This window comes from Pseudothauera nasutitermitis, from assembly GCF_004801295.1.
Classification (GTDB): domain Bacteria; phylum Pseudomonadota; class Gammaproteobacteria; order Burkholderiales; family Rhodocyclaceae; genus Pseudothauera; species Pseudothauera nasutitermitis.
In genome coordinates this window covers 1-56,377 of the sequence record NZ_SSOC01000007.1, presented here as the reverse complement: position 1 = coordinate 56,377, position 56,377 = coordinate 1, and the positions used below count along the sequence as shown (strand labels likewise).

The following is a 56,377-nucleotide window of genomic DNA, read 5'->3' as shown; positions in this document are numbered from 1 at the left end:
CCACCCGGGAGCAGAGTGCTGCGAGCACCGCCATCGCCCAGCAGGTGGAGAGTATCGCCCAGATGGTGGAAGAGACCAGCGCTGCCATGGCCAGCACCGCGGATTCCGCCAAGTCCGCCGAGCGGGTGGCGGATGAGCTCAATGGCATGGTGGAGCGCTTCCGTTGCTGAGCGGGGATCGGGACGGGCTCTGAGGGGGAGGTAGGCAGGTATCCATGCGGCCAGACGGCTACACAGACCCACGCGATCCGCCGCGGATAGTGTGAACACGCCCTAGTCATTGGCACTTTTGGCGAATTGCCCGATCATCCCGCGGGCGGGTGTTCCGGGGGCTGTTCCGCATCCCGGGTCCGCGGGCAGATTTTGGGCAATTGAACTGGATTCCGTCGCGCACGGCGGCCACTGTGGATATTTCCGACGAACCGCCGGGCGGCATCCGCCCCCCACGCAAGATCATTCACTGCGACTGCGACTGCTTCTACGCCGCCATCGAGGTGCGCGACGCGCCCGAGCTGGCCGGGCAGCCGGTGGCGGTGGGCGGGCGGCCGGGTGCGCGCGGGGTGATCGCCACCTGCAACTACGAGGCGCGTGCCTTCGGCGTGCGTTCGGCGATGTCGTCCGCCCACGCCTTGCGCCTGTGTCCGCAACTGGTGCTGCTGCCGCCGGATTTCGAGCGCTACCGCGCGGCTTCCCGGCAGATCCTGGCGATTTACCGCGACTACACGCCGCTGGTCGAGCCGCTGTCGCTCGACGAGGCCTATCTGGACGTCAGTGGCGTGCAGCGCTGCCGGGGCAGCGCCACGCTGATGGCGCAGGAAATCCGCGCGCGCATCCAGGCGGAAGTCGGCATCACCGCCTCGGCCGGCATCGCGCCCAACAAGTTCATCGCCAAGGTGGCGAGCGACTGGAACAAGCCCGACGGCCAGTTCGTGGTGCGTCCGGAAGAGGTGGACGCCTTCGTCGCCGCGCTGCCGGTGAACAAGATCTTCGGCGTGGGCAAGGTCACCGCCGAGCGCCTGCGCCGCCTCGGCGCGCAGACCTGCGGCGATCTGCGCGGGTGGACGCAGGCCGGGCTGGTGGCCGAATTCGGCAGCTTCGGCGCGCGGCTGTACCGCCTGTGCCGGGGCATCGACGAACGCCCGGTGGCGCCCGAGCGGGTGCGCAAGTCGCTGTCGGTGGAGACCACCTACACCACCGATCTGGCCGACCTGCCGGCCTGCCGCGCGGCGCTGCCCGCGCTCGCCGAGGATTTCGCCCGCCGCTTCGCCCGCGTGGGCGAGGCGGTCACAGTGAACAAGGCCTTCGTCAAGGTGAAGTTCGCCGATTTCACCCAGACCACCGTGGAGCGCAATGCCGACGCGCCGTCGCTCGACCTGTGGCTCGCGCTGCTCGACGAAGGCCATGCGCGCGGCGGCGGCCGGCCGGTGCGCCTGCTGGGGGTGGGCGTGCGTTTCGCAGAGGATGCGGAGGAAGCCGGGCAGCTCGACCTGTTCGGCGAATCCACCTGATTTGCGCACTGCCCGTTCCGCTCAGGCGGGCACGTCCTCGTCCGGTGCCATGGCCACGCGGTTGCGGCCCTCGTTCTTGGCCTGGTAGAGCGCGGCGTCGGCGCGCGCGAGCAGCGTCCTGGCGTCGCCGGCCAGTGGGGCCAGGCCGATGCTGGTGGTGACGTGGATGTCGCCCTTGAACGTCTCGATGCGGCTGTGCTCCAGCGCGCTGCGCAGGCGTTCGCCGAGTGTCGCCGCGCCCGCCGCGTCGGTGCCCGGCAGCAGCAGGGCGAATTCCTCGCCGCCCAGGCGCGCGGCCATGTCCTCGCGGCGCAGTACGCGGCGCAGGATGCCGGCCAGATGGACCAGCACGGCATCGCCGGCGGCGTGGCCATAGCCGTCGTTGACCCGCTTGAAGTGGTCCAGGTCGAGCATGGCCACCATGCCGCCGGGGCCGCCGCGGGCGATGCGCGCCAGTTCGATCTCCAGGCGCTCCAGGAAAGTGTGGCGGTTGGCGAGGCCGGTCAGCGTGTCGGTGGAGGCCAGGCGTTCCAGGGTCTGTTCGTGGCGGCGCTGTTCGGTGACGTCATGGACGATCCAGAGCTGGTCGACGCCTTCAGTGGCATGGCGGATGGGAATCCGCGTGGCGTGCAGGCTGCGTCCGTCGGCCAGCAGGGCCTCGCCCGGGCTGGTGGTCTGGTGGGAAAGCACGGTGTCCAGCACTTCGCGGGGGAAGCGCTGGCGCAGCGCGGCGTGCTGCAGGCCGATCAGGCCGGCGGCCGGGGTCGGCGTGGTGGCGAACAGGTCGCACAGGGTCTGGTTGGCCACCACCACGCGGCCGTCCTCGTTCTCCACCAGGATGCCGCCGGGGAAGTGCTCGATGATCTGCCCCAGGCGCCCGCGCGCCGCGCTCAGGGCTTCTTCCGCGCGCCGCCGCTCGGTGACGTCGATCATCGTCCAGATCACGTCGCCGTCGGGCTGGACCGGGTCCAGCAGGGTGCCGTGCAGGTTGAACCAGCGGATTTCGTCGTGGCGGGTGCGCAGGCGGCTTTCCATGCGCACGCTGCCGCCCCCTTCGCGCAGTTGGCGGTAGTGGACCTGGAAGGTTTCGTAGGCGTTGTCGTCGCAGTGGATCACGCGCATGCTCCGGCCGTCCAGCGGGCGTCCGTCGTCGGAGAAGATGTCGATGGCGCGCTGGTTGGAGAAGCGGATGCTGCGCTCCGGCGTGGCCAGGAAGATGGCGGCGCCGGTGTTGTCGAGCAAGGCGCGGCGCAGCAGGGTCTCGGTCACGCGCTGGCTGATGTCGGCCTGGGTGCCGGTGACGCGCAGCGCGAGGCCGTCATTCGTGCGATGGGTCGCGCGGCCGCGCGCATGCACCCAGATCCAGCGGCCGTCGCGGTGGCGGACGCGGTGCTCGGCTTCGAAGACCTCCGTCTGCCCGCGCACGTGCGCGTCGAGGCTGCCCAGAACCTTGTCGCGGTCGTCGGGGTGGGCCAGGCGCCGGACGGTGTCGAGGGTCGGCGCCAGTTCCCCGGGCGCGTAGCCCAGCATGGCGCACCATTGCGGGTCGAAGATCATGTGGTCGTTGCCGACGTCCCAGTCCCAGGAGCCCAGGCTGCCGCCTTCCAGGGCCAGCTTGTGGCGTTCCCCGCTTTCCGCGAGCAGTTCGTGGTTGCGGTGCTGGCGGGCGAACAGCAGGACGATCCACAGCGCGGCGCACAGGATCAGCACGGTGCCCAGGACGTTGCGCCACAGGCTGTCGCGCAGGGTGTCGCGGGTGCGCTGCAGCGCGTGTTCGCGGTCCAGGCCGATGCTGACCACCAGTGGATAGTGCGTCACGCGGTGCCAGGCGTAGTAGCGTTCGACGCCGTCCACGGGCGAGGGGAGCCGGTACTCGCCGTGGCGCTGCGAAGGGGTGCGTAGGAATTCGCGGTCCGGCGGAACGCGCCTGGTCAGCACGTCGTTCTGCATCGACGAGCGCGCCAGGTAGGCGCCGTCGTCGAGCAGCAGCACGGCGACGTCGCGGTTGGTGGCGAGCACCTCGCGGAAATAGCCGGAGATGTAGTCCGGCGAGACCGACAGCGCCACCACCCCGGCGAACCGCCCATCCTGCGTCAGCAAGGGGTAGGAGAACGGGATGACCCACTGCCCGGAAACGCGTCCGAGCAGCGGCTGGGCGATGTGCAGGCGCGGGGTGTCGCGCGTGGCGTGGAGGTGGAAATAGTCGCGGTCGGCCACGGAGATCGTCGCGGGGCCGTTGGGCGGAGCGTTGTGCGACTGGCTGAAATAGACCAACCGGCCCTGTGCGTCGGCCACGCCGATCTGGCTGATGCTGCCGGGCGGAAAGATGGTGAGCGCGGAGCGGACGGCGTGTTCGAAGTCGCGCTTCGATGAGTTCATGTACCCGGTGGACAGACTGCGCAGCAGATGCTCCAGCCCGGTGACCAGGGTTTCGACCTGGATGGCCAGCGTGGCCGACATCTGCGTGGCGCGCAGGCGGGCCTGCGCCTCGGTCTGGGCCAGTTGCCCGCGTTGCGAATCGAGCAGCAGCAACCAGTACAGCAGGCAGGCCAGCGCCATCGCGAGCAGTGCGGCGAGCGAGCGCGGCGTGACATGCCGGAGCAGCATGCGTGCTGCACGCAGAGGCGGTGCGGAGCGGCCGGTTGCTGGAGTCGTCACCATGGTGGTCCGGGGAAGGGCGTTGGCTGGCGGCCGCCATGCGTACGGCCGGGGGGCAGGCAGGGGCAGGCCGTCCTGCCGCAGCGCGATGGTAGGCGAAAGAGATGTCAGGGCCAATCATCGCCGGGCGGGGAGGATTGATGCGGGTTTCCCGGCCGCGTCGTGCGCCCGGACACGCTCTGGCGCGGGCGTGGGCCGCGCGCGGCGGTGGCCCCGCCGCCGTTTCGCCCGGGGTGCCCCTTCGCCGGCGGTCAGGCGGGCACGTCCTCGTCCGACGCCATGACCACGCGGTTGCGCCCGCTGTTCTTGGCCCGGTAGAGCGCGGCGTCTGCGCGTGCGAGCAGCGTCTTGGCGTCGCCGGCCAGCGAGGTCAGGCCGATGCTGGTGGTGATGCGGATGTCGCCCCTCAGGGTTTCGATGTGGCTCTGCTCCAGCGCGGCGCGCAGGCGCTCGCTGAGCGCGGCCGCGCCGGCCGGGTCGGCGCCGGGCAGCAGCAGGGCGAATTCCTCGCCGCCCAGGCGCGCGGCCATGTCCTCGCGGCGCAGCACGCGGCGCAGGATGCCGGCCAGATGGGCCAGCACGGCATCGCCGGCGGCATGGCCGTAGCGATCATTGACCCGCTTGAAGTGATCCAGGTCGAGCATGGCCACCATGCCGCCGAGGCCGCCGCGGGCGATGCGCGCCAGTTCGATCTCCAGGCGTTCCAGGAAGGTGTGGCGGTTGGCCAGGCCGGTCAGCGCGTCGGTGGAGGCAAGCTGTTCGAGCACCTGTTCGTGGCGGCGCTGCTCGGTGACGTCATGCACGATCCACAGGCGGTCGACGCCCTGCGTGCCGTGCCGGATGGGAATCCGCGTGGCGCGGATGTTGCGGCCGTCGGCCAGCAGGGTTTCGCTCGGGCTGGTGGTCTCGTTGGAGAGCACGATGTCCAGCACCTCGCGGGGGAACAGACGGCGCAGCGCTACATGCTCCTGGCCGACCAGGCTGGCGGCGGGCGTGGGGACGGAGGCGAACAGGTCGCACAGGGCCTGGTTGGCCACCACCACGCGGCCGTCTTCGTTCTCCACCAGGATGCCGCCGGGGAAGTGCTCGATGATCTGGCTCAGGCGCCCGCGCGCTGCGCCGAGCGCCTCTTCCGCCTGCTTGCGCTCGGTGACGTCGATCATCGTCCAGATCACGTCGCCATCCGTCTGGTTCGGGTCCAGCAGCGTGCCGTGAATGCTGAACCAGCGCGGCTCGCCGGAGGCGGTGCGCAGGCGGTACTCGGTGCGGATGCTCTTGCCGGCGCGCAGCGCCGTGTAGTGGAGCTGAAAGTCCGCATAGGCGCCGTCGTCGCAGTGGATCGCGCGCATGCTCCGGCCGTCCAGCGAGCGGCCGTCCGGCGAGAAGGTCTCGATGGCGCGCTGGTTGGAAAAGCGGATGTCGCGCCCCGGGGTGGCCAGGAAGATCTCCGCGCCGGTGTTGTCGAGCAGCGCGCGGCGCAGCAGGGTTTCGGCCACGCGCTGGCTGATGTCGGCCTGGGTGCCGGCCATGCGCAGCGGCTGGCCTTCGGCGCTGCGGTGGGTGACCCGCCCGCGCGCATGCACCCAGATCCAGTGGCCGTCGCGGTGGCGGGCGCGGTGTTCGATCTCGAACAGTTCGCTGCGGCCGTACAGATGGGTATTGAGGGCGGCCTGGATCTTCACCCAGTCGTCCGGGTGGGCCAGGCGGCGCACCGTTTCCAGTTCGGCCTCGAGCATGCCGGATCGGTAGCCGAGCATCCTGCACCAGCGTTCGTCGAAGATCAGCCGGCCGCTGCGGATGTTCCAATCCCACGCGCCCAGGTTGCCGCCCTCCAGCGCCAGCTTGAAGCGTTCCTCGCCCTCGGCGAGCAGTTGGCGGTCGTGGCGCAGCCGGGCGAACAGCAGCACGATCCAGAACGAGGCGCCCAGCACGAGCAGCGTGCCGATGACGTTGCGCCGCAGGCTGTCGCGCAGGTTGGCGCGCACGGATGCCAGGGCCTGCTCCTGGCTCAGGCCGACGCTGACCACCAGCGGGTACTCGCGGACCCGGTGCCAGGCGTAGTAGCGCAGCACGCCATCGACCGGCGCCGTGATGAAATATTCGCCGCTGCGTGCTTGCGGAGCACGCAGGAATTCGCGTTCCGGCGGTACCCGGCTGCCCAGCACCCGGCTCTGCGTGGCGGAGCGCGCGAGGTAGGTGCCGTCGCCGTGCAGCAGCATGGCGACGTCGGTGTCGGTGGCGAACACTTCGCGGAAGTAGCCGGAGATGTAGTCCGGCGCAACCGACAGCACGACGGCCCCGGCGAACGCGCCCCGTGGATCGAGGATGGGGTAGGAGAACTGGATGGTCCATAGGCCGGAAACCCGCCCGAGAACAGGGTGGCTGATGAACAGGCGGGGATCGGCCGCCCTGTCCCGGTGCACGCGGAAGTGCTCGCGGTCGGCGATGGAAACCGAGGACTGCCCCTGCGACGGGGCGAGGTTGGAATAAACGATGCGCCCGTCCCCGTCCGCCACCGCGATCTGGGTGATGCTGCCCGGCGGGAATACCGTCAGCGCGGTGTGCACCGAGCGCTTGAAGTAGCTCGTCGGCGAACTGGCGTATTCGGCGGCCAGGCTGCGCGCCAGGTGCTCCAGCCCGGTGACCAGGGTTTCGACCTGCACGGCCAGCGTGGCGGACATCTGCGTGGCGCGCAGGCGGGCCTGCTCTTCGGAATGGGCCAGTTGCTTGTGCTGCGAGTCCAGCAGCATCGCCCAGTACACCAGGAATGCCAGAACCAGCACCGCCATGACCGCGAGCGAACGCGGGGTGATGTGGGCCAGAACGCTGCGGAGCTTGTTCGTGGCGAAGGAGGCGGCGTGGTGCAGAGGCATGGGCGTATCGGCGGAGAGGGAGGTGCCGGCCCCTTGGTAGCGGGGCGGTCCGGATGCAGGAAAGCGGCCGGCCTGGATGAGGCGCGTGTTTCTGCATGATGAAACGTCCGGTGACGCCGGATGATATGACGAAAGTCGTGAGTACCGGAAAAGCGGACTGACTATTTTGGGTTGCCCGATGCCAAAAGGATATGCATCAATGCAAATATCGATTTGCCGATGGTATGCCAACAATCATGCGTCAGCAATATCCACGGAGGCCCGCCGGCGTTCTTGCGTTTACGCGTTCTTGCGTTTCTGCCACAGCACATCGCCCCGGCCGCCGGCGCGGTTGAGCGCGCGGCCGAGCACGAACAGCAGGTCGGAGAGGCGGTTGAGATACTGGCGGGGGCCGTCGTTCACCGCCTCTTCCTGGGTCAGCGCGACCAGCGCCCGTTCGGCCCGGCGGCATACGGTGCGCGCGTGATGGGCGAGCGCGGCGGCGCGGGTGCCGCCCGGCAGGATGAAGTCCTTGAGCGGCTCCAGCTCCGCGTTGAAGGCGTCCAGCTGGTTCTCCAGATGGGTCACCTGCTTGCCGGTGATCATGCTCATGCCGGGAATGCACACTTCGCCGCCCAGATCGAACAGATCGTGCTGCACGTCGGTGAGCAGCGCGCGCACCGCCTCGGGAAGATCCTCGCAGAGCAGCACGCCGATGATGGCGTTGGCCTCGTCCACCTCGCCCAGCGCGTGGATGCGCAGGCTGTTCTTGGAGACGCGCTTGCCGTCCCCCAGGCCGGTGGTGCCGGCATCGCCGGTGCGGGTGTAGATCTTGGAAAGGCGGTGTCCCATGCTGTGCTCCGGCGGGTGGGTGGAACCGCGAATTATAGGGGCAAGCGGCCGCCGGATTGACTTGCACGGAGGTGCGGCATACGATGCGATACGCTGTGTATTACAAGGACTGGTGCAGATGACCCTGTCGATCCGCCTCGATCCCGAACTGGAAGCCGAACTGGCCCGCGCCGCCGCGCAGACGGGGCGCAGCAAGAGCGAACTGGTCAAGGCCGGGTTGCGGGAATACCTTGCCCGCGTGGTGCCCAAGAAAACGCCTTACGAACTGGGCAAGGATCTGTTCGGCGACGGGGAAGGCGGCAGTGCCGATTTCTCCGGCAAGGAAACCACCCGCCGCATCATCGTGGAACGCCTGCGTGCAGAGAACGATCGCTGACTCCGGCCCGCTGATCGCGCTCTTCGAGCCGACGGACCGGCGCCACGGACTGGCGCGCGCGTTCATCGAAACCTATCAGGGCAGCCTGCTGACCACCTGGCCGGTGCTGACCGAAGTCGGCCATCTGCTCGGCCACAGCGTGGATCGCCAACTGGCCTTTCTGCAATGGGTGGAGCGCGGCGGTGTGGAGGTCGTCGCGCCGGGGGCGGGCGCCGTCGCGCTGATCCGGCAGATGACCGACCAGTACCGCGATCTGCCGATGGACGTGGCGGACGGCTCCCTCATCGTGCTCGCCAGCGAATCGGGCGTGCGCGATATTCTTACCTTCGACCGGGATTTCGACGTTTACTGCCTTCCGGACCGTTCCCGCTTCAACAACGTATTGGTATCTCACTGAGCTGAAATGAAATCCGCCGAAATCCGCGACCAATTCCTCAAGTTCTTCGAGTCCAAGGGCCACCAGATCGTCGCCTCCAGCTCGCTGGTGCCCCACGACGACCCGACCCTGCTGTTCACCAACGCCGGGATGAACCAGTTCAAGGACGTCTTCCTCGGCTTCGACAAGCGCCCCTACAGCCGCGCCACCACCTCGCAGAAATGCGTGCGCGCCGGCGGCAAGCACAACGACCTGGAAAACGTCGGCTACACCGCGCGCCACCACACCTTCTTCGAGATGCTGGGCAACTTCAGCTTCGGCGACTACTTCAAGCGCGACGCCATCAGCTACGCCTGGGAACTGCTCACCGAAGTGTTCAAGCTGCCCAAGGACAAGCTGTGGGTCACCGTGTATGCCGAGGACGACGAGGCCTACGACATCTGGACCAGGGAAGTCGGCGTGCCCGCCGGGCGCGTCATCCGCATCGGCGACAACAAGGGCGCGCGCTACGCCTCCGACAACTTCTGGATGATGGGCGACACCGGCCCCTGCGGCCCGTGCACCGAGATCTTCTACGACCATGGCCCGGACATCTGGGGTGGTCCGCCGGGGAGCCCGGAGGAAGACGGCGACCGCTACATCGAGATCTGGAACAACGTGTTCATGCAGTTCAACCGCGACGAGGCCGGCGTGATGCACCCGCTGCCCAAGCCCAGCGTGGACACCGGCATGGGCCTGGAGCGCATCTCCGCGGTGCTGCAGGGCGTGCACAGCAACTACGAGATCGATTCCTTCCAGAACCTGATCCGCGCCGCCGCGCGCGAGACCAGCGCCGCAGATATGGAGTCCCCCTCGCTGAAGGTGCTGGCCGACCACATCCGTGCCTGTTCCTTCCTGATCGCCGACGGCGTGATCGCCGGCAACGAAGGGCGTGGCTACGTGCTCCGCCGCATCATCCGCCGTGCCATCCGCCACGGCTACAAGCTGGGCGCGCGCGCCGCCTTCTTCCACCGCCTGGTGGCCGATCTGGTCGCCGAGATGGGCGCGGCCTACCCCGAGCTGAAGGCCGGCGAACGGCGCATCACCGACGTGCTGCGCCAGGAAGAGGAACGCTTCTTCGCCACCATCGAACACGGCATGGCCATCGTCGAGGCCGAACTGGACGTGCTGGCCGCCGCCGGCAAGACCGTGTTCGACGGCGACACCGCGTTCAAGCTGCACGATACCTACGGCTTCCCGCTGGACCTCACCGCCGACATCTGCCGGGAGCGCGGGGTGAGCGTGGACGCCGCCGCCTTCGACGCCGCGATGGCCCGCCAGAAGGAACAGGCGCGCGCCGCCGGCAAGTTCAAGATGGCCGCCAACCTGGAATACGAAGGGCCGGAAACCGCCTTCCACGGCTACGAGCGCCTGGAAGAGCAGGGCACCATCCTGGCGCTGTACAAGGACGGCGCCCCCGTCGACGAACTGGTCGAGGGCGATCTGGGCGTGGTGGTGCTGGACAACACCCCGTTCTACGCCGAGTCCGGCGGCCAGGTGGGCGACCGCGGCGAACTGCGCGGCGTGGGCGGCATCTTCGCCGTCGAGGACACGCTGAAGATCCAGGCCGCCGTGTTCGGCCACCACGGCGTGGTGAAGACCGGCCGGCTCGCGGTCGGCCAGCCGGTCAGCGCGCGCGTGGATGCCGCCGCGCGTGCCGCCACCGCGCGCAACCATTCGGTGACCCACCTGATGCACAAGGCGCTGCGCGAAGTGCTGGGTGCGCACGTGCAGCAGAAGGGCTCGCAGGTGGACCCGGACAAGACGCGCTTCGACTTTGCCCACGGCGCGCCGCTCTCCGCCGAGGAAATCCGCGAGGTGGAAGAGATCGTCAATGCCGAGATCCTCGCCAACACCGCCACCGACGCCCGCGTGATGGCCCTGGACGACGCGCAGAGATCCGGCGCGGTGATGCTGTTCGGCGAGAAGTACGGCGACGAGGTGCGCGTGCTCAGCATCGGTTCCTCCAAGGAGCTGTGCGGCGGCACGCACATCGAGCGCACCGGCGACATCGGCCTGTTCAAGATCGTCATGGAAGGCGGCGTGGCCGCCGGCGTGCGCCGCGTCGAGGCGGTCACCGGGGCCAACGCCTTGCGCTACGCGCAGGAGCAGGAGCGCCGCGTGCAGGGCATGTCCGCGCTGCTCAAGGTGCAGCCGGACGAGGTCGCCGAGCGCGTCGCCGGCATTCTCGACAACGTGCGCGCGCTGGAAAAGGAACTGGCCCGCCTGAAGAGCAAGCTGGCCGCCAGCCAGGGCGACGACCTCGCCGGCCAGGCCGTCGAGGTCAAGGGCGCCCGGGTGCTCGCCGCCACGCTGGAAGGCGCCGACGTGCCCACCCTGCGCGAGACCATGGACAAGCTGAAGGACAAGCTGAAGTCCGCCGCCATCGTGCTGGCTTCCACCACCGATGGCAGAGTCAGCCTGATCGCCGGGGTCACCGCCGATCTGACCGGCAAGGTGAAGGCCGGCGAACTGGTCAACTTCGTCGCCCAGCAGGTCGGCGGCAAGGGCGGCGGCCGGCCGGACATGGCGCAGGCCGGCGGCACCGATCCGGCGGCCTTGCCCGCGGCGCTGGAGCAGGTCGGCGCCTGGGTGGCCGAGCGGCTCTAGGCGCGGCGGGGAGCGGACGTGGCGAAGTGCTTCGCCAGCAGCGTCCGCCGGAGCGCCGGCCGCGAGGCTGTCGACCGCTGCTCTTCCCGCCGTTTCCCGCTTTCATCTGCCGGCCGCCTCGCGGCCGGCATGGCTTTCTGTACGCTCCCGGCATCCGCGGCCCGGGCGGCCGGCCCGGGGTTCATCGAACGCTGGCTGGAAACCTTTTCCACCACCAGCCTGTATCTGCTGTGCGCGGCCGTGATCGGCCTGCTGGTGCTTGCCGGCTCGGTGTGGGCGCTGCTGCGCGCCAACCGCCGTCTGCTCCGTCTGCTGGCCGAGCGCCGGCGGGACGCGGCGATCATGCGTTCGACCATGGAGAACATGGCCGAGGCGGTGATCATGGTCGATGGCAAGCAGCGCCTGGCGAGTTTCAACCAGCGCTTCGCCGAGATCACCGGCTTCGACCAGGAATTCCTGCTCGGCCAGCCGCCCTTCGCCGACGTGCTGCGGCTTTGGGCCGGCGAGAACGCGCTGTCCGAGCGCGTGCTGGAGCGCGCCATGGCGCGCGCGCGCGACGGCAAGGCCTTCCGCCATACCTTCGTGCACCACGGGCGGGACTATGAGGGCAAGCACGTTCCGCTGCCGGGCGGCGGCTTCGTGCGCACCATCTCCGACGTCACCGAGCAGCACCGCGCCGGCGAGGTACTGCGCAACAGCGAAGAGCGCCTGCGCCGGGTGCTGGCGCTGGCGCCCACGGCCATCGTGGTGTCGGACGCGCGCGACGGGCAGGTGCTGTTCGTCAATCCGAAGGCCGAGGAAATGGCCGGCGTCGGCGCCGAGCAGTTGCTCGGCGGTTCGTCGGCGGATTTCTTCCTGCTCGACGAGGATCGCGTGCGCGTGCTGCAGCTGCTCAACCAGCACGGTGCGGTGAACGATCTGGAGGTCTGCCTGCTGCGCGCCAGCGGCGAACCGCTGTGGGCGCTGCTGTCCGCCATGCCCGGCGAGTTCGGCGGCCGGCCGGCGGTGATCACGGCGATCAGCGACATCACCGCGCGCCGGCGGATCGAGGAAGAACTGGAGCAGGCCCGCCAGGAGCTGGAGCAGGCCAACCAGCAGATGCGCCGCGCCAACGCCGAACTGGCCCAGGCCGCCTCCACCGACCGGCTCACCGGCCTGGCCAACCGCCGCCGCCTGGAAGAGGGCGCCGAGGCCGAGATGGCGCGCGCGCGCCGCCACCTCGACCCGTTGAGCGTGGTGCTGTTCGACATCGACTGGTTCAAGATGGTGAACGACCGCCACGGCCACGAGGCCGGCGACGCGGTATTGCGCGAGGTGGCGCAGCGGCTCGGCGCGCGGGTGCGCGCTTCGGATCTGCTGGCGCGCTGGGGCGGCGAGGAATTCCTGCTGCTGGCCTCGGCCACCGGGCTGGCCGAGGCGCTGGTGCTGGCGGAGAAGATGCGCCGCCTGATCGAGGGCGAGCCGTTTCCCGGCGTAGGCAGTCTGACCGCGAGTTTCGGCGTGGCCGAGTTCAAGCCCGGGGAGAATTTCTCCACGCTGACGGCGCGTGCCGACCGTGCGCTCTACCGCGCCAAGGAGGGCGGACGCAACCGGGTGGAGTGGGCCGCCGAGGACGAGATCGTCGGCGGCTGAGGGCCGCGCGCGGCGGGGTCAGGCGTTGCCTTCGCTCTTCTGCTCGTCCAGCCAGTACAGCAGGTCGTCGGTGATGTCGTCCAGCTCGGTCTGCGAATAGCCCAGGAAGCGCGCGGCCGGCTCGCGGCCCTTCACCCACTCGGCGTCCTGCGAGGTCCGCAGGTAGGTGCCGACCACGTGCTCGGCGATCAGGTTGATCGCCACCAGCGTGCGGGCCTCGCCGCCCGGCCCTCCGCCGGCGGCGAAGATCGAATAGTCGTGATGGGACAGGATGCCCTGGCTGACCTCGTCGGCCAGCCCCCAGGAGCGCGCCAGCAGATAACCGATGACCGCGTGGTTGGTGCTCAGCGCCTCGTCCTCGACTTCGGTGAACCAGCGGTCGGTGGTCTGGTTGGCCACCCGCAGGACGTCCTTGTAGTTGGGAAAGCGCTGGACCAGCAGGGGAATGCCGCAGTCGCGGAACAGCCCGAAGGTGTAGGCGGTTTCCGGGCGCGCGCCGCCGACCACGCGGGCGAGTTCGGCGCTGGCCGCGGCGGTGTAGCGCGAACTGTCCCAGAAGCGTTCGAGCGAGGCATCGGTGGCGGTGATGGAACTGCGCAGCAGGGCTTCCTGCACCAGGTTGGTCAGCAGGCCGAAGCCGAGCAGACGGGTGGCTTCGTCCACCGAGGCGATCTTGCGCCGCACGCCGAGCAGCGGGGAGTTTGCCGAGCGCACCACGACGGCCGCAAGGCCGACGTCCTGGCCGATCAGCTGGGCGACGCGCTTGCCGTTGGTCAGGGGTTTGCGCAGTTCCTCCATGACCTGGGCGAGGACGGCGGGACAGGCGGGGATGTTGACGTCGCGCAGGGCGTCGTCGGCCAGGGATTCTTCCGTGCTCTGCATGGCTGTGGGAAATGGTGGCTTGTCAGCGGAATCAGGCCGACAGCATACCATGCCGGCCGGCCTCCGATTCCGTGCAGATTACGCAGTGGAGCCGTTTTCCGTATATCAGTAGGGCAGCTGCACGCCCGGCCACACGGCGTTCAGTGCGCCGCGGAAGTCATCCTGGATGCGCGCCAGCGCGGCCTCGTCGTCGGCCTCGAAGCGCAGCACGACCACCGGCGTGGTGTTGGACGGGCGGGCCAGGCCGAAGCCGTCCGGGTATTCCACCCGCACGCCGTCGATGGTGATGACCCGGTCGGCGCCCGCGAAGCGGGCCTGTTCGCGCAGGCGGTGCACCAGTTCGAAGGGTTCGCCCTCGTTCATGCGGATGTTCAGTTCCGGGGTGCTCACCGCGTCCGGCAGCGCCTTCAGCACCGCGCTGGGGTCGGCGTTGCGCGAGAGGATCTCCAGCAGGCGGGCGCCGGCGTACAGGCCGTCGTCGAAGCCGTACCAGCGTTCCTTGAAGAACACGTGGCCGCTCATCTCGCCGGCCAGCGGCGCGCCGGTTGCCTTGAGCTTGGCCTTGACCAGCGCGTGGCCGGTGTTCCACATCAGCGGTTCGCCGCCGTGCCGGCGCACCCAGCCGTCCAGGTTGCGGGTGCATTTGACGTCGTAGAGAATCTGCCCGCCCGGCACGCGCGCCAGCACGTCGGCGGCGAACAGCATGAGCTGGCGGTCGGGGTAGATGATCTCGCCGTCCTTGGTGACCACGCCCAGGCGGTCGCCGTCGCCGTCGAAGGCCAGGCCCAGTTCGGCGTCGGTGTCGCGCAGGGCGCGGATGACGTCCTGCAGGTTTTCCGGGCGCGAGGGGTCCGGATGGTGGTTGGGGAAGCGGCCGTCCACCTCGCAGAACAGTTCGACCACCTCGCAGCCCAGGCGGCGGAACAGTTGCGGGGCGATGCCGCCGGCCACGCCGTTGCCGCAGTCGATGACGATCTTCATCGGTCGTGCGAGCTTCACGTCGCCGCACACGCGGTCCAGGTAGGCGGCGCGCACGTCGGCCCGGCGCAGCCCGCCGGCACCGTGGGTGAGCGCGTTGTCGGCGATGCGCCGGCGCAGGGCCTGGATCTGTTCGCCGTACAGGGTGTGGCCGCCCAGCACCATCTTCAGGCCGTTGTAGTCCGGCGGGTTGTGGCTGCCGGTGACGCTCACGCAGGAGTCGGTGCCCAGCTCCCAGGCGGCGAAGTAGCTCAGCGGCGTGGGCACGCAGCCGATGTCGACCACGTCCACCCCGGCGGCGCGGATGCCGTCGGCCAGCGCGCCGGCGAGCGCCGGGCCGGACAGGCGGCCGTCGCGGCCCACGGCGATCTCGCGCTGGCCGCGTGCCACGGCTTCGGAACCGAGGGCGTGGCCGATGGCGCGCACGGCGTCCTCGGTGAGGGTTTTGTCGACGATGCCGCGAATGTCATAGGCTTTGAAGATTTCGGCGGCGGGCAGGGCGTGTGCGGTGGTCATGGAGGGTCCGTGGCAGGTGGCGGCGGGCGTGGGCGCGCCGGGAATGGCGCGCGGGGCCCATTATTCCAGAGCCGGCCGGGCGCTTGAACCCGCCGCAGCGCGCAGGGCCGCCTTTCTCAGCGCGAAAGGGTGTCGAAGTATTGCAGCAGGCGGGCGGGCAGCCAGTCGATACGGCCGGGGAAGGCGCCGTGCAGGAAGCCGACGTGGCCGCCATGCCTGGGACATTCGAAGCGCACCGCGGGGGACAGTTCGCCCGCCTGCGGCAGCGCGGCCGGCGGCACGAAGGGGTCGTTGCGGGCGTTGAGCAGCAGGGTGGGCACGCGGATGCCGCCCAGCCACGGGCGGCTGGAGGCGCGCCGCCAGTAGTCGTCGGCGCCGGCATAGCCGTGCACCGGGCCGGTATACACGTCGTCGAATTCGTACAGGCTGCGTGCGCGGCGTACCCGCTGGGCGTCGAACAGGCCGGGGTGGCGGGCGTGCTTGGCGAGCGCCTTGCCGCGCAGCGTGCGCAGGAAGTGTTCGCTGTACAGCCGGTTGAAGCCCTGGCCGAGGGCGCGCCCGGAGATGCTCAGGTCGAGCGGCGGGCAGACCGCCGCCGCGCCGGCGACCAGCCCGGTGGCCTCTTCGGCGCGTTCGCCCAGCCATTTCAGCAGGGCGTTGCCGCCCAGCGAGACGCCGGCGGCGAACAGCGGCGCGCCGCCGGCCAGCGGGGCCATGCGGCGCAGGATCCAGTCGATTTCCGCGCTGTCGCCGGAATGGTAGGCGCGCGCGAGCCGGTTCGGCTCGCCCGAGCAGCCGCGGAAATGCGGTACCACGCCGCGCCAGCCGCGCGCGTCCAGGGCGCGCAGCAGGGCCCGCGCGTAGTGCGAGCGGCTGCTGCCTTCCAGGCCGTGGAACAGTACGACCAGCGGGCGGTCGGCGCCGTGCGGGGCGGCGAGCCAGTCGAGGTCGATGAAGTCGCCGTCCGGGGTGTCCCAGCGCTCGCGGCGCAGGGCGGGGGCGTGGCCCTTGCGGGCCAGTGGCCAGAGGGTCTGCGCATGCGCGCCGGGCAGCCAGAACGGGGTACGGAAGGTGCTCACTCGATGCACTCCGGGGCGGCCGGGCCAGGTGGTCTGGCGCCGCCGTACCGGGTGCATGCCCCGGGCACGGCGCGCGGGCTCAGTGGTGGCCGGCCGGCCGCTCGCCGGTGAACACGTAGTGCGCGCTGCAGTACGGGCAGGTGGCCTGGCCTTCCTTCAGCACGTCGAGGAACACGCGCGGATGGCGCGCCCACAGTGGGGCGTCGGGTTGCGGACAGTGCAGCGGCAGATCGTGCGCGGTCACCTCGACCGCGTGATTCTTGTCGGTGTTTTCGGCCATGATGGGCTCCGTTCAGACGTAGGCCAGCCAGTGCTGGTATTCCGGCGCGCGGCCGCCGACCACGTCGAAGAAGCGCGCCTGGATGCGGGTGGTGAGCGGGCCACGCCGGCCTTCGCCGATGCCGCGGTCGTCGAGCTCGCGGATCGGCGTGACTTCGGCGGCGGTGCCGGTGAAGAAGGCTTCGTCGGCGATGTAGATGTCGTCGCGGGTGAGGCGCTTGGCCTGCACTTCGTAGCCGAATTCACGGGCGATCTGGATCACCGAGTCGCGGGTGATGCCGGTCAGCGCGGAGGCGATCTCGGGTTCGTAGATCTTGTTGTCCTTGATGACGAACAGGTTCTCGCCCGCGCCCTCGGCGACGAAACCCTGGTTGTCGAGCAGCAGCGCCTCGTCGTAGCCCTGCTTGGTGACTTCCAGGTTGGCCAGGATGGAGTTGGGGTAGGTGCCGGCCAGCTTGGCGCGCGGCATGGTGGAATTGACGTGGTGGCGCGTGTAGGACGAGGTCTTCACGCGGATGCCCTTTTCCAGGCCTTCCTCGCCCAGGTAGGCGCCCCACGGCCAGGCGGCGATGGCCACGTGCACGGTGGAGCCGACCGTGGAGATGCCCATCTTTTCGGAGCCGTAGAAGGCGATCGGGCGCAGGTAACACGATTCCAGCTTGTTGGCGCGCACCACTTCCTTCTGCGCTTCCATCAGCACTTCCTTGCTGTACGGAATGTCCATCATGTAGATCTTGGCGGAGTTGATCAGCCGCTGGGTGTGCTCGGCCAGACGGTAGATGGCGGTGCCGTTGTCCGTCTTGTAGGCGCGCACGCCCTCGAACACGGCCAGGCCGTAGTGCAGCGAATGGGTGAGCACGTGGGTGTTCGCTTCGCGCCACGGCACGAGCTTGCCGTCGTACCAGATGAAGCCGTCGCGGTCTGCCATCGACATGGTGTGGATCTCCAGCGGTGTGTAGTTGTGCGGGCGTCCGCCGGCAGGCGGATGCAACCGCGCAATTCTAACGCAAAGCCCGGGTGCCGGACCCGCCGCCCGGCAGCCCGGCCGGAGCGCAACCGGCCGTCACACCGTCCGCCCCGAGCGCCACTGTCCGCGGGCGGGGCGGACCCGTTCAGACCTTCGCCCGACCGAGGCGCAGCGCGTTGCCGACCACGGAGGCGGAGCTGAGGCTCATGGCGAGCGCCGCAATCAACGGTGACAGCAGCAGGCCGAAGGCGGGGTAGAGCAGCCCGGCCGCGACGGGCACCCCCAGTGCGTTGTAGAGAAAGGCGAACAACAGGTTCTGGCGCATGTTCCCGACCGTGGCGACGGACAGGTTGCGGGCGGTCACGATGCCGCGCAGATCGCCCTTGACCAGGGTCAGATGGGCGCTGCTCATCGCGACATCGGTTCCGGTACCCATGCGATGCCGACATTCGAGCGCGCGAGCGCCGGGGCGTCATTGATGCCGTCGCCGGCCATGGCGACGATGCGGCCTTCGGCCTGGAACTTGCCGACCAGATCGTCCTTGTCGGCAGGTCTGACTTCGCCATGGACCTCGTCTATGCCCAGGCGGGCACCGACCGCGCGTGCCGTGGTCAGGCCGTCGCCCGTGGCCATGATGATCCGCAGCCCGCTTGCCCGCAGTGCTTCGAGGGCTTCCGGCGTGGACGCCTTGAGCGGATCGGCGACCGCGATCAGGCCGGCGGGCTCACCGTCGACGGCCAGATACATCACGCTGGCTCCCTGGAGCCGCAAGGCCTCGGCGCGTTCGGCGAGGGTTTGCCAGGCCACCTGTTCGTCCGCCATCAGCGCCGTGTTGCCCAGGGCCACGCGGCGGCCGTCCACGCTGCCGCGCACGCCGATCCCGGATGAGGACTCGAAGCTCTCCGGCTTGCCGAGCGCGAGCCCGCGCCGGCGGGCCTCGGCGACGATGGCATGGGCCAGCGGATGTTCGCTCCCCTGGTCGAGGCTGGCCGCGATGCGGAGCACCTCGGATTCGCTCCAGGCGGGGGCCGCGACGATGCCGTGGAAGGCGGGGCGCCCTTCGGTCAGGGTGCCCGTCTTGTCGACGATCAGCGTGTCGACCTTGCGGAGCGCCTCGATGGCCGCCGCGTCGCGGAACAGAACGCCATGGGTGGCGGCTTTGCCCGTGGCCACCATCACGGACATCGGCGTGGCCAGGCCGAGGGCGCACGGGCAGGCGATGATCAGCACCGCCACCGCGTTGATGAGGCCGTAGGCCCAACTCGGCTGGGGACCGAAGAACCCCCATCCAAGGAAGGTGGCGATCGCGACGAGGACCACGACGCTGACGAACCAGCCGGCGACGACGTCGGCCAGGCGCTGCATCGGCGCGCGCGAGCGCTGCGCCTGCGCGACCATCTGGACGATCTGGGACAGCATCGTCTGCGTACCGATCCTTTCCGCCACCATGACCAGGGTGCCGCTGGTGTTGAGCGTGGCGCCGATCACCTTGTCGCCGGCCCGCTTGGTCAGCGGAATCGGCTCGCCGGTCAGCATGGACTCGTCCACCGCGCTCTCGCCTTCGGCGACCACGCCATCGACCGGCACTTTTTCGCCCGGGCGGATACGCAGCCGGTCGCCGGGATGCACGTGCGTCAGCGGAATGTCCTCCTCGCCGCCGTCCGGGCGGATGCGGCGGGCGGTCTTGGGGGCCAGGCCGAGCAGCGCCTTGATTGCCGCACCGGTTTGCGCGCGCGCCTTCAGCTCCATCACCTGGCCGAGGAGCGTCAGCGAGATGATGACGGCCGCCGCCTCGAAGTACACCGCGACGTGTTCGCCCATCCGGAATGAGGCCGGAAACACTTCCGGGGCGACGGTGGCGATCACGCTATACGTGTAGGCCGCGCCGGTGCCCAGGCCGATCAGCGTCCACATGTTGGGGCTGCGGTTACGGATCGACTGCGCACAGCGCACGAAGAAGGGCCGGCCCGACCAGAGGACGACGGGTGTGGCCAGCGCCAGTTCGACCCATGGACGGGCCGCACCGAACAAGGGATCGAAGACCCCTCCGGACATCGCAATCACCGTGACGAGCACGGTGAGCGGCAGGGTCCGCCAGAACCGGTGGCGAAAATCGGCAAGTTCCGCATTGTCCCCGTCCGCAGCGCCTGGCATCACCGGTTCGAGCGCCATGCCGCATTTCGGGCAGGTGCCCGGGCCGGTCTGGCGAATCTCCGGGTGCATCGGGCAGGTGTATTCCGCGCCGGGGTCGACTGCGACGGCCGGTCGATGGTCGTGATGATGGGCATGGCCGGAGTGCGTGCCATGCACAGGCTCATGGGACATGCCGCTTCTCCCTGTTTTTCCGTTGCCGAATACAGGCACAGGCGCAGTGCTTTGCACACAGGCTACGCCCCGCATGCTTGCCGACCGCTGACCGCTGCATTACAAATCCGTCACCGTCGTGACCCCGGACGTCGGACCTGGGGCTGCGCCGGCCTTACCGGCGTGCGACTGCCAGCACGGCCAGCCAGCTCGCCAGCGCCAGGCAGGCCAGCGTCAGAAGCTGCGGCAGGGCGGCGGCGAGGGGGGCGCCGACCTGGTTGAGGCGCAGCGAAGCCTGGATGGCCGCGGTGCTGGGCGACAGCCAGCGCAGCCATTCCAGCGGCGCGGGCAGCGCTTCGGCGGGCCAGGAGAAGCCGCCCAGGAAGGCCAGCGGCAGGCTGGTGAACAACACCACCTGCAGGGCCCGTTCGCGCTCGGCAAACCACCAGCCGAGCAGCGCCGCGCAGCCGGCCACGGCGGGGACGAACACCGCCAGCAGGGCGAGCGCGCCCAGCGGATTGCCGCCGCTGGGGTAGCCGTGCCAGACGAAGACCCAGCCGAAGTAGTACAGCCCCGAGACCCAGCCCGGCACGCACAGCGCCAGCAGGCGCGCGGTCCATGTCGTGGTGCCGGCGTGCGCCAGGCCCTGTTCGCGCCAGGTGCCGACCAGCAGGGCGCCGCCCATCAGCAGCGTCTGCTGCAGGATCAGCAGCGCCACGGCGGCCACGACGAAGCTGCCGTAGCCCTCGGTGGGGTTGAACAGGGCCTCCATCTGCAGGTTCAGCGGCGAGCGGCTGGCTTCCGCCTGCAGGGCGCTCTGCCCGCCGGCCTGCAGGCGGCGCAGTTCCACGCCGGCCGAGACGGTGCCGAAGGCTTCCGCGAAGCCGTACTGCACCTGCTTGCTGACCAGCGGATAGCCGCCGTGCGCATAGACCGGGATGACCACCTCCTCGGTGCGCACCACGCTGCGCTTGAGGCCGCGGTGCAGTAGCGCATAGCCGTAGATGTCCCCGCGCAGCAGGGCCTGCCGGGCCTGCGCTTCGTCGCCGGTGACCAGCACCACCGCGATGCGCGGGCTGGCGTCGGCGAAACGCGCCATCTGCCGCGCCAGGCTGCTGTTGTCCTGCGCCACCACGGCCACCGGCACGCGCTGCACCACTTCCTGGCCGTAGAACCAGGGGTAGAAGAAGCCGTACAGCACCGGTGCGCCCACCAGCAGCAGGACCACGCCCTTGTCCCGCAGCAGTGCGTTCAGGGTCTGCAGCCAGGCGGCCAGGAAGCCGGAAGGGGGGTCGGCCTGGCGGGCCATTGGGGGCGTTTGCATTTCAGCGTCCGCCCCATTTGTCCGGCCGCGCCAGCGCACGGCGCAGGCCCCAGGCGGCCAGGGCGAGCAGGATCAGGGTGGCCAGGGTCATGCCCGCCACCACCGGCAGGCTCTGGGCGATGGGGGCGCCGGCCTGCAGTTGTTCGATCTGCAGGCGGGCATAGTGGGTGTAGGGCATGGAGACGGCCCAGCCGCGGGCGGAATCCGACATGGCCAGCAGCGGAAAGCCCACGCCGCTGAAGGCGAAGGCCGGCGCTGACAGCAGGCCCGCGCCGGACAGCGCGGTGCGCAGCGACAGCGTGGCGGCGGCGAGCAGGGCGCCGGCAGCCAGGCTGACGGCCACCAGCGCGGCGAGCGCGACGCCCACCCAGGCCAGGCTGCCGGCCACGTGCCAGCCGCGCGCCAGGGTCAGGAACAGCAGGGCGGCGAGGCCGATTGCGCTCATCGACAGCCAGGGCAGGGCCAGCTTGCCGGCCAGCGCGGCCAGCGTCTGGCTCCAGTCGCCGCCGCGCAGCCAGGCGCCCAGGCTGCGGTCGCGCAATTCCCGTCCTACCGACCAGGCCCCCGCGGTCATCGCCAGGATGTGCAGTATCGCCGGGACCAGCGCCGCGGCGAGGAACTGTTCATAGTTGGTGGAAATGTTGAACAGCGCGATCAGATTGGTCTTGATCGGCTCCATGCGCACCTGCAGCACCTGCTGCGGGTCGCCGCGCCGGGCGCGGGCGCGCATTTCGATGCCGGCCGACAGGGTGGCGACGACCTGGCGCACGTCGCGCTGGATCAGGCTGGAGTGGGTGGCCAGTTGCGCGTTGTGCAGCAGCGTGACCTGCCCGGCCTTGCCCTGCTTGACGTCGCGCGTGGTGCTGTGCGGGATGTGCACCACGCCGTAGACCGCCATGGACTGCAGCGCCCATTGCGCCTCGGCGCCGTTGAGTACCGGCTGCGCGACGGACAGGCCGGGCGCGGCGTCCAGCATGCGGGTCAACTCGCGCGACAGGCTGGTGTGGTCTTCGTCCCACACGGCGACGGGCAGGCGCTGGGGCAGCCCGGCGGCGAAGATCCAGCACATCAGCAGCACGGCCAGCGCCGGCACCCAGAAGACCATCGCCAGATCCCAGGGGCGGGCGCGCAGCAGGCGCCATTCGCGCCGCAGGCTGGCCAGCGCCGCCTCAGATGCCATCCCCGACCACCACGCTCATGCCGGGGCGTGCGCCTTCGATGGGTTCGAGCGGACGGGCGCGCACTTCGAAGGTGCGCGCATCGAAGCCCTGTCCGGCCCGGGTGGCGCGCCAGGTGGCGAAGTCCGGCAGCACGCCGAGGTAATACACTTCGAAGGTGGCCTCGTGCCGCTCCAGGGCCGGCAGGCGTCCGGTGAAGCGGCTGCCCTTGGCGAAACGGCCCAGATGCTCCTCGCGCACGTGCAGCACCACCCACTGGTCGTTCAGATCCACCACGGTGACCACCGCCACGCCCTGGGGCGAGAGCTCGCCGACCCGGGCCAGCACCTGCGCCACTTCGCCGCCCACGGGGCTGCGCAGGCGGGTTTCGACACGTGCGGCCTCCACCTCGGCGATCACCCCCTCGACCTGGCGGGCCTGGGCCTCGGCGGCGGCGCGGTCTTCCTCGCGCGCGCCGGCCAGCGCCAGTTCGTACTGCGCCCTGGCCGCAGCAGCCTGGTCGCGCGCCGCGCGGTGGTTGGCGCGCGCCTCGTCGCGTTTCTGCTCGGCCACCAGCCCTTGGGCGAACAGGTTGTCGACGCGCCGGTAGGAAATTTCGGCCAGTTCGGCGGCGGTTTGCGCGCGCTGCCAGTTCAGCCGCGCCATCTGGATTTCCTCCGGGCGGGCGCCCTTGTTGGCCTTGTCGGCCACTGCCTGCGCGGCGGCCTGCGCCGCCTGGGCCTGGGCCAGTTTGGCTTCGACTTCGGGGCTGTCCATTTCGACCAGCAGGTCGCCGGCCCGGATCTGCTGGCCTTCTTCCACCAGCACCTGGGCGATACGGGCGGTGACCTTGGGCGCGACGTCGGTTTCGCGCGCTTCCATCTGGCCCTGGAAATAGGCTGGCGCGGGCTGCGCGGCGCGCCAGAAGCCCCAGGCGACGAAGACCAGGATGCCCAGCGCCGCGAGGGCCGTGACGATGGGGACGGTGCGGGATCGGTTGCTGCTCATGGGCGGGTTCAGAGTGGATTCAGGGTGCGCGGGGGGAGATCAGGATGTCGGCCTGCGCCAGGTACTGGGGGAACTGCTCGGACTGGCCGGTGCTTTCTAGCAGGGCGGCCAGCGCCTGCACGTATTGATTGGCCGTGGCGGCACGTTGGGTCTGGACCCTGGCCAGATCGAGCTGGGCATCGATCAGTTCCAGCGTGGTGCTGGTGCCTTCGCGCAGGCCGGCCGTGCGCAGGCGCAGCACTTCACGCGCCAGATCTTCCCGGGTCTGCTGCGCCAGGTACTGGCCGCGGGCGTGTTCCACGTCCAGCCAGTTCTTCTCGACCAGCAGGGCGATGTCGCTGAGCGCCTGGTCGTGGCTGCGTTCGGCCTGCGCGACCTTGTGCAGCGAGGCACGGGCCAGGGTATTGCGGTCGATGCTGTCCCACAGCGACCAGCGTACGGCGACGCCCGCCACCCAGTTGGGCTTGCCGACCGTGTTCACTTCGTGCGAACCGAAGGCCAGCACCTGCGGCCTGCGCAGGGCCTCCTGGGCCTCGTGCAGGAATTCGGCCTGGCGCTTCTTGGCCTGCACCTTGTCCAGCCCCGGGTGCTGGCGCTGCGCGGCCTCGATGAACTGCGCCAGCGGTGGCAGCGGCCGGCTGTGTACGAACAGCGGCGAGGCCGGTTGCACGCCGTCGTGGGCCTTCAGGCTGCGGGCCAGTGCGGTGGCGGCCAGTTCGGCGGCGTCGCGTGCCTGGCGGGCCTGATGCCGCGCGTCGGCCAGCGCCGCCTGCGCCTGCAGCCGCTCCACCTGGGAAATCATGCCCGCGTCGAGCAGGCCCTGCGCGGCGGCATCGTGTTCGCGCACCGCGTCCAGCGCGCGCTCGTGCAATTGCGCGGCGCGCTCGGCCAGTTGCGCACCGAAGTAGCGCTGCACCAGCAGCGAGGCCAGCGCGTGCCGATTGCCGGCGGCGTCGGCCAGCGCCTCGTCGGTCAGCGCGTCGAGTTCGCCGCGCACCGCGTCGGAAAAGCCGCCCACGTAGAGCGGCCAGACGACCGACAGGCTGGCCGTGGCATTTTCGTCCTTGCGCTGCAGGTTGTACGAGTTGGGCAGGCTGGGCAACTGCCCGACCGCACCGCCGACCTGCGTCGGCAACTGGCCCACCGCGCCTCCCAAGGCCCGGCGCGCCGGGTCCAGGTCCAGATCGACGTTGGTCGAATAGGCATAGCCCAGCCCGGTGAACGCCACCGAGGGGCCGCCCAGCCTTTGCATGCCCTCGCGGCGCAGGCGGGCGCTTTCGATCGCTTCGTTGGCCGCCGCCAACTGGTCGGAGCGGGCGTAGAGCCAGTCGCGCGCCTGTTCGAAGGTGACCGGTGTGGGGGGGATGGGGGCCGGTGCGCGTGCAGCGTCTGTTGCGGCGGGCGCGGTGTAAGGCGGGGCCGCTTCGGCGGCCTCGTGCGCCCAGGCGGTAGGGGCGCATGCGCTGGCGGCCAGCGCCCACACCAGCGCCCGGTACCGCATATGGGCGCCCGCGCGGTGCGGCGCGGCCGCCGCATTCGCCCTGCTGCTCACCGGGGCATGCATCCTGCGCCCTTCAAGCGTTGATTCACGATTTCTCACGGCTCCAGACCACTTCGGTTCGATGCATGCATGCGCCGGACCGGCACTCCCGCGCCGGGCTGTCACACGTTTACGACAGCAGCATGGCGGTGTGGCCCGGGACCGTCAACAATACCCCGGGATCATGCGGGCCGCGGGAAGGTCCTGCGGGCGCCGGTGGACCGGATGGGACGGTGCGCCGGCCGGGGCGGTAGAATCCCGGTTTTTGCCGAGCCGCCAAGATGCAGCGCAACTGGAAACCCAACGTCACCGTGGCCGCGGTCATCGAACGCGATGGCCGCTTCCTGCTGGTGGAGGAGGAGACTGCGGAGGGGCTGCGCTTCAACCAGCCCGCAGGCCATCTGGAGGAGGGCGAATCGCTGCTCGCCGCCAGCGTGCGCGAAACGCTGGAGGAAACCGCCCACCACTTCATGCCGGACTGTCTGGTCGGGGTCTACCAATGGCCGCGCCCGCAGGGCGATCTGACCTACCTGCGCTTTGCCTTCGGCGGCCGGGTGGCGGGCGAGGAAAGCGGCCGTACGCTGGATGCCGGGATCGTGCGCGCGGTGTGGCTCACCCCGGAAGAAATGCAGGCCTGCGCCGACCGCCACCGCAGCCCGCTGGTGATGCAGTGCGTGGACGACTGGCTGGCGGGACGCCGCCATGCGCTGGACCTCATCCGCCACTACGACGCGGCATGAAGCGGGCGATACCGATTTTCGCGCTGGCGGTGCTGGGCAGCGCCCAGGCCGCGCCGGTGGTCGAGGTCTGCTACAACTATGGCTGTGTGCAGCGTGCCGAGGTGCGCTTCGCCCCGGCGCGGCTCGAGGCGCTGGTGGACGGCCTGCGCGCGGCAGAGCGTGCGGAGGAAGAGCGCGCCGCGCTGGCCGTGGTGCTCGGCGGCCTGTATCGCCTGGCCGGCGAGCAGACCCCGGTGGGGGCGGATCGCGCCGGCAACCTGCTGGACGCCGGCGTGGAGGGACGCATGGACTGCATCGACCATTCCACCTCCACCACCGCATTGCTGCGCATGCTGGAGACGCGGGGCAGCCTGCGCTTTCACCGGGTGCTGGAGCCTGCCCGCCGCACCCGCTTCATCCTGCAGCACTTCTCCGCGGTGATCGAGGAGATCGAGCCCGTCGCGCCCCTTGCGGAGCCGGTCGCGGTGCCCGACCATGTCGGCCTGCTGCTGGCGGCTTGCGATTGTGCCGAAGTGCTCGACGACATCCCGCGCCCGCCTGCGCCGCCGCCCGGCAACCCCGGCGCGCGCTTCGTGGTGGACAGCTGGTTCGTCGACAACGGCGAACCGGCCGTGGTGCTGCCGCTGCAGGACTGGTTGAATGGAGAAGGACCGAATGTCCAGTGAATCTGTGAAGCCTGCCGCCGATGGGCAGGGCATGAAGGTGGTCGTCGGCATGTCCGGCGGCGTCGATTCGTCCGTGACCGCATTGCTGCTCAAGCAGCAGGGCTACCAGGTCACCGGCCTGTTCATGAAGAACTGGGAGGACGATGACGATTCCGAATACTGTTCCACCCGGCAGGATCTGGTGGACGTCGCCTCGGTGTGCGACGTCATCGGCATCGACCTGGAAGTGGTGAATTTCAGCAAGGAATACAAGGAGCGCGTGTTCGCCGACTTCCTGCGCGAATACGAGGCCGGTCGCACGCCCAACCCGGACGTGCTGTGCAATTCCGAGATCAAGTTCCGCTGCTTCCTCGACCATGCCATGCAACTGGGCGCGGAGCGCATCGCCACCGGACACTACGCCCAGGTGCGTAAATGGACCAACGACGGGCGCAGCGAATATCAACTGCTGAAGGCCGAGGACGGCACCAAGGACCAGAGCTACTTCCTCTACCGGCTCAACCAGGAACAGCTGTCCCGCACGCTGTTCCCGCTCGGCGCGCTGTACAAGCGCGAGGTGCGCGCGATCGCCGAACGGGCCGGCCTGCACGTCGCTGCCAAGAAGGATTCCACCGGTATCTGCTTCATCGGCGAGCGTCCCTTCCGCGAATTCCTGATGCGCTATCTGCCCACCCAGCCGGGCGAGATCCGCGCGCTCGACGACGGCCGTGTGCTCGGCGAACACCAGGGGCTGATGTACCACACCATCGGCCAGCGCAAGGGCCTGCTGATCGGCGGCATCAAGGGCAACCAGGACGAAGCCGGCGAGCACGAGGCCTGGTACGTGGCGAAGAAGGACGTGAAGGCCAACGTGCTCTACGTGGTGCAGGGGCACGACCACCCCGCGCTGCGCCGCGAGCGCCTGGAGGCGGCCGACCTCAACTGGGTCGCCGGGCGCACGCCGCGTACCCACTGGGTGTATACCGCCAAGCCGCGCTACCGCACGCCGGACATGCCCTGCCAGATCGAGCGCGTCGACGCCGAACGCGCGGAGATCGTCTTCGCCGAGCCGCAGTGGGCGCTGACCCCCGGGCAGAGTGTGGCGGTGTACGAATCCCGGGTCTGTCTGGGCGGCGGCATCATCGTCTGAGCCCGCCGCGCCGTGCGCCTCAGTCCTGCGGCTTGTCGTCCTCGGCGGCCGTTTCGGCGGCGTGCTGGCCGAGCAGCCTGGCGACCAGCGGATTGACCTTGGCGGCGGCCTGCCCGCCGCCGGAGGCCGCGCCGAAGCGCGAAGGCGACGGGGCGCCTTTCATGCGGTTGTTGATCTTCAGGCCCTTGAGCTTTTCGAGGTCGGTGCGTTTCATCGGCGCGGTGGATCGTTCAGGGTAGCGGCAGCGCGGCGGGCGTGCCGTGGAGATGGTCGCGGCACAGGGCGCCGAAGGCCTCGCAGCGCGCGATGAACTCGCGCGTGCTCTTGGGCATCGGCACCCGCGCGCGGGTGATGTAGGTGACCAGGTCGCGGCCTTCGCACAGCAGCCGCTGTCCTTCACTGGCGAACTGCAGGGCTTCCTTCGGCGAGGTCGGGGTGATGCGCGGCGCACAGGCACCGAGGGTTTCGGAAGCGACCACGAAATCCGCCCAGACCGCGAAGATGGCGTGGTCGGTGCGCAGCGTCTCGCACTTGATCTTGGCCGCCGTGGCGAAGTGGCGGATGTGTTCCGCGATGTCGTCGAACAAGGGGCAGCCGCTGAACACCGAGATCATCACCGCGGCGATGCGGTCGATGTCGCGCAGGGTCTGGGCGATCTTGATGTAGCGGCTCTCGTAGAAGGACTCGACCGGAATCGAGAACGCGCGGAACGGTTCGCCCCACAGTTCGTCGATGCCTTCGTCGCCGCTGCGGTGCAGCACCAGTTTGCCCAGGGTGAGTGCTTCCTGCAGGCAGTCGCCGCATTCGCGCATCAGGGCGTTGTCCTGGTCGATCTCCACGCCCTGTTCCTGCAGTTCGACCAGCTTGGTGAAGATGTCGGTGGCGCGGTTGAACAAGGCGCCGGCCAGCATCGCGCCCATGACGCGCTTGCGCGCCGGGTCGACTTCGCTTTCGAAGGCCGCGCGGGCTTCGCCCACGCGCCGGCCGGGAATGTTGATGCCGTGCTCGACGTGGTTGAACAGCCGGCGCGTGAGCGCGCCGATCAAGGCTTTCTTGGCCTGCAGGGTGTCGGCCGGGGGGTCGTAGGTCTTGATCCAGTAGCCGTCGTAATACACGCGCTGAACCCCGTCGATGTCGCGGACGGTGCCATTGGCGATGGGCGTTTCCATTGCTGAGAGCGTCTTCCTTGCCTTCATGTTGGGCAAGTGTAGGCTAATAAAGCCCCGTTTGTGCAGTGCAATGTCGAGCCCGTGGGGCCGGGGTGCGTGCCCGACGCCGACGTAGACCAGCGGATGGGGGTGGAAGTGCCCGTGGCCGGGGCGTGTTCAGGCGAAATCGGCGGGGATCACCGCGCGCAGCACGGTCTGCGTTTCACCATCGCGCACGCGATTGGTGAACCACCACAGCGCGCCTTTCTTGATGGTCCAGTCGGCCTCGGTGCCGGCCAGCAGCAGGGAGGCCAGGTGGCCGAGCGCGGGCTGATGGCCGACCACCAGCACCGAACCGCCGGCATCGGGCCAGCCGGTGGCGGCGAGCAGGTCGGCGACGTTGCCGTCCGGGCCCAGTCCGTTGGCCACTTCGAAGTTGTCGGTGAAGGCCTTCGCGGTCTGCCGCGTGCGCACGGCGGGGCTGCTCAGCACGCGCAGGCGTTTCGGTTGGTGCGCGTGCAGCCATTGCGCCACCGCGCGGGCCTGTTTGCGGCCGCGCTCGGTCAGTTCGCGGGCGAGATCGGGCATGCCTTCGATGGCTTCGGCGTGACGCCACAACAACAGATCCATGCATTCCTCCGTTTGGCAGGGCGCATAGTCTGGGCGCGCGATATTACATGGCGATGAAGCGCCCGCAGCCACTCAGGTCCGCCAGGGCGCGCGGCCCCACAGCAGCGGGCGGACTTCCTGCAACGTGCGCCGGCGCAGGCGGGCATAGCGCGGGCCGTGCCAGCCGGCCACGAAGGCGGTGGCCGGGCGCAGGCTTTCGTCTTCCTCCGCCCAGTTGTCCAGGCGGCCGCGCGCCACGTCTACGTCGTTGAGGAAGCCCAGGGTGTCCTGCGCGCGCACCAGCGTGTCCAGGTAGCGCGCGGTGGATTTGGCGGGCAGCAGCGGGGCGAAGAATTCGACGCCGTAGCGCAGTTGCTTGAGGGCGATGCGCAGGGCGTGCAGGCGTGCCGGGATGAGGCTGTCGGAAGCTTCGAAGCGGCGCCGCGCACGCTTGCGCAGGCGGCTCAGGCGCAGGCGGGAGAAGGTGACCAGATCGGCGGAATCGATCAGCGGATTGGTCGGCAGGCAGTGCAGCGCCAGGGTGAATTCGAGCATCAGCCGTCCCTGACCGGCGGCGTCCAGGCCGCGCACGGCGGCCTGGCGGGCTTCGGCGCGCGCGGCGCGCGCCACTTCCAGCAGGCGGGGCAGGGCGTCGCCCTCGGTGAGCCAGTCGGGCACCAGCGGGTCGAGCAGTTCGGTGTTCAGCACGTCGAGGTCGCGTGCGCTGCCGAAGCGCTCGGCGGTTTCGCGCAGGCGCTCGCCCCAGGTGTCGGTGAAGCCGGCCGGCAGGGCCGGTTCGAACAGGCGCAGCAAGGAGCGCAGGCGGCGGGTGGCGATGCGCAGCTGGTGGATGAACTCGGGGGCGTCGTCGTTGTGCCCGGCCGCGCCGTGGGTATTGGCCTGCCATTGGCGCAGGGCGGAGAAGGCCAGCGTGCGGAAGGCTTCCACCGGGTCCATGCGCGCGTTGATCGTTGAGGCTTCCGCGCGTGCCGGGCGGGCATGCTGGTCGAGGAACAGGCGGTATCCGCGCTCGGCCTTGGACATGTCGTTGGGCATCAGCGGCACGCCGCGCGCCAGTTCGCAGGCCAGTTCGAGCAGGTCGGTGGCGCGGCCGGACTGCAGTTCGAGTTCCAGTTCGCAGATCGGCGCGCGGCGATCGCCGGCGATGACTTCGCCGCGATCGATCATCAGCAGGATTTCGGCGCCGTTGGCGGCACGGTGCAGGCGGGTCTCGCGGCGGAAACGGGTGTTGAACACCGGCACCAGGGTGGCAGCGTGGCGGGCGAGCAGCTTGGCGGTGGCGGGGTCGTCGACCTGGGAGAAATCGAAGGCGTCGCGGTAGGGCTGTTCCCACTCGGGCCGGCTGGACAGGCCGCCGGCCGACTGTGCGGCGCATTTGACGGTCTGCAGCAGGACCCGCCCACGGCGGCGGATGCGCACGGCGACCTTGCGCGCCTTGAGGGCGAGGTCGGCGGTGTCGTGGTAGGTGTTGTCCAGGGTGACCGCGTTGCCGAGCTTCTCGGCACCGGCGACCAGGGGGTGGCGGCGCAGGGCCGCGAGGGCCCTGGGCGGCAGACTCAGCTTGAGTTCAATTTCCTCGCTCATGCAGCCGATTCTAGCCGTCCGCTGCCCGCGCGTCATGCTCGGAAATATTACATGTCACATTACAGCGGGCAATGCTCCGGGCATTCAGCCGAAAGCGGCCTCCTGGCTGGCTTGCTGACCCTGGTTGTCGGTCCAGCTGACCTTGACGCGGTCGCCGGCCTTGGCGCTGTCGAGATAGAAGGCGAACAGCGGGTTGGGCGACACGGCGGGGCCGAGCTGGCCGCGCACGATCACCTTGCCGTTGTGCTCGACGAGCAGATCGCGGATGTAGTGGGCGGGGATCAGATCGCCGGAGGGACCACGGCGCAGGCCGGATTCCATCGGGTGGGGCATCAGTACGCGGATCTCGCCGGCGCCGTTGCGCACCATGGCGCGGATGCGGATTTCGTTGCTCATCAGTGGTTTCCTCCTCAGACGCCGCAGCCGCCGATGGTGACCTGGACCGGGCGCGAGACGAGATACTTGGCGTCGCCGGCTTCCGCCAGCACGCGCACCGTGGAACTGCGGTTGAGCTTGACGCGCCCGTGGAAGCGCGCCTGCACGCCGGGGGAGAACTCCAGCTGCATGGCCAGCGGCTGCGGGTTGTCATCCACCAGCACGGAGATGCGCCGGGTGTCGGGCAGCTTGCTGGTGATGTCGAGCGGCACGCTGGCGCCGTTCTCGGCGACGTCCGGCGCTTCGAGGAGCAGGTCGGCGCTGCTGCGGGTTTCGCTGGCGCCGAGTGCCTGCAGGGCGGCGGCCAGGGTCTTGGCCTCGAACGGCGGGCGCGCGGCAAGGCCGGCGGCCCGCGCGGCGAGCGGCAGGCCGCCGGCCAGCAGGGCGCCGAGGGCGGCGCAGTGGTGGAGGAAACGTCGTCGGTTCATGGGATTCCGGTTCGGGTTGATGACGGTATTGTCCGGGGTTCGGTCCCGGGCCGGAAGGGCCCGGGGGTGTTGTCCTTTGAATCCTTGGTTATATCGGCGCGCGCTTGGTTCAATCGGTGCCGAATACCTGGGCCCAGAGCGTGCGCACGGGCGCGCGGGCGGCCTCGGCTTCGTCGGGATCGACGCGCGAGGGCTGGTCGTTGAGGCGCTGGCGGTGCTGCAGGCGGCGGAACAGACGGTAGCTGTCGCCGCAGGCGGCGGCCAGGCCGGCGGGAATCAGCCCGAGTTCCGCGGCGATGCGCAGCAGGGCGATGTTGCCGAGGTTGCCGGTGAGGCGCGGGTGCGCGTGGGCGTGGCCGAGCACGAGGTACTGCACGAGGAATTCCACGTCGATCAGACCGCCCTCGTCATGCTTGAGGTCGAACAGCTCGCTCTTGCCGGCGTGCGCGTCGCGCATCTTCCTGCGCATGGCGAGCACTTCGCGGCGCAGTTCGGCGAGGTCACGCGGCAGGCGCAGGACTTCCTCGCGGATGCGCTCGAAGGCCGCGCCGAGCGCCGGGTCGCCGGCGGAGAAGCGCGCGCGGGTGAGGGCCTGGTGCTCCCACACCCAGGCGGATTCGAGCTGGTACTTGCGGAAGGCCTCGAGCGAGCAGGCGATCAGCCCGGCGTCGCCGTTGGGGCGCAGGCGCAGGTCGGTTTCGAACAGGATGCCGGCGGCGGTCTGGCTGGACAGCCAGCTGTTGGTGCGCTGGGCGAGGCGCGAGTACACCTCGGCGGCTTCCGGCGCATCGTCGTCGTAGAGGTAGACGATGTCGAGGTCGGAGGCGTAGCCCAGTTCCTTGCCGCCCAGCTTGCCGTAGCTGATCACCGCGAAGCGCGGGTCGTCGCGGTGGCGGATCTTGATCTTGCGCCAGACCACCGGCAGGGTCAGGGCGAGCAGGGTGTCGGCCAGCTCGGAGAGGTGGTCGGCGAGCTTTTCCACGGTGAGCAGGCCGGCGATGTCCTGAGTGAGCAGCTGGAACACGCGGGCGTGGTGCTGTTCGCGCATCAGGTCCATCTGGCGCTCCATGTCCGGTTCGACGGCGTCGAGCTGTTCGGCCAACTGCGCGCGGAAGGCAGCGAAGTCCGGGGCGGTTTCCAGATTGCGGTCGTCGAGCAGTTCGTCGAGCAGGATGGGGTGGCGGGTGAGGAACTGCGCGGCCCAGCGCGAGGCACCCATCAGGTCGGCGACCCGCCGCAGGGCCTGGGGATACTGCTGCAGCAGGGCCAGGTAGGCGCCGCGCCGGCTGATCGCTTCCATCAGGTCCAGGCAGCGCGCCAGGGTTTCGTCCGGGCCCTTGCAGCGCGCGGCGGTTTCCACCACGCGTGGCATCAGCGCGTCGAGCCTGCTGCGGATGTGGTCGGGCAGCTGGCGGTAGCGCGGGCCGGCGTGGATGGCGGCGAGGCGCTCGGCGGCGGCGCGCGGGTGGCGGTAGCCCAGTTCGGCGAGATCCGGGGTGCAGCGTTCGGCGTCGCCGGCGCAGGCCCACACGTCGTCCAGGCGGTGGCCTTCCTCGCTGGGGTCGCCGAACACTTCGTCGAAGTGCCGGCCGACCACGGCGCGGTGGCCGTCCAGTTCGGCGAGCAGCGCGTCCCAGTCGGCGTGGCCCATGGACCGGGCGATCAGCGCGCGGTCTTCGGGGTTTTCCGGCAGGTCGTGGGTCTGCGCGTCGTCGAGGTATTGCAGGCGGTGCTCCAGGCGGCGCAGGAAGACATAGGCCGCGGTCAACGCCTCGACCGAGGCGGGCGCCAGCAGGCCGCGTTCGGCCAGGCCGGCGAGCACCCGCAGGGTGGGGCGCACCTGCAGGCCGCTGTCGCGTCCGCCGCGGATCAACTGGAACACCTGGGCGATGAATTCGATCTCGCGGATGCCGCCCGGCCCCAGCTTGATGTTGTGCGCGCGGTCGCGCCGTGCCACCTCGCGGCGGATCTGCGCGTGCAGGTCGCGCATGGCGTTGATCGCGCCGAAATCCAGGTACTTGCGGAACACGAAGGGGCGGGCGATGTTCTCCAGTTCGCGCCAGCGTTCGCCGTTGAGCACGCGCGCCTTGATCCAGGCGTAGCGTTCCCACTCGCGGCCCTGGGTGATGAAGTAGTTCTCCAGCATGTCGAAGCTGGCCACCAGCGGGCCGGAATCGCCGTTGGGGCGCAGGCGCATGTCCACGCGGAACACCTGGCCGTGCTCGGTGACCTCGGCGAGCGCCTGGATGAGCTGCTTGCCGAGCCTCTCGAAGAACTCGAAGTTGCTGATGACCTTTTCGCCGCCGGTGTCGCCGTCTTCCGGGTAGACGAAGATCAGGTCGATGTCGGAGGACACGTTGAGTTCGCGCCCGCCCAGCTTGCCCATGCCGATCACCAGCAGTTCCTGCTCCCAGCCGGTGGGTGACAGCGGCAGGCCGTAGCGCCGCACCAGGTTCTCGCGCAGCACGTCGTGCGCGCTGCGCACGGCGACCTCGGCCAGCACCGTCATGCTTTCGGTGACTTCGGCGAGATCCGCGCGGCCGTTCAGGTCGCGCGTCATGATGTGGCAGATCACCCAGGTGCGCAGGTCGCGCAGTGCGGCCTTGAGGGTGTCCGCGCCGGGTTCGCGTTCGTCCAGGAAGGCCTGCATGGCGGCAGCGTCCGCCGGACGATCCAGCGTGGCGGCCAGGCGTTCGCCGAGCCACGGGCGGCAGGCCAGCATGCGGCGCAGGAAGCGCGACAGCGTGGCGGCTTCGCGGAGGTCGTCGGGCAGGTCGGAAAGCTCGCTGGACATGGGTGGCGGGTGCTCCAAGATTGTTAGAATCCGTCGCCCGTTGCATTTTGAGATTGCCGGCGCACAGCGGACGCGACGATGATTGTAGCCAAGCTGGCCGGGCCCGGGCCCTGCCACGGCCTTTCGCCCGGTTTGTCCGCCCTGCCATCCATCTCTTTCCGCCATCGATGAGCGATTCGCCCGTACCGCCTCCGACCGCCGCGCCGGCCGCCTCGCCCGTGCGCGATGCGCGGAGGCTCGGGCGCTTCGCGCTGCGTCTGGCGGTGCTGCTGTATTTCATCGCCGGCGGGCTGTTCCTGTTCGTGCGCGAGGTCGCCGTGCCCCGCGTGGCGGAGTACCGGCCGCGCATCGAGGCGGCGCTGGGCGCGGCCATCGGCCTGCCGGTGCGCATCGATGAACTGAGCGCGGACTGGTCCGGGCTGCGCCCGCGCCTGCACATCGGCGGGCTGCAGATCAGCGAGGCGGACGGCAGCGCCGCGCTGCGCTTCGAACGCGTGGATGCGGTGCTGGCCTGGTCTTCGCTGCTGCGTCTGGGGCCGTATTTCCACCGTCTCGAACTGTTCTCCCCCGAACTGGCGATCCGCCGCGACGCGCAGGGGCGCTTCTTCGTCGCCGGCCTGGAGGTCGACCCGGGGGCCGGCGACAGCGACGGCGGCGCGCTCGACTGGCTGCTGGCACAGCGTGAAATCCTCATCCGCGACGCCGTGCTGGGGTGGACCGACGAGTTGCGCGGCGCGCCCGAACTGCGCCTGGAACGGGTGTCCTTCCGCCTCGAACGGCGCGTCGGGCGCCACCGCTTCGGCCTCACCGCCGAGCCGCCCGCCGGCCTGGCCTCGCGCCTGGATCTGCGCGGCCGCCTGGCGGCCGCGGGCGGCGAGGATCCGGCGGACTGGCGGGGCGAGCTGTACCTGGCCCTCGACCACGCCGAACTGGGCGCCTGGCGCCCGTGGCTGGATTATCCGGTGGAGCTCTCCGGCAGCGGCGGGGTGCGCGCCTGGATCGGCCTGGAGGGCGCGGAGCGCAACAGCCTGGCGGTGAATCTGGCGCTCGACGGGGTGAGCACGCGCCTGGCGCCCGAACTGCCGGTACTCGATCTGGCCAGCCTGCGCGGCCGTCTGGATGTCCGCCGGGGCCTGGGCACGCTGGCGTTGCAGGCACGCGAACTGGGCCTGCAGACCGGCGACGGCGTGGCGCTCGCGCCGGTCGATCTCGATCTGACGCTGCGCGACGCCGGCGCGGCGGACGGCGAGGGCGGGGAGTTCCAGGCCAGCCAGCTCGATTTCGCCGCGCTGGCGCGCCTGGCGGCGCATCTGCCGCTCGACGACAGTACCCGCGCGCGGCTGGCCGCCTTCGACCCGCGCGGCATGGCGAACGGGGTGCACGTGGGCTGGCAGGGAGATGTGGCGGCGCCAGAGCGCTGGAGCCTGCGAGGCCGTTTCGACGGCATCGGGCTGGCGGCGCAGGGCGTGCTGCCCGGTCTGGGCGGCCTGTCCGGCGAGGTGGATGGCGACGAGCGCGGCGGGCGCTACCGCATCGCCGGCAGCGATGCCTGGCTCGATCTGCCCAAGGTGTTTCCCGAACCGCGCCTGAGTTTTTCCATGTTGCGCGCGGAAGGCGGCTGGACGCGGCGCAACGGGCGATTCACACTGGAACTGGATTCCGCCGTGTTCGAGAATCCGGATGCGGCCGGCAGCGCCTCCGGGCGCTACTGGCCGGCGGCCGGCGGGCCGGGGGAGATCGACCTGAACGCGCGTCTGACGCGCGCCGACGGCCCGGCGGTGTGGCGCTACATGCCGCTGGTGGTCAACCAGGACACGCGCACCTGGCTGCGCCACGGCATCGTCGGCGGCAGCGCGCCGGAAGCGCGCCTGCGCCTGCATGGCGATCTGGCCAGGTTTCCGTTCCGCGACGGGGTGGGTGGGCAGTTCCTGGTGACCGCCAAGGTGGCCGGCGCGCGCCTGGACTATGCCGAGGGCTGGCCGTCCATCGAGGGCATCGACGGCGAACTGCGCTTCGAAGGCGCCTCGATGCGCATCACCGCCGAGCGCGGCAGCATCTACGGCGTGCACCTATCCGGGGTGAGCGCCGATCTGCCCGATCTGGAAGCCCATGGCGAGGAGACCATGACCATCCGCGGGCACGCGGCGGGTCCCACCGCCGATTTCCTGCGCTTCGTCGCCAACAGCCCGGTGGCCGGGCGCATCGACCGGTTCACCGACGCCATGCGCGCCGAGGGCAACGGCGATCTCGACCTGACCCTGGTGATGCCGCTGCGCAAGGCCATCAACACCACGGTAGCAGGCAGCTTCCGCTTCGCCGACAACCGCCTTTGGGTGGTGGACGGCCTGCCCCCGCTGGAATCCGCCAGCGGGCAGCTGCGCTTCACCGGCGATACCCTGGCCATTCCCGAGGCGCGCGCGCGCCTGCTCGGCGAACCGCTGACCCTCAGCGCGCGCACCGGCGCCGACGGCGTGGTCGGGTTCTCCGCCAGCGGTATGCTGAATGCCGCCGCGCTGCGCCAGGAACTGGGCTGGCCGGTGCTGGAGCACGTGTCCGGCGTCACCCCCTGGCAGACCGACATCCAGTTGCGCAAGGACGGTACGCGGGTGCATGTGCAGTCCGAACTGGTCGGGCTGTCCGCCAGTCTGCCCGCACCGCTGAACAAATCCGCGACGGAGCGCTGGCCGCTCCAGGTGGAGGTCGACTCGCTGGCCGGCGGCCAGCGCCAGCGCGTCACCGCCTCGCTGGGCGAGCGCCTCGCGCTGATGCTGGAACGCCAGTCCACGCCGCTGGGCTGGGCGGTCGAGCGTGGCGGGCTGGGGGTGTTCCGCCCGGCGCGTCCGGTGGCTGGCGGGGTGCAGGTGGATGCGCGCCTGGACGAACTGGATGTCGATGCCTGGCGCCGCGCATTGGGCGAAGGGGAGTCGGCGGGGGGCGGCTTGCCGCTGGCCGGCGTGAATCTGAGCACGGGGCGCCTGTTGGCCTTTGGCCGGACCCTGCATGATCTGGAACTGCGCGCCAGCGCGCACGCAGCCGACTGGCAGGGCACGCTGGAAAGCCGCGAGGCCGCCGGGCAGTTCGATTGGCTGGGCGCCGGGGCCGGCGCCCTGCGTGCCCGGCTCGCGCGTCTGCATCTGAGCCCGGCCGAGGCGGAAGCGTCGGCGCGGGTGGAGGATGCCTCCGCCGCCGAGGAAGGCCCCCGCCGCCTGCCGGCGGTCGATCTGCTGGTCGATGCGTTCACCTTTGGCGAACGGGATTTCGGCGAGCTGGAAGTCAAGGCGGTCAACCGCAGTGGAGAGTGGTTGCTGGAAACGCTCGGCGTGCGCAATGCCGACGGACGTCTGAGCGGCCAGGGCGCCTGGCGTCCGGGGCTGCGTCCGGTCACCCGGATGGATTTCAACCTGGAAGCGGACAACGTCGGTCGCCTGCTGCGCCGCCTGGGCTATCCCGACGCGGTGCGCGACGGCCGCGCGCGGCTCGAAGGCAAGCTCGACTGGCGCGGCCATCCGCTCACGGTGGATTACCCCTCGCTGTCCGGCGAGATGAAATTGGAGGCGGAAAGCGGCCAGTTCAACAAGCTCGAGCCGGGCGTCGGCCGCCTGCTCGGCGTGCTCAGCCTGCAATCGCTGCCGCGCCGCATCAACCTGGATTTCCGCGACGTATTCTCTGAAGGATTCGCCTTCGACCGGGTTTCGGGTAGCATCGCCGTGGATGCGGGCGTGATGCGTACCGAAGACCTGCTGATCCGCGGGCCGGCGGCGCGCATCGCCCTGCGCGGCAGCGTCGATCTGCAGGCTGAGAGTCAGGATCTGCGGGTCACCGTGCAGCCCACGCTGAGCGAATCGATCGCCATCGGCGCGGCGGCGGGGCTGATCAACCCGGTGGCCGGGGTGGTGACCTACATCGCCCAGAAGGCGCTCAGCGATCCGATCGAGAAGCTGCTGGCCTTCGATTACGCGGTCAGCGGCCCGTGGAGCGAGCCGAAGGTCGAGAAACTCACCGGACGCGAGGCGCGCGCAACAACCCCCATCGAATGACTTCAAGGAAACCTCCCCGCCGATGACCTCACCGATTTCCGCCCCGGTGCGCATTGCCGCCGTGCAGACCGTCTCCGGCCCGGACGTGGCGGAAAACCTGCGCATCGCCGGCGAACTGATCGCCGAGGCCGCCACCCAGGGCGCGCGCCTGGTCGCGCTGCCCGAATACTTTCCGCTGATCTCTCCCGACGAAACCGCCAAGGTGCGCATCCGCGAGCGCGATGGCGAAGGGCCGCTGCAGGACTTCCTGCGCGCGTGCGCGCGGCGCCACGGCATCTGCCTGGTGGGCGGCACCATTCCGCTGGTGGCGGACGACGACGGTAAGGTGCGCAATGCCACGCTGGTGTATGACGAGCGCGGCGAGCGCATCGCGCGCTACGACAAGATCCACCTGTTCGGCTTCCGCAAGGGCGAGGAGCGCTACGACGAAGCCGCCACCATCGAGCGCGGCGGCGACGTGGTGGTGTTCGACTCGCCCGCCGGGCGCACTGGCCTGTCGGTGTGCTACGACCTGCGCTTCCCCGAGCTTTTCCGCGCCATGGGCGAGGTGGATCTGATCGTCCTGCCCGCCGCGTTCACCCACACCACCGGCCGCGCGCACTGGGAAGTGCTGCTGTGTGCGCGCGCCATCGAAAACCAGTGCTACGTGCTGGCCCCCGCGCAGGGCGGCCGCCACCCCGGCGGCCGGGTGACCTGGGGGCACAGTCTGATCGCCGACCCCTGGGGCGAGGTGCTGGCCTGCCGCGCAGAGGGCCCCGGCGTGGTGGTGGCCGAACTCGATCCCGAACGCATCGCCGCGGTGCGCGAAAGCCTGCCCGCGCTGCGCCACCGCCGCCTGTGAGGCGCCGTCTCGATTGACCCTTTCCGCCCGCGCGGGGTCCAACCCGCCGGACACCCGACAGGATTTTTCATGAGCAAGACCCAGAATGCGCTGAAAGTCGCCGACCGTTATCTGCTGAAGCCCTATGAGCTGGATTCCGCCAGTCTGGAGAAGGTCTTCCGCAAGCTGATGCGCCACGACATCGACCATGCCGACCTGTACTTCCAGTACCACCGCGGCGAGGCCTGGAGCCTGGAAGAGGGCATCGTCAAGTCCGGCAGCTTCGACATCGAGCAGGGCGTGGGCGTGCGCGCGGTGAGCGGCGAAAAGACCGCCTTCGCCTACTCCGACGACATCTCGCTGAACGCGCTGCTCGACGCCGCCACCGCCACCCGCGCGATCGCCGCGGCCGGCGCGCGCCGCAAGGTGGCCGTGGCCGCCGCGCGCTCCCCGCGCCGCCTGTACCGCGACGACGATCCGCTCGATTCGCTGGAAGACACCGCCAAGGTCAAGCTGCTCGAACGCCTGGAGGGCCTGGCGCGCGCCGAGGACCCGCGCGTCGCGCAGGTCATGGCGCACCTGGCCGGCTCCTGGGAAGTGGTGCTGGTGGCGCGCAGCGACGGCCATCTGGCCGCCGACGTGCGCCCGCTGGTGCGTGTGTCGATCACCGTGATCCTGGAAGACGGCGGCCGCCGCGAGCAGGGCAGCGCCGGCGGCGGCGGGCGCTTCGACTACGGCCATTTTTCCGATGAACTGCTGCGCGACTACGCGCGCGCCGCCGTGCATCAGGCGCGCACCAACCTCGACGCCGCGCCCGCGCCGGCCGGCACCATGAGCGTGGTGCTCGGCCCCGGCTGGCCCGGCATCCTGCTGCACGAGGCCATCGGCCACGGGCTGGAAGGCGATTTCAACCGCAAGGGCAGTTCGGCGTTTTCCGGGCGCATCGGCCAGCAGGTCGCCGCCAAGGGCGTCACCGTGGTGGATGACGGCACGCTGCCGGACCGGCGCGGCTCGCTGACCATCGACGACGAAGGCCATCCCACCCAGCGCACCGTGCTGATCGAGGACGGCATCCTCACCGGCTACATGCAGGACCAGATCAACGCCCGCCTGATGGGCATGGCGCCCACCGGCAACGGCCGGCGCGAATCCTACGCCCACCTGCCGATGCCACGCATGACCAACACCTACATGCTCAACGGCGAGCGTGATCCGGCGGAAATCATCAAATCGGTGAAGAAGGGGCTGTACGCGGCGAACTTCGGCGGCGGGCAGGTGGACATCACCTCCGGCAAGTTCGTGTTCTCCACCGCCGAGGCCTATCTGATCGAAAACGGCAAGGTCACCCGCCCGGTCAAGGGCGCCACACTGATCGGCAACGGTCCGGACGCGCTGACCCGCGTGTCGATGATCGGCAACGACATGGCGCTCGACCCCGGCGTGGGTACCTGCGGCAAGGACGGCCAGAGCGTGCCGGTGGGCGTGGGCCAGCCCACCCTGCGCATCGACGGCCTGACGGTGGGCGGCACGGCCTGAGAGCGGAGAGGGGCTCTGTTCGGCGCCGCCCGCCCGGGCGCCCACGGCGGCGCGAGGGAGGGAAGAATGAAGGCAATCCGCATCGGCCTGCTGGCCGTGCTCGTCGTGGTGTTGCTGGTGGGCGGCGTGGCCGCCTATCTGCTCGCCACCTTCGATGCCAACCGGCACAAGGACGAACTGGTGCGCATGGTGCGCGAGCAGTCCGGCCGCGAACTGCGTATCGAAGGCGATCTGGGCCTCGCCCTGTTCCCGCGCCTGGCGCTGACCGCCGGCGGCCTGCATCTGAGCGACCCGGATGGCCGCACGCCGTTCGCCGCCATTGAGGAAGTGGAACTGGCCGTGCGCGTGCTGCCGCTGCTGCGCGGCGCGGTGGAGGTCGAGCGCGCGCGCCTGATTCAGCCTGTGCTGCATTACCGCCGCACGGCCGACGGGCGTAGCAATTTCGACGATCTGTTGGGCGCTGCGGCGGGCGCAGGTTCCTCGCAGGAGCCCGCGGACAAGCCCGCCGGCGAACGGGCTGGAAACCAGGGGGGCGGGCGGGAACCGGTCTTCGACATCCAGGGCATCGAACTCAGCGGCGCGCGCATTCTCGCGGATGATGCGCAGGCAGGCTTACAGGGCGAGATCGGCGCGCTGGACCTGAAACTCGGCCGTCTGGCCCCCGGCGTGGCCGCGCCGCTGACCCTGGATAGCGCCTTCGCCCTCACGCGCCCCGCACTGCGTGGCACCCTGGCGCTGCGCGGCGATCTGGGGGTGCAGGGCGGCCGGATTGCGCTGGACGGTCTGGCGGTCGACCTGAACCTACAGCCGGCGGGCGCCGCGCCCGTCGTGCTCGCACTACGAGGGGAATTGGCCCACGACAGCGCCGCCAGCGCCACGCGCGGCGCATTCAACGGCACGCTGGACGGCAGCCGCCTGGAAGGCGGCTTCCAGGCGGCCGGCGGCCAGCCCTTGCGTTTCGAACTGAAACTCGATCGTCTGGATGTGGACCGCTACGCCGCCGGCACGCAGGTTTCCGCGGCCGCCCGTCCGGCAAGTGAAAACGCGAGCGGCGAAGGCGCCCCGGGTGCTCCGCAAGGCCGCGATGCCGCCGATCCGCCGGTCGATCTGTCCTTCGCCGCCGGCCAGCCGCTGGCAGGGCGCCTCGAAGTAGGCGAACTGCAGGCCGCCGGCCTGCGCCTGAGCATGCTCAGCGCCGCCATCCAGGGCGACGGGCGCACGCTCACACTCGCACCGTTCTCGGCGAACGGCTATGGCGGCCGGGTGGAAGGCGAACTGCGCATCGATGGCGAGGCCAGCCGCGTACGTACCCGGCAGACCTATACCGACATCCAGATCGGCCCGCTGCTGCGCGATCTGGCCGACCAGGACGTGCTCGAAGGGCGCGGCCGCCTGCAGCTGGAACTGGACACCCGCGGCCGCAGCGTCGGCGAGCTGAAGCGTGCCCTGGCCGGAAATGCCGCGCTCGCCCTGCGCGATGGCGCGGTGAAGGGCGTCAACATCGGCCAGATCCTGCGCGACGGCCAGGCCCTGCTGAGCGCGCGGCGCGACCAGTCTCACCAGTTCCGCAGCGTCGAACAGACCGATTTCAGCGCGCTCGACGCCAGTTTCCGCATCGCCGGCGGGGTGGCACGCAACGACGACCTGGCGCTGCTGAGCCCGTTGCTGCGCGTGGGGGGCGCGGGGGCCATCGACATCGGCCAGGAACGCATCGATTACACCCTGCGCGCCAGCGTGGTGGCCAGTGCCGAGGGGCAGGGCGGCGCGGGGCTGGACCAGCTGCGCGGACTGACCGTGCCGGTGCGCATCAGCGGCCCGCTGGCCTCGCCGGCCACGCAGGTGCTGTGGTCGGAGGTGGCCGGCGAGGCCGCGCGGCGCGCCCTGAGTGAACGCCTCAACGAGCGCCTGGGCGGCGGTGAATCCGGCGCCGATGCGCGTCCCGAAGACGCTCTGAAGGAAGAACTCAACCGCCGCCTGCGCGGCCTGCTGCGCTGAACATCTCAGTGCCACGCCAGCCCGCTGCCTTCGCCGGCCTGGGCGGGGCGGAACAGCTCCGCGCTCAGCGCGTTGCGCTGCATCAGACGGTAGAACTCGGTGCGGTTGCGCCCGGCCAGACGTGCCGCGTCGGAGACGTTGCCGGCGGTGAGCTTGAGCAGGCCGACCAGATAGTCGCGCTCGAACTGCTGCTTGGCCTCCGCGTAGTTCAGCGAGACCGCGCCGCTGCGCTGCAGCGCGCGCTCCACCAGGGCGCGCGGAATCAGCGCTGAGGTGCTGAGCGCGCAGGCCTGTTCCACGACGTTCTGCAACTGGCGCAGATTGCCCGGCCATGCGGCGGTGGCCAGCAGTTCCAGCGCATCGGTGGCGAACGCGCGGCACGGACGGCCGTAGCGTTGCGCCACCTGGGCGAGGAAATGCGCGGCGAGCAGCGGGATGTCCTCGCGGCGTTCGTCGAGGGACGGCAGATGCAGGCCGACCACGTTGAGGCGGTAGTACAGATCCTCGCGGAAGCGCCCCTCGGCCAGCGCGCGTTCCAGATCGCGGTGGGTGGCGGAGAGGATGCGCACGTCGACCGCCTCGGCGCTGCCGGCGCCCACCGGGCGCACCGCGCGCTCCTGCAGGACGCGCAGCAGCTTGACCTGCAGGGGCAGCGGCATGTCGCCGATTTCATCGAGGAACAGCGTGCCGCCGTGTGCCTGGCGGAACAGCCCGCGCTGGTCGCTGACCGCGCCGGTGAACGCGCCGCGCCGGTGGCCGAACAGTTCGGATTCCAGCAACTGCTCCGGAATCGCCGCGCAATTCACCGCGATGAAGGGGCCGTTTGCCCGTGCGCTGGCGCGGTGGATGGCGCGCGCGAGGAGTTCCTTGCCGGTGCCGCTGTCGCCATGGATCAGCACACTGGCCTCGGTGGCAGCCACCAGGCGGGCTTCTTCCAGCAAACGGGCCATGTGCGTGCTGCGGCTGACGATGTCCGTGCGCCAGGCGTCCCGCTGCGTGCCGCCGTCGCCGCGCCAGCGCAGGGCCTGGGCAAGCTGTGCGAGCAGTGCGGCCGGTTCGAAGGGGGCGGGCAGATAGCCGGAGACCCCGCGCGATACCGCATCCACCGCTTCGGCGATGCTGCCCGGCTGGGCCAGCAGGATGGTCGGCAGGGCCGGATGGCGGGCGCGCGCCGTTTCGAACAGCGCCAGCCCGCTGTGCCCGGCGGGCAGGCGGGTGGCACTGAGCAGCAGGTCGTAGTGGCGGGCCGCCAAGTGCGTGTGCGCGGTGCCGGCGTCGGTGACGCGATCGACCCGGTATGCGTGCGCGACGAGCGTGGCGGCGAGTGCCGCGACCGGTTCGTGGCCGCCGTCCACCAGCAGAAGGTGCGCGGGAGACGGGCGGACGGACGAATCGATCATGGGAATAGGGGCGATGGGCGTGCTGCGGGTGGGGGAAGGGTGCGGAGCAGTGTAGGTGGAGCACCTACGCGACTGGGTAAGCAAGTGCAAGGCAATGTTTCCCTGAAACGACTTGTCGCTGTTTGGAGACATTCAAAAAATCGTTTATTTTCATTGCTTTGAAGATTTTATTTGAAGTGCTTTGTCGCGACTGGGCGACGGTTTCAGCATCCGGGGCCGTCTGTTGGCTTCGATGTGTTTGGGCAAAACCATGAATGCAAAGGAAATTTCCTGGGTGGCATGGCCCTTGCCATGGGAAAGCGGTTCGCGGCGCGCGCTCCGGGCGCCGGACACACCTTCAGGAGAGATCATGTTCAACAAGCCCGCTCTGTTCCCCAAGACCCCGGAACCCCAGACCGCGCGCGGCGTGCGTACCGTGTCCACGCCTTCGGGCGGTACGCCGGCGCATCTGGCGGGGGCTTCCTCGACCACGGTGGCGCGCGATCCCGTACCGGCGCCCGAACCGGCGGAGGCGCCGAAGAGCAGTGAGGCGGCCGTGCAGACCGGCGGCAATCGTCTGATCGTCGGCCCCGAGGTCAAGCTCAAGGGCGCCGAGATTCTCGATTGCGACACCCTGGTGGTGGAAGGCCGGGTGGAGGCGACGATGGACAGCCGGGTGATCCGTATCGCCGAGAACGGCGCGTTCGCCGGCACGGTGGGCATCGATGTGGCGGAAATCCACGGACGTTTCGACGGCGAGCTGACCGCCCGCCAGCAGCTCATCGTGCATGCCACCGGACGGGTCAGCGGCAAGATCCGCTACGGCAAGATCTTCATCGAGGAAGGTGGAGAGATCTCCGGCGACGTGCAGTCCCTGTCCGCCGCGCAGCAGACCGGGCGTACGCCGGAGCGCGAGGCTGCCGCGCCGCCGCGCGTGGTGGCCGCCGCCGGTTGAAGCGGGGCGCCGGCCGGGGTGTCCCTGGTCGGCGCTTTCCGGATCAGGACGTGCTCACACCGGCCGCGGATAGCGGCGGCATGCCCTAATCCTCTTCGTGTTCCTCGCCCACGGTGAAGCGGTGCAGCAGTTCATGCAGGGCTGCGCGGGTGGTGGGGGAGTCGAGGTCGTAGAAGCGGAAGCCGGTGATCAGCAGATCCGGATTCAGGTCGACGCCGGACCACACGGCCTTGGCGGAAAAGTGCGCGCTGCGCGGCTTGCCGGCTTCGTCGGGGTAATCCACGCGCAGGTCGTACAGCTTGTCGAGTGGAATCCGCTCTGTGCCGTACAGCATGAAGCCACCCGGGCTGAGGTCGCCGAGACGGCCGAGGAAGCGGTCGTCCGCCTGGTCGAAGGTGCGGAAGTTGATGGAGATGGAGCGGCGGCGGAATAGGCGGTTGTCCATGGACGGCAGGCTCCCTGGCGCGATCATTGGGTCGGGGGTGAGGTGATGTTGGCGACCAGCTGCGGGTTCGTCCAAGACCAGTCGCGCTCCCAGGCGGTGCGCACCAGGTTGGGGTAGTGCGCCTTGCCCAGGCTGCCGTTGTAGCGGCCCAGGGCGCGGAACAGATCGCCTTTCTCGATATCCAGGTAGTGGCGCAGGATGGTGCAGCCGTAACGCAGGTTGGTGCGCAGGTGGAAGAGGTTGTCGGCGGAGGTGCCGATGACCTCCGTCCAGAACGGCATGACCTGCATGTAGCCGCGTGCGCCGGCGGTGGATACGGCGTATTTGCGGAAGTTGCTTTCCACCTGGATCAGCCCGAGCACCAGCTGTGGATCGAGGCCGGCGCGGGTGGCCTCGTAATGCACCGTGGTGAGCAGTTCGCGGCGGTAGTTGGCGTCGGGGATGCGGCGCTCCAGCCGGCGCGACATGTCGGCCAGCCAGCGTTCGGCTTCCGCCGTGTCAGCGATCATCAGGCGCGGCGCGCCGGCGTCGGAAACCGCCGCGTGCAGCGCGGCACGCACGCTGGCGGCCATGGGCTCGTACATCTGGTTGCCCGCCCAGCCGGCTGCGCTGCCGAGCAGGGCGGCGGTTGCGGCCAGGATGCGGAGCGTGCGGGCGGTGGGGCTCATGACGGAGTTATAAACCCCGGCGCGCGCCAAGTCTAGCCAGAACGGCATCGGCCAGGCCGTCGATGGCGATCCTGGCGGCTTCCGCGTCGCGCCGGCCCTGGTATTCGGCCTGGCCCTCCTTCAGCCCACGATCGCCGATGGTCACGCGGTGCGGCACGCCGATCAGTTCCCAGTCTGCGAACATCACGCCCGGGCGTTCGTCGCGGTCGTCCAGGATGGCATCCACGCCGGCGGCGCGCAGCGTCTCGTAGAGGGCGGTGGCGGTGTCGCGCACGGCTTCGGAACGGCTCCAGCCCACCGGGCAGATCACCACCTGGAAGGGGGCGATGGCGTCCGGCCAGATGATGCCGCGCTCGTCGTGGTTCTGCTCGATGGCCGCACCCGGGATGCGGGTGATGCCGATGCCGTAGCAGCCCATTTCGAAGGGCTTGGGGCGGCCGTCCTCGTCGAGGAAGGTGGCGTTCATTGCCTTCGAATACTTGGTACCCAGGTAGAACACGTGGCCCACCTCGATGCCGCGCTGGATGGCCAGGGTGCCCTTGCCGTCCGGGCTGGGGTCGCCTTCGACCACGTTGCGGAGGTCGGCGATCAGATCGGGCTCGGGCAGGTCGCGGCCCCAGTTCGCCCCGGTGAAGTGGAAATCGGCCTCGTTGGCCCCGCAGATGAAGTCCGCCATGTCGGCGACCGTGCGGTCGGCGATGACCTTCACCGGCTTTTTCAGGCCGATGGGGCCCAGGTAGCCCGGCTTGCAGCCGAAGTGTTCGACGATCTCCGCCTCGGTGGCGAAGCGGAAGCCGTTCTTCAGGCCTTCCAGCTTGCCGGCCTTGACCTCGTTGAGATCGTGGTCGCCGCGCACCAGCAGCAACCACACGGTGACGCCGGCGGGCTGGCCCTTTTCATCGACGTCGTCGGTGGCCAGCACCAGCGACTTCACGGTGGTTTCCAGCGGCACGCCGAGCAGGGCAGCGACGTCGGCGCAGGTCGCCTTGCCCGGCGTGGGCGTCCTGGTCAGCGCGGCGGCGGGCGCGACGCGGCCGGCAAGCAGGGAGACGGCCTCGGCCAGTTCGATGTTGGCAGCGTAGTCCGACTGCGGGCAGTACACGATGGCATCCTCGCCGGTGTCGGCGATGACTTGGAATTCATGCGAACGGTCGCCGCCGATGGCGCCGGTATCCGCGGCCACCGCGCGGTAGGCCAGCCCCAGGCGGTCGAAGATGCGCGAGTAGGCGGCGTACATGATGTCGTAGCTCCTGCCGGCGCCTTCCACGTCGCGGTCGAAGGAGTAGGCGTCCTTCATGGTGAATTCGCGGCCGCGCATCACGCCGAAACGCGGCCGGCGCTCGTCGCGGAACTTGGTCTGGATCTGGTAGAAGTTCTTCGGCAACTGCCGGTAGCTCTTCAGCTCCTGGCGGGCGATGTCGGTGACCACCTCCTCGGAGGTCGGCTGCAGGGCGAAGTCGCGTGCGTGGCGGTCCTTGAAGCGCAGCAGTTCCTCGCCCATCTTGTCCCAGCGTCCGGTTTCCTGCCACAGCTCGGCGGGCTGCACCATGGGCATGGCGAGCTCCATGGCGCCGGCGCGGTCCATCTCTTCGCGCACGATGTTCTCCACCTTGCGGATCACCCGCAGGCCCATCGGCATGTAGGTGTAGATGCCCGCCGCGACCTTGCGGATCAGCCCGGCGCGCAGCATCAGCTTGTGGCTGGCGATCTCCGCGTCGGACGGAGCTTCCTTGAGGGTGGAGACGAAGTACTGGGAGGCACGCATGCTGGAATCCACGAACGGACGATGACGGAGCCGGCGATTCTAGCGCAAGGGGCAGGACGCATGGCCGCCCGCTGGCGGAACGTTCCCGGCGGGCTCGCTTTCCAAGCTTGGGCAAGTGTGGAAAAATCTGCCACAGTCCATGAAAAATTGAAGGTTCACCATGCTCGACCGTGAAGGCTACCGCCCGAACGTCGGCATCATTCTGGTCAATGCACGCAACGAGGTCTTCTGGGGCAAGCGCATCCGAGAACACTCCTGGCAGTTTCCGCAAGGTGGCATCAAGCACGGTGAAACACCCGAGCAGGCCATGTATCGCGAACTGTTCGAGGAAGTCGGACTGCGTCCCGAGCACGTGAAGATTCTCGGCCGCACGCGAGGCTGGTTGCGCTACGACGTTCCCAAGCACTGGATCAAACGGGAGTGGCGCAACACCTACCGCGGGCAGAAGCAGATCTGGTTCCTGCTGCGCCTGGTGGGGCGCGACAGCGACGTCAGCCTGCGCGCGAGCAGCCATCCGGAATTCGATGCCTGGCGCTGGAGCGAATACTGGGTACCACTCGATGCGGTGATCGAGTTCAAGCGTGGCGTCTATCAGCAGGCGCTCACCGAACTGTCCCGTCTGCTGTTCCGTAGTCGCCCCCGCGAACTGCCGCGCGAATACCTGACCTCGGTGGGGCCTTCCTGAGCCGGGGCGTCAGCGGTCCGGCCGCCTGTGTGGAGATCTGCGTTGAATATCCTGTCCATCACATTGCGCGGGGGCCTGCTGGCTCTCGCTTGCCTGTCCGCGCCCTCGTCCGCCCAACTGCTCAGCGATCCCAACGAGAACTGGAAGGAAGAGGAGTACACCCTGCCCGCGGCGCCCAGGGAGGCCGCGCTGCGGGAGTTCTCGGTATCCGCCACCACGCCGCACCGCTTCTATGTGGACGAGGACAGCCTGAGCGTGGGCGAGGATGGGGTGGTGCGTTTCGTGCTGGTCGTGCGCAGCGCGGGCGGGGCCACCAACGTCACCTTCGAAGGCATCCGCTGCGTCACCGGTGAGCGCCGCCTCTATGCTTCGGGGCGTGCGAACGGCGAATGGTCGCCGGCGCGCAACAGCGCGTGGGAGCCGATCGTCGACAACTCCTATGACCGCCCGCGTGCCGCGCTGGCCTATGATTATCTGTGTGACGGCCCCGCGCCGCCGCGCAATCGCGCCGCGGCGCTGAAGCTGCTGAAGACCAGTCAGCCGGGGTTCCGCCATCTCCATGAGGGGATCGTGCGATGATCGACCAGTTCATCCTCCAGTTCGACCGCGCCCTGCGCACGGTCTTCGCGCCTGCCCACAGCGTGCGCCCGGTACCCGGCGGCGAGTTGCCCGATACGGCGCTGGCCGACGAGGAGAAGCAGCACGCCGCCGCGCTGATGCGCATCAACCATTGCGGCGAGATCTGCGCGCAGGCGCTTTACCAGGGGCAGGCGATGATGTCCCGCGATCCCGCGATCCGCGATGCGCTGCGTCAGGCCTCCGACGAGGAGACCGAGCATCTGGCGTGGACAGAGCAGCGCATCGCCGAACTGGGGGGCCGCAAGAGCCTGCTCAACCCGTTGTGGTACGGCGGCGCGCTGGCCATCGGCCTGCTGGCCGGCCGTTTCGGCGACCGTTGGAATCTGGGCTTCCTGGCGGAAACCGAGCGGCAGGTCGAGGCGCACCTGAAAGGGCACCTGGACACCTTGCCGGAAACCGATCAGAAATCGCGCGCCATCGTTGCGCAGATGAAGATTGACGAGGCCGAGCACGCCGATACCGCCGTGGCGCTGGGCGCCCACGAGTTGCCGGCGCCGGTGAAGGGGGCGATGAAGCTCGCCTCGCGGGTGATGACCCGGACGGCCTACTGGGTGTGACGGCAGGAACGCGGACGCCGGTCAGCGTCCGCATCGGCCATCAGGCTTCGACGATGGTCCATTCATGGCGGATTTCCGCCGTCTTGCCGAGCATGATGGATGCCGAGCAGTACTTCTCGGCGGACAGATGGATGGCCCGCTCGACCGCTTCGGGCTTCAGGCCGCGACCGCTCACGGTGTAGTGGAATACGATGCGGGTGAACACCTTTGGGTCGGTGTCCGCGCGTTCGGCGTTCAGTCTTACCTCGCAGCCGCGTATGTCGTGGCGTCCGCGCTTGAGGATGAGCACCACGTCGTAGGCCGTGCAGCCCCCGGCGCCGGCCAGCATCAACTCCATCGGGCGGGGAGCCAGATCGCGGCCGCCACCTTCCGGCGCGCCGTCCATGGTCACCAGGTGACCGCTGCCGGTTTCCGCCAGAAAGCTCATGCCGTCGGTACCCACCCATTTCACGCTGCATTCCATCAGATTGGTCTCCTTGTTGCGGTGCGGCAGACCGGTGTGCGTCCGCCGTCCGTCGGGGCATTCTACCGGAGTCGCCAGGGGGCCGCGGTTTGACGAAAGGCTAGGTTCCGGCGCATCGAAAACGGTGCTTTTCGGCGCCTCGCCAGAGGGTTTGGAGAGCGGGTTTTCGTGCTTGGGAAAGGCCGTCTGCATCGGCTAATCTTATATAAAACATAAATTTGCAAACACATAAAATTTGCTGATATACCAATCAAAACTTTTATAGTGCAATGCACAAAAAGTGCTTGCATGGGGTTTTCCGGTTTGGTGTAATCCATCTCAGTCGGATCGCGAATGTTCGGCGGTCCAAACGGTGTCTCCTCCACCCTCCTCCTTTGGTGTGGATTTAACGCAGTCCCAAGCGGACTGCGTTTTTTTTGCTTGCATCCGCCCGCGGGCGCGATTGACATGGCACCCTTCTTCGCATTAAGCTTATGAGCTTTCCGTTTGGTGGCCGGTTTTCGCCAGGCCTGACAAAGATCGAGGATTCGAATGAAAACGTTTTCTGCCAAGCCGCACGAGGTACAGCGCGACTGGTTCGTTGTCGACGGCACGGACAAGGTGCTTGGCCGGCTCGCCGCCGAAGTGGCCCGTCGCCTGCGCGGCAAGCACAAACCCATCTACACGCCGCACGTCGATACCGGTGACTACATCGTCGTGGTCAACGTCGACAAGCTGCGTGTGACCGGCAACAAGGCGCTGGACAAGAAGTACTACCGCCACACCGGTTATCCGGGCGGGATCTATGAGACCAACTTCACCAAGCTGCAACAGCGTTTCCCGGCCCGCGTGCTGGAAAAGGCCGTGAAGGGCATGCTGCCGAAGGGTCCGCTGGGTTACGCCATGCTCAAGAAGCTGAAGTGCTACGCCGGTGCCGAGCACCCGCATACCGCTCAGCAGCCCAAAGTTCTCGAGATCTGACAGGAGGCCGATCCATGGCTGTGACCTACAACTACGGCACCGGCCGCCGCAAGACCGCTGTGGCGCGTGTGTTCATCAAGCCGGGTTCCGGCAACATCGTCGTCAACGGCAAGCCGCTCGACGAGTTCTTCTCCCGTGAAACCGGCCGCATGATCGTGCGTCAGCCGCTGGTGCTCACCGGCAACGAATCCCGCTTCGACATCCTGGTGAACGTGGATGGCGGCGGTGAGTCCGGCCAAGCCGGTGCCGTGCGCCACGGCATCACCCGTGCGCTGATCGACTACGATGCCGAGCTGAAGGCCGAACTGCGCAAGGCCGGTTTCGTGACCCGCGACGCCCGCGAAGTGGAACGCAAGAAGGTCGGCTTCCACAAGGCCCGTCGCCGCAAGCAATTCTCCAAGCGTTGATCCGTTTCACGATCCGCTTGTACAAGGCCGCCCGCGAGGCGGCTTTGTGTTTTCTGGCAGCAAAGCGTCCGTCCGTGGTGCGATAATCGTCCCGGTGGCTGGTTTTCCGGCAAGGAGTCGAGATGATCAAGGTTGGTGTCGTTGGGGGTACGGGGTATACCGGCGTCGAGTTGCTGCGCCTGCTGGCGCTGCATCCGCAAGTGAGCCTGACGGCGATCACCTCGCGTGGCGAGGCGGGCCTGCCGGTGGCCGACATGTTCCCCAGTCTGCGCAAGCGGGTGGATCTGCGCTTCGTCGCCCCACAGGATGCTGCGCTGACCGAATGCGACGTGGTGTTCTTCGCCACGCCGAACGGCATCGCCATGAAGCAGGCGGCGGAACTGGTGGCTGCTGGCGTGCGGGTGATCGATCTGGCAGCCGATTTCCGCATCCGCGACGTCGCCGAATGGCAGAAGTGGTACGGCATGGAGCATGCCGCGCCGGAGCTGGTCGCCGAGGCAGTGTATGGCTTGCCTGAAGTGAATCGGGAGCAGATCCGCAAGGCGCGTGTGCTGGCCAATCCGGGCTGTTATCCCACCGCGGTGCAATTGGGCTTCCTGCCTCTGGTCGAGGCCGGCCTGGTGGATACCGCAAGCCTGATCGCGGACGCCAAGTCGGGCGTGTCCGGTGCCGGGCGCAAGGCGGAGGTGCATGCGCTGTTCTCCGAAGCTGCGGACAGCTTCAAGGCCTATGGCGTGCCGGGCCATCGCCATCTGCCGGAAATCCGCCAGGGGCTGGCGCGTGCCGCCGGTGCGCCGGTGGGGCTGACCTTCGTGCCGCACCTGACGCCGATGATCCGTGGCATTCATGCCACGCTGTACGCACAATTGAAGACGGAGGTCGATCTGCAGGCGCTCTTCGAGCAGCGTTATGCCAGCGAGCCTTTCGTCGATGTGCTGCCCGCCGGCGCCCATCCGGAGACCCGCTCGGTGCGCGCCTCCAACCTGTGCCGCATCGCGGTGCATCGCCCGCAGGGCGGCAACGTCGTGGTGGTCCTGTCGGTCATCGACAATCTGGTCAAGGGTGCGGCCGGGCAGGCCGTGCAGAACATGAACATCATGTTCGGTCTTGAGGAAAGTCTGGGTCTGGACCTCGTGCCGGTCAGTCCCTGACGGGAACCTTCGCAGGCTGTTACGATCCATTTTCACCCGTGCGGGCCAAATGTCGCATCATTGGCCCGTCCCGCAGAGAGGAGAGAACAATGAACGCAGTGGTTGAAACCCCGGAAGTGCTGGTCTTTACCGACAGTGCGGCCAACAAGGTGAAGGAACTGATCGACGAGGAAGGCAATCCGGCGCTCAAGCTGCGTGTCTTCGTGACCGGCGGCGGCTGCTCCGGCTTTCAGTACGGCTTCACCTTCGATGAAGAGATCAACGAGGACGACACTTCGTTCGAGAAGAACGGCGTGATGCTGCTGATCGACTCGATGAGCTACCAGTACCTGCTGGGTGCCGAGATCGATTACACCGAAGGGCTGGAAGGCTCGCAGTTCGTCATTCGCAATCCCAACGCCACAAGTACCTGCGGCTGCGGTTCGTCGTTCTCGGCCTGACGGAAATCCGGCGCCGCGATGCGGCGCTGTCGGTGGAATGAAAACGGGGCGCCGAGGCGCCCCGTTTGTTCGTTCAGCTCTCTGGGGCTGGATGCGCCTCAGCGCAGCGCGGCCACCGTGGTGCGGTTGAGCAGTGCGATGCGCTCCAGCAGGGGGGTGGTTTGCGCATTGAAGCGCGCCAGCTCTCCCTTGCCCAGCGGCTGTGCGGTCGGCAGAGCGATACGCATCGGGTCGTGTGCGACGTTGTTGATGCGAATCTCGTAGTGCAGGTGTGGGCCAGTGGCCCAGCCGGTCATGCCCACATAGCCGATCACGTCGCCCTGGGACACGCGGTCCCCTTTGCGCAGACCGCGGGCGAAGCCGTTCATGTGCGCGTAGGCGGTCGAATAGCGGTCGCGATGCTGCAGGATGACGATGTTGCCGTAGCCGCGCTGAGTGCCCACGAAGGAGACCGTGCCGTCCGAGGTGGCCTTGATCGGCGTGCCCGTCGGCGCGGCGAAGTCGACGCCGGCGTGCGTGCGCCAGTTGCGGTGGATCGGATGCAGCCGGCGGCCGAATCCGGAGGTCACCCGTGAAAATTCCAGCGGAGAGCGCAGGAAGGCCTGCCGGAGGCTGCGCCCGTCGGCGGTGTAGTACTGCTCGCGGCCATCCTCGCCACGGAACAGCACCACCACGTGGCGCTTGCCCTGGTTCACGAATTCGGCCGCGAGCACCTTGCCGGCGCGTACCGGGGAGCCTTCGTCGTACAGCGTTTCATACACCACACTGAAGGAATCGCCGCGGCGCAGATCGGTGTGGAAGTTGATCTCGGTGCCGAAGATCTCCGCCATCTTGGTGGCCACGCTGTCCGGCAGTCCGACCGCATCGGTGGCGCCGAACAGCGAGTGCTGGATCACGCCGCTGCGCATCTCGACCACGGTGGACAGGGCTGCGGCGCTGCTTTCGCGCGCGCGGATACCGTTCTCGTCGCGCTCGATGGTGAACCGTCCGCCGCCCTGGGCCACCGGCAGGCTCAGTGTCAGCAACTGTCCGTCAGGGCGGACCAGCGCGGTGACCGAGCGGCCGGAGCGCAGTTGGCGCAGCACGGTCTTGCCCTGGGCATCGTTGAGCAGGAAGGAAAGGGCTTCCTGGTCGGCGATGTTGAGGCGCCGGAAGATCGACTGGATAGTGTCCCCGGGCTGCACGCGCTCATCGTAAACAAATGGCAGTCCGTCGGCCGCGCTGGTCTGCTGCGCGGCGACATCGAGTCGTTCGACGACGGTTTCGAGCGGGAAGGGGGGCGGCGCATCCGGCGAGGTCGCCGTGGCGGCCATGACGCCAAAAAGCGAAACACCGAACAGCGAGGCAAGGATCCAGGTGCGCCGAGCGGACGGAAGATGAGCCGGTAGATCGGCTAGAATCTTGTTTCTTCGGGCCTGCATGGGACTCATTCGGGGGCAAAAAAACTCCCGCGAGTCTATCAAAAACTGTGGCATTCCCGTGAAATGCGCAGGGAGATTTTTTGTAAATGAGCGAAGTTGTCTCCGCGCTGGCGCTGATCAAGCGCGGCGCAGATGAAATCCTGATCGAAGCCGAGCTTGCCGAGAAGCTGAAAAGCGGCCGCCCGCTGCGGATCAAGGCCGGTTTCGACCCCACCGCGCCGGACCTGCATCTCGGCCATACGGTGCTGATCAACAAGATGCGCCATTTCCAGGAACTGGGGCACCAGGTGCTGTTCCTGATCGGTGACTTCACCGGAATGATCGGCGACCCTTCCGGCAAGAACAGCACACGTCCTCCGCTGTCCCGCGAGCAGATTCTGGAAAATGCCCGGACCTATCAGGAGCAGGTGTTCAAGATCCTCGACCCCGAGCGTACCGAAATCTGCTTCAACTCGACGTGGATGAACGATCTCGGTGCTGCCGGCATGATCCGCCTGGCTGCACGCAGCACGGTTGCACGCATGCTCGAACGCGATGATTTTGCCAAGCGCTATGCCAACGAACAGCCCATCGCGGTCCATGAGTTCCTCTATCCGCTTTGCCAAGGCTACGACTCGGTCGCCATGCGTGCAGACGTCGAACTGGGCGGTACGGACCAGAAGTTCAATCTGCTGATGGGGCGTGAACTCCAGAAGCATGAAGGGCAGTCGCCGCAATGCGTGGTGATGATGCCACTGCTCGAAGGGCTCGATGGCGTCAACAAGATGTCCAAGTCGCTCGGCAACTACATCGGCATCGCCGAACCTGCGCGCGAAATCTTCGGCAAGGTCATGTCGGTCTCCGACGTGCTGATGTGGCGCTACTACGATCTGCTGTCCTTCCGCTCCCAGGCTGAGATCGCCCGGCTGCGCACCGAGATCGAGGACGGCCGCAATCCGCGCGACGCCAAGGTCCAGCTCGCCCAGGAACTCGTGGGGCGCTTTCATGGCGCCGCCGCCGCGGAAGATGCGCTGCGTGACTTCGAGGCCCGCTTCCAGCGCGGCGCCATTCCTGACGATCTGCCCGAGGTCGTCGTGTCGGTCGGCGCAGAGGGCATGCCGGTGTTCCAGGTACTCAAGCAGGCAGGCCTGACCGGAAGCACCTCCGAGGCGATCCGCATGATCGATCAGGGCGGGGTTCGCCTCAACGGCGAACGCGTGGAGGACAAAGGCTTGTTGCTCAAGTCGGGCGGAACGGTCGTGCTGCAAGTCGGCAAGCGCAAGTTCGCCTCGGTTGTGCTGGGCTGAACGTGCGCTGCGCGGATTTCCGCATGGCGCGCGCGGCGAGTTGACAGTTTTTTTTCTGTGCCTATAATTCGCGGCTCTTTGCTGCAGGGCGGTGTGTTTTCCGGCCCTCTGATCGAGCGCAGAAGCGGCTTTCGGGCGATTTGTTGGTTTGAGTTGTCCGGGGTTGGTTGGTTTGAGGGGGTTGACGAGTTTTCTGGATTGCCCCACAATCTCGCTTCTTCGCTGCTGGTGCAGCAGTTCTTTAAAAAGTTGAACAACCGATAAGTGTGGGTGCTTGGT

48 protein-coding genes and 1 pseudogene (1 of these 49 cut by a window edge) are annotated in these 56,377 nt (G+C 68.9%); 22 read left to right on the top strand and 27 right to left on the bottom strand.

The features are described 5' to 3' along the window. Together E6C76_RS18460 and dinB are read left to right on the top strand one after the other, a co-directional pair. Positions 1-170, top strand: the 3' portion of a protein-coding gene (locus E6C76_RS18460) for a methyl-accepting chemotaxis protein (protein ID WP_136349727.1). 1,453 nt of this gene lie to the left of the window's left edge; only the last 170 of its 1,623 coding nucleotides appear in the window; its start codon lies off the left edge, out of view; its stop codon occupies positions 168-170. Positions 171-433: 263 nt separating this feature from the next. Further along, complete coding sequence (gene dinB, locus E6C76_RS18455) at positions 434-1,507, top strand: DNA polymerase IV (RefSeq protein ID WP_136349858.1); 1,074 nt, start codon at positions 434-436, stop codon at positions 1,505-1,507. A 21-nt stretch (positions 1,508-1,528) separates the two neighbouring features. Here dinB and E6C76_RS18450 read toward each other — a convergent pair whose 3' ends face one another. The 3 genes from E6C76_RS18450 to E6C76_RS18440 all read right to left on the bottom strand — a co-directional run bounded on the left by E6C76_RS18450 (position 1,529) and on the right by E6C76_RS18440 (position 7,869). Then, on the bottom strand, positions 1,529-4,114 hold the full coding sequence (locus E6C76_RS18450; protein ID WP_168734379.1) for a diguanylate cyclase: 2,586 nt from the start codon (positions 4,112-4,114) through the stop codon (positions 1,529-1,531). A 302-nt stretch (positions 4,115-4,416) separates the two neighbouring features. Further along, complete coding sequence (locus E6C76_RS18445) at positions 4,417-7,038, bottom strand: diguanylate cyclase (RefSeq protein WP_136349725.1); 2,622 nt, start codon at positions 7,036-7,038, stop codon at positions 4,417-4,419. Positions 7,039-7,317: 279 nt separating this feature from the next. Continuing rightward, positions 7,318-7,869, bottom strand: coding sequence for a cob(I)yrinic acid a,c-diamide adenosyltransferase (locus E6C76_RS18440; RefSeq protein WP_136349724.1), 552 nt, complete (start codon positions 7,867-7,869; stop codon positions 7,318-7,320). A 118-nt stretch (positions 7,870-7,987) separates the two neighbouring features. On the opposite strand from E6C76_RS18440, the gene E6C76_RS18435 reads away from it, so the two are divergent. The 4 genes from E6C76_RS18435 (at position 7,988) to E6C76_RS18420 (ending at position 12,902) form a co-directional block, all read left to right on the top strand. Next, positions 7,988-8,245, top strand: a complete 258-nt coding sequence (locus tag E6C76_RS18435) for a ribbon-helix-helix protein, CopG family (protein ID WP_136349723.1) — start codon at positions 7,988-7,990, stop codon at positions 8,243-8,245. Then, positions 8,226-8,642, top strand: a complete 417-nt coding sequence (locus tag E6C76_RS18430; protein ID WP_136349722.1) for a type II toxin-antitoxin system VapC family toxin — start codon at positions 8,226-8,228, stop codon at positions 8,640-8,642. Before E6C76_RS18435 ends, E6C76_RS18430 begins: the two co-directional genes overlap by 20 nt. Positions 8,643-8,648: 6 nt before the next feature. Beyond that, positions 8,649-11,270: an alanine--tRNA ligase gene (gene alaS / locus E6C76_RS18425; protein WP_136349721.1), complete on the top strand. Its 2,622-nt coding sequence runs from the start codon at positions 8,649-8,651 to the stop codon at positions 11,268-11,270. A 129-nt stretch (positions 11,271-11,399) separates the two neighbouring features. After that, entirely contained in the window at positions 11,400-12,902 is a 1,503-nt protein-coding gene (locus E6C76_RS18420) for a sensor domain-containing diguanylate cyclase (protein ID WP_136349720.1), read from the top strand. Between the two features lie 18 nt (positions 12,903-12,920). Here the strand turns inward: E6C76_RS18420 and E6C76_RS18415 are convergent, their stop codons facing one another. The 10 genes and pseudogenes from E6C76_RS18415 to E6C76_RS18370 all read right to left on the bottom strand — a co-directional run bounded on the left by E6C76_RS18415 (position 12,921) and on the right by E6C76_RS18370 (position 24,948). Then, positions 12,921-13,784, bottom strand: coding sequence for an HDOD domain-containing protein (locus tag E6C76_RS18415; RefSeq protein WP_136349719.1), 864 nt, complete (start codon positions 13,782-13,784; stop codon positions 12,921-12,923). Between the two features lie 105 nt (positions 13,785-13,889). Further along, positions 13,890-15,278 carry a phosphomannomutase/phosphoglucomutase gene (locus E6C76_RS18410; protein ID WP_136349718.1) on the bottom strand — a complete coding sequence of 463 codons (1,389 nt, stop codon included), beginning with the start codon at positions 15,276-15,278 and terminating at the stop codon, positions 13,890-13,892. Positions 15,279-15,394: 116 nt separating this feature from the next. Beyond that, positions 15,395-16,357: a hydrolase gene (locus tag E6C76_RS18405; RefSeq protein WP_230976321.1), complete on the bottom strand. Its 963-nt coding sequence runs from the start codon at positions 16,355-16,357 to the stop codon at positions 15,395-15,397. Positions 16,358-16,436: 79 nt separating this feature from the next. Next, on the bottom strand, positions 16,437-16,637 hold the full coding sequence (locus tag E6C76_RS18400; RefSeq protein WP_136349716.1) for a zinc-finger domain-containing protein: 201 nt from the start codon (positions 16,635-16,637) through the stop codon (positions 16,437-16,439). Between the two features lie 12 nt (positions 16,638-16,649). Beyond that, positions 16,650-17,570 (bottom strand): branched-chain amino acid transaminase, encoded by a 921-nt coding sequence (locus E6C76_RS18395; RefSeq protein WP_136349715.1) that lies wholly within the window; start codon positions 17,568-17,570, stop codon positions 16,650-16,652. Positions 17,571-17,748: 178 nt separating this feature from the next. Further along, positions 17,749-19,928: pseudogene (locus E6C76_RS18390) on the bottom strand (copper-transporting P-type ATPase). A gap of 154 nt (positions 19,929-20,082) precedes the next feature. After that, a complete protein-coding gene (locus E6C76_RS18385) occupies positions 20,083-21,231 on the bottom strand; it encodes an ABC transporter permease (RefSeq protein ID WP_211090287.1) in 1,149 nt (382 codons plus the stop codon). Between the two features lies 1 nt (position 21,232). After that, positions 21,233-22,411, bottom strand: a complete 1,179-nt coding sequence (locus E6C76_RS18380) for an ABC transporter permease (protein WP_211090286.1) — start codon at positions 22,409-22,411, stop codon at positions 21,233-21,235. Then, positions 22,401-23,396: an HlyD family secretion protein gene (locus E6C76_RS18375; RefSeq protein WP_136349714.1), complete on the bottom strand. Its 996-nt coding sequence runs from the start codon at positions 23,394-23,396 to the stop codon at positions 22,401-22,403. The genes E6C76_RS18380 and E6C76_RS18375 overlap by 11 nt, the downstream gene beginning before the upstream one ends. 19 nt (positions 23,397-23,415) lie before the next feature. Further along, entirely contained in the window at positions 23,416-24,948 is a 1,533-nt protein-coding gene (locus E6C76_RS18370) for a TolC family protein (protein ID WP_211090285.1), read from the bottom strand. Between the two features lie 269 nt (positions 24,949-25,217). Between E6C76_RS18370 and E6C76_RS18365 the strand changes: the two genes are divergently transcribed. The 3 genes from E6C76_RS18365 to mnmA are packed head-to-tail and all read left to right on the top strand — an operon-like array spanning position 25,218 to position 27,470. Beyond that, the gene (locus tag E6C76_RS18365) at positions 25,218-25,676 is read left to right on the top strand and encodes an NUDIX hydrolase (protein WP_136349713.1); all 459 of its coding nucleotides are present in this window, start codon (positions 25,218-25,220) and stop codon (positions 25,674-25,676) included. Continuing rightward, positions 25,673-26,341 (top strand): hypothetical protein, encoded by a 669-nt coding sequence (locus E6C76_RS18360; protein WP_136349712.1) that lies wholly within the window; start codon positions 25,673-25,675, stop codon positions 26,339-26,341. Before E6C76_RS18365 ends, E6C76_RS18360 begins: the two co-directional genes overlap by 4 nt. 31 nt (positions 26,342-26,372) lie before the next feature. Then, complete coding sequence (mnmA, locus tag E6C76_RS18355) at positions 26,373-27,470, top strand: tRNA 2-thiouridine(34) synthase MnmA (protein ID WP_136349854.1); 1,098 nt, start codon at positions 26,373-26,375, stop codon at positions 27,468-27,470. A 19-nt stretch (positions 27,471-27,489) separates the two neighbouring features. Here the strand turns inward: mnmA and E6C76_RS18350 are convergent, their stop codons facing one another. The 7 genes from E6C76_RS18350 to glnE all read right to left on the bottom strand — a co-directional run bounded on the left by E6C76_RS18350 (position 27,490) and on the right by glnE (position 34,489). Further along, positions 27,490-27,684 (bottom strand): hypothetical protein, encoded by a 195-nt coding sequence (locus E6C76_RS18350; protein WP_136349711.1) that lies wholly within the window; start codon positions 27,682-27,684, stop codon positions 27,490-27,492. A 16-nt stretch (positions 27,685-27,700) separates the two neighbouring features. Continuing rightward, a complete protein-coding gene (locus tag E6C76_RS18345; protein ID WP_136349710.1) occupies positions 27,701-28,639 on the bottom strand; it encodes a hypothetical protein in 939 nt (312 codons plus the stop codon). 156 nt (positions 28,640-28,795) lie between these two features. Continuing rightward, entirely contained in the window at positions 28,796-29,248 is a 453-nt protein-coding gene (locus E6C76_RS18340) for a SixA phosphatase family protein (RefSeq protein WP_136349709.1), read from the bottom strand. A 72-nt stretch (positions 29,249-29,320) separates the two neighbouring features. Further along, positions 29,321-30,832 carry a CYTH and CHAD domain-containing protein gene (locus tag E6C76_RS18335; RefSeq protein WP_136349708.1) on the bottom strand — a complete coding sequence of 504 codons (1,512 nt, stop codon included), beginning with the start codon at positions 30,830-30,832 and terminating at the stop codon, positions 29,321-29,323. 84 nt (positions 30,833-30,916) lie between these two features. Then, positions 30,917-31,228, bottom strand: coding sequence for a thiosulfate oxidation carrier complex protein SoxZ (soxZ, locus tag E6C76_RS18330; protein WP_136349707.1), 312 nt, complete (start codon positions 31,226-31,228; stop codon positions 30,917-30,919). Between the two features lie 14 nt (positions 31,229-31,242). Beyond that, positions 31,243-31,695, bottom strand: coding sequence for a thiosulfate oxidation carrier protein SoxY (locus E6C76_RS18325; protein ID WP_136349853.1), 453 nt, complete (start codon positions 31,693-31,695; stop codon positions 31,243-31,245). Between the two features lie 109 nt (positions 31,696-31,804). After that, complete coding sequence (glnE, locus tag E6C76_RS18320) at positions 31,805-34,489, bottom strand: bifunctional [glutamate--ammonia ligase]-adenylyl-L-tyrosine phosphorylase/[glutamate--ammonia-ligase] adenylyltransferase (RefSeq protein ID WP_136349706.1); 2,685 nt, start codon at positions 34,487-34,489, stop codon at positions 31,805-31,807. A gap of 167 nt (positions 34,490-34,656) precedes the next feature. Here glnE and E6C76_RS18315 point away from each other — a divergent pair, with 167 nt between their 5' ends. The 4 genes from E6C76_RS18315 to E6C76_RS18300 all read left to right on the top strand — a co-directional run bounded on the left by E6C76_RS18315 (position 34,657) and on the right by E6C76_RS18300 (position 42,877). Further along, complete coding sequence (locus tag E6C76_RS18315; RefSeq protein ID WP_136349705.1) at positions 34,657-38,526, top strand: YhdP family protein; 3,870 nt, start codon at positions 34,657-34,659, stop codon at positions 38,524-38,526. A gap of 22 nt (positions 38,527-38,548) precedes the next feature. Further along, positions 38,549-39,367 (top strand): carbon-nitrogen hydrolase family protein, encoded by an 819-nt coding sequence (locus E6C76_RS18310; protein ID WP_136349704.1) that lies wholly within the window; start codon positions 38,549-38,551, stop codon positions 39,365-39,367. Positions 39,368-39,436: 69 nt separating this feature from the next. Further along, positions 39,437-40,882 carry a metalloprotease TldD gene (gene tldD, locus E6C76_RS18305; protein ID WP_136349703.1) on the top strand — a complete coding sequence of 482 codons (1,446 nt, stop codon included), beginning with the start codon at positions 39,437-39,439 and terminating at the stop codon, positions 40,880-40,882. Positions 40,883-40,948: 66 nt separating this feature from the next. After that, positions 40,949-42,877: an AsmA family protein gene (locus E6C76_RS18300; protein WP_136349702.1), complete on the top strand. Its 1,929-nt coding sequence runs from the start codon at positions 40,949-40,951 to the stop codon at positions 42,875-42,877. A gap of 5 nt (positions 42,878-42,882) precedes the next feature. Here E6C76_RS18300 and E6C76_RS18295 read toward each other — a convergent pair whose 3' ends face one another. Together E6C76_RS18295 and E6C76_RS18290 are read right to left on the bottom strand one after the other, a co-directional pair. Then, complete coding sequence (locus E6C76_RS18295) at positions 42,883-44,277, bottom strand: sigma 54-interacting transcriptional regulator (RefSeq protein WP_136349701.1); 1,395 nt, start codon at positions 44,275-44,277, stop codon at positions 42,883-42,885. Positions 44,278-44,427: 150 nt separating this feature from the next. Further along, positions 44,428-44,628: a hypothetical protein gene (locus E6C76_RS18290; RefSeq protein ID WP_136349700.1), complete on the bottom strand. Its 201-nt coding sequence runs from the start codon at positions 44,626-44,628 to the stop codon at positions 44,428-44,430. Between E6C76_RS18290 and E6C76_RS18285 the strand changes: the two genes are divergently transcribed. Next, positions 44,627-45,211, top strand: coding sequence for a bactofilin family protein (locus tag E6C76_RS18285; protein WP_136349699.1), 585 nt, complete (start codon positions 44,627-44,629; stop codon positions 45,209-45,211). The genes E6C76_RS18290 and E6C76_RS18285 overlap by 2 nt on opposite strands. 85 nt (positions 45,212-45,296) lie before the next feature. Here E6C76_RS18285 and E6C76_RS18280 read toward each other — a convergent pair whose 3' ends face one another. From E6C76_RS18280 to E6C76_RS18270, 3 genes are read right to left on the bottom strand one after another with little or no spacing between them, the layout of a single operon-like run. Then, entirely contained in the window at positions 45,297-45,656 is a 360-nt protein-coding gene (locus E6C76_RS18280) for a PilZ domain-containing protein (protein WP_136349698.1), read from the bottom strand. A gap of 23 nt (positions 45,657-45,679) precedes the next feature. Beyond that, positions 45,680-46,324: a lytic transglycosylase domain-containing protein gene (locus tag E6C76_RS18275; protein WP_136349697.1), complete on the bottom strand. Its 645-nt coding sequence runs from the start codon at positions 46,322-46,324 to the stop codon at positions 45,680-45,682. A gap of 7 nt (positions 46,325-46,331) precedes the next feature. Next, positions 46,332-48,089, bottom strand: a complete 1,758-nt coding sequence (locus E6C76_RS18270) for a proline--tRNA ligase (RefSeq protein ID WP_136349696.1) — start codon at positions 48,087-48,089, stop codon at positions 46,332-46,334. Between the two features lie 160 nt (positions 48,090-48,249). Here E6C76_RS18270 and E6C76_RS18265 point away from each other — a divergent pair, with 160 nt between their 5' ends. The 3 genes from E6C76_RS18265 to coq7 are packed head-to-tail and all read left to right on the top strand — an operon-like array spanning position 48,250 to position 49,970. Then, complete coding sequence (locus E6C76_RS18265; RefSeq protein WP_136349695.1) at positions 48,250-48,774, top strand: RNA pyrophosphohydrolase; 525 nt, start codon at positions 48,250-48,252, stop codon at positions 48,772-48,774. A gap of 42 nt (positions 48,775-48,816) precedes the next feature. Then, complete coding sequence (locus tag E6C76_RS18260) at positions 48,817-49,353, top strand: CNP1-like family protein (RefSeq protein WP_230976320.1); 537 nt, start codon at positions 48,817-48,819, stop codon at positions 49,351-49,353. Then, positions 49,350-49,970, top strand: coding sequence for a 2-polyprenyl-3-methyl-6-methoxy-1,4-benzoquinone monooxygenase (gene coq7 / locus E6C76_RS18255; RefSeq protein WP_136349694.1), 621 nt, complete (start codon positions 49,350-49,352; stop codon positions 49,968-49,970). Before E6C76_RS18260 ends, coq7 begins: the two co-directional genes overlap by 4 nt. Positions 49,971-50,010: 40 nt before the next feature. On the opposite strand, the gene E6C76_RS18250 is transcribed toward coq7, so the two are convergent. Continuing rightward, positions 50,011-50,433, bottom strand: coding sequence for an OsmC family protein (locus tag E6C76_RS18250; RefSeq protein ID WP_136349693.1), 423 nt, complete (start codon positions 50,431-50,433; stop codon positions 50,011-50,013). 531 nt (positions 50,434-50,964) lie between these two features. Between E6C76_RS18250 and rplM the strand changes: the two genes are divergently transcribed. The 4 genes from rplM to erpA all read left to right on the top strand — a co-directional run bounded on the left by rplM (position 50,965) and on the right by erpA (position 53,391). Continuing rightward, the gene (rplM, locus tag E6C76_RS18245; protein ID WP_136349692.1) at positions 50,965-51,393 is read left to right on the top strand and encodes a 50S ribosomal protein L13; all 429 of its coding nucleotides are present in this window, start codon (positions 50,965-50,967) and stop codon (positions 51,391-51,393) included. 14 nt (positions 51,394-51,407) lie between these two features. Beyond that, positions 51,408-51,800 carry a 30S ribosomal protein S9 gene (rpsI, locus tag E6C76_RS18240; protein WP_136349691.1) on the top strand — a complete coding sequence of 131 codons (393 nt, stop codon included), beginning with the start codon at positions 51,408-51,410 and terminating at the stop codon, positions 51,798-51,800. Between the two features lie 122 nt (positions 51,801-51,922). Beyond that, the gene (gene argC / locus E6C76_RS18235) at positions 51,923-52,951 is read left to right on the top strand and encodes an N-acetyl-gamma-glutamyl-phosphate reductase (RefSeq protein WP_136349690.1); all 1,029 of its coding nucleotides are present in this window, start codon (positions 51,923-51,925) and stop codon (positions 52,949-52,951) included. 89 nt (positions 52,952-53,040) lie between these two features. Further along, positions 53,041-53,391: an iron-sulfur cluster insertion protein ErpA gene (gene erpA, locus E6C76_RS18230; protein WP_136349689.1), complete on the top strand. Its 351-nt coding sequence runs from the start codon at positions 53,041-53,043 to the stop codon at positions 53,389-53,391. A 98-nt stretch (positions 53,392-53,489) separates the two neighbouring features. Here erpA and E6C76_RS18225 read toward each other — a convergent pair whose 3' ends face one another. Beyond that, positions 53,490-54,704 (bottom strand): M23 family metallopeptidase, encoded by a 1,215-nt coding sequence (locus tag E6C76_RS18225; protein ID WP_408003496.1) that lies wholly within the window; start codon positions 54,702-54,704, stop codon positions 53,490-53,492. Between the two features lie 194 nt (positions 54,705-54,898). On the opposite strand from E6C76_RS18225, the gene tyrS reads away from it, so the two are divergent. Beyond that, positions 54,899-56,098: a tyrosine--tRNA ligase gene (tyrS, locus tag E6C76_RS18220; RefSeq protein WP_136349687.1), complete on the top strand. Its 1,200-nt coding sequence runs from the start codon at positions 54,899-54,901 to the stop codon at positions 56,096-56,098. Positions 56,099-56,377: the final 279 nt, after the last annotated feature.

Excerpts from the sequence above, each read along its gene's own strand:
- mnmA (WP_136349854.1), top strand. The coding sequence starts at position 26,373 with ATGAAGGTGGTCGTCGGCATGTCCGGCGGCGTCGATTCGTCCGTGACC.
- E6C76_RS18410 (WP_136349718.1), bottom strand. The coding sequence starts at position 15,278 with ATGACCACCGCACACGCCCTGCCCGCCGCCGAAATCTTCAAAGCCTAT.
- E6C76_RS18400 (WP_136349716.1), bottom strand. The coding sequence starts at position 16,637 with ATGGCCGAAAACACCGACAAGAATCACGCGGTCGAGGTGACCGCGCAC.
- E6C76_RS18225 (WP_408003496.1), bottom strand. The coding sequence starts at position 54,704 with ATGGCCGCCACGGCGACCTCGCCGGATGCGCCGCCCCCCTTCCCGCTC.
- E6C76_RS18290 (WP_136349700.1), bottom strand. The coding sequence starts at position 44,628 with ATGATCTCTCCTGAAGGTGTGTCCGGCGCCCGGAGCGCGCGCCGCGAA.
- E6C76_RS18295 (WP_136349701.1), bottom strand. The coding sequence starts at position 44,277 with ATGATCGATTCGTCCGTCCGCCCGTCTCCCGCGCACCTTCTGCTGGTG.
- tldD (WP_136349703.1), top strand. The coding sequence starts at position 39,437 with ATGAGCAAGACCCAGAATGCGCTGAAAGTCGCCGACCGTTATCTGCTG.
- E6C76_RS18385 (WP_211090287.1), bottom strand. The coding sequence starts at position 21,231 with ATGCAAACGCCCCCAATGGCCCGCCAGGCCGACCCCCCTTCCGGCTTC.
- soxZ (WP_136349707.1), bottom strand. The coding sequence starts at position 31,228 with ATGAGCAACGAAATCCGCATCCGCGCCATGGTGCGCAACGGCGCCGGC.
- E6C76_RS18340 (WP_136349709.1), bottom strand. The coding sequence starts at position 29,248 with ATGGATCTGTTGTTGTGGCGTCACGCCGAAGCCATCGAAGGCATGCCC.
- argC (WP_136349690.1), top strand. The coding sequence starts at position 51,923 with ATGATCAAGGTTGGTGTCGTTGGGGGTACGGGGTATACCGGCGTCGAG.
- E6C76_RS18360 (WP_136349712.1), top strand. The coding sequence starts at position 25,673 with ATGAAGCGGGCGATACCGATTTTCGCGCTGGCGGTGCTGGGCAGCGCC.
- E6C76_RS18265 (WP_136349695.1), top strand. The coding sequence starts at position 48,250 with ATGCTCGACCGTGAAGGCTACCGCCCGAACGTCGGCATCATTCTGGTC.
- E6C76_RS18250 (WP_136349693.1), bottom strand. The coding sequence starts at position 50,433 with ATGGAATGCAGCGTGAAATGGGTGGGTACCGACGGCATGAGCTTTCTG.
- rpsI (WP_136349691.1), top strand. The coding sequence starts at position 51,408 with ATGGCTGTGACCTACAACTACGGCACCGGCCGCCGCAAGACCGCTGTG.
- alaS (WP_136349721.1), top strand. The coding sequence starts at position 8,649 with ATGAAATCCGCCGAAATCCGCGACCAATTCCTCAAGTTCTTCGAGTCC.
- E6C76_RS18270 (WP_136349696.1), bottom strand. The coding sequence starts at position 48,089 with ATGCGTGCCTCCCAGTACTTCGTCTCCACCCTCAAGGAAGCTCCGTCC.
- erpA (WP_136349689.1), top strand. The coding sequence starts at position 53,041 with ATGAACGCAGTGGTTGAAACCCCGGAAGTGCTGGTCTTTACCGACAGT.
- E6C76_RS18415 (WP_136349719.1), bottom strand. The coding sequence starts at position 13,784 with ATGCAGAGCACGGAAGAATCCCTGGCCGACGACGCCCTGCGCGACGTC.
- E6C76_RS18380 (WP_211090286.1), bottom strand. The coding sequence starts at position 22,411 with ATGGCATCTGAGGCGGCGCTGGCCAGCCTGCGGCGCGAATGGCGCCTG.
- E6C76_RS18335 (WP_136349708.1), bottom strand. The coding sequence starts at position 30,832 with ATGAGCGAGGAAATTGAACTCAAGCTGAGTCTGCCGCCCAGGGCCCTC.
- tyrS (WP_136349687.1), top strand. The coding sequence starts at position 54,899 with ATGAGCGAAGTTGTCTCCGCGCTGGCGCTGATCAAGCGCGGCGCAGAT.
- E6C76_RS18375 (WP_136349714.1), bottom strand. The coding sequence starts at position 23,396 with ATGAGCAGCAACCGATCCCGCACCGTCCCCATCGTCACGGCCCTCGCG.
- E6C76_RS18350 (WP_136349711.1), bottom strand. The coding sequence starts at position 27,684 with ATGAAACGCACCGACCTCGAAAAGCTCAAGGGCCTGAAGATCAACAAC.
- E6C76_RS18325 (WP_136349853.1), bottom strand. The coding sequence starts at position 31,695 with ATGAACCGACGACGTTTCCTCCACCACTGCGCCGCCCTCGGCGCCCTG.
- E6C76_RS18285 (WP_136349699.1), top strand. The coding sequence starts at position 44,627 with ATGTTCAACAAGCCCGCTCTGTTCCCCAAGACCCCGGAACCCCAGACC.
- E6C76_RS18300 (WP_136349702.1), top strand. The coding sequence starts at position 40,949 with ATGAAGGCAATCCGCATCGGCCTGCTGGCCGTGCTCGTCGTGGTGTTG.
- coq7 (WP_136349694.1), top strand. The coding sequence starts at position 49,350 with ATGATCGACCAGTTCATCCTCCAGTTCGACCGCGCCCTGCGCACGGTC.
- E6C76_RS18420 (WP_136349720.1), top strand. The coding sequence starts at position 11,400 with ATGGCTTTCTGTACGCTCCCGGCATCCGCGGCCCGGGCGGCCGGCCCG.
- E6C76_RS18395 (WP_136349715.1), bottom strand. The coding sequence starts at position 17,570 with ATGTCGATGGCAGACCGCGACGGCTTCATCTGGTACGACGGCAAGCTC.
- E6C76_RS18310 (WP_136349704.1), top strand. The coding sequence starts at position 38,549 with ATGACCTCACCGATTTCCGCCCCGGTGCGCATTGCCGCCGTGCAGACC.
- glnE (WP_136349706.1), bottom strand. The coding sequence starts at position 34,489 with ATGTCCAGCGAGCTTTCCGACCTGCCCGACGACCTCCGCGAAGCCGCC.
- E6C76_RS18280 (WP_136349698.1), bottom strand. The coding sequence starts at position 45,656 with ATGGACAACCGCCTATTCCGCCGCCGCTCCATCTCCATCAACTTCCGC.
- rplM (WP_136349692.1), top strand. The coding sequence starts at position 50,965 with ATGAAAACGTTTTCTGCCAAGCCGCACGAGGTACAGCGCGACTGGTTC.
- E6C76_RS18365 (WP_136349713.1), top strand. The coding sequence starts at position 25,218 with ATGCAGCGCAACTGGAAACCCAACGTCACCGTGGCCGCGGTCATCGAA.
- E6C76_RS18315 (WP_136349705.1), top strand. The coding sequence starts at position 34,657 with ATGAGCGATTCGCCCGTACCGCCTCCGACCGCCGCGCCGGCCGCCTCG.
- E6C76_RS18450 (WP_168734379.1), bottom strand. The coding sequence starts at position 4,114 with ATGCTGCTCCGGCATGTCACGCCGCGCTCGCTCGCCGCACTGCTCGCG.
- E6C76_RS18435 (WP_136349723.1), top strand. The coding sequence starts at position 7,988 with ATGACCCTGTCGATCCGCCTCGATCCCGAACTGGAAGCCGAACTGGCC.
- E6C76_RS18275 (WP_136349697.1), bottom strand. The coding sequence starts at position 46,324 with ATGAGCCCCACCGCCCGCACGCTCCGCATCCTGGCCGCAACCGCCGCC.
- E6C76_RS18440 (WP_136349724.1), bottom strand. The coding sequence starts at position 7,869 with ATGGGACACCGCCTTTCCAAGATCTACACCCGCACCGGCGATGCCGGC.
- E6C76_RS18345 (WP_136349710.1), bottom strand. The coding sequence starts at position 28,639 with ATGGAAACGCCCATCGCCAATGGCACCGTCCGCGACATCGACGGGGTT.
- E6C76_RS18445 (WP_136349725.1), bottom strand. The coding sequence starts at position 7,038 with ATGCCTCTGCACCACGCCGCCTCCTTCGCCACGAACAAGCTCCGCAGC.